The sequence below is a fragment of the Hymenobacter gummosus genome, assembly GCF_003970915.1.
Lineage (GTDB): Bacteria > Bacteroidota > Bacteroidia > Cytophagales > Hymenobacteraceae > Solirubrum > Solirubrum gummosum.
On sequence record NZ_RXOF01000002.1, the window covers coordinates 57,672 to 114,762 of the forward strand.

The following is a 57,091-nucleotide window of genomic DNA, read 5'->3' on the forward strand; positions in this document are numbered from 1 at the left end:
CCGTCTGTCCAACGCCAATCAGGCCCTGATGCAACTGCTGGAGGATGGGTTGTGGGAGTTGAGGCAGCCTGTTTTTGGTAAAAAAGGGAGTAGCTAATGGCAGCAAAGATGGGCGGTCAAGCGGCAGCAGACTGGCGTTGGGCACCCGTTTACCATTCCCCGTACACCTTCTCGCCCTGAATGTAGGTGCCCAGCACTTTCACGGCGCGCAGCTGCTCGGCCGGGGCGGTCATGATGTCCTGGTCGAGAATCACGAAGTCGGCCCACTTGCCGGGCGTGAGCGTGCCCTTCTGCCCGTCCTCGAAGGCGGCCCAGGCGGCCCACTCCGTCATGCCGCGCAGGGCGGCCTGGCGGCTGATGGCGTTTTCGGGCTGGAAGCCGCCCTTAGGGAAGTTCTTGGCGTCCTGCCGGGCCACGGCCGCGTGGAAGCCGAAGAGCGGGTTCAGATATTCCACCGGGAAGTCGGAGCCCAGGGCCAGGCGGCCGGTGGCGCGCAGCAGGTCCTGGTAGGCGTAGGCGGTTTTCAGCCGCTCGGCGCCCAGCCGTTCCCCGGCCCAGTACATATCGGAGGTGGCGTGGGTGGGCTGCACCGAGGGCACAATGCCGTAGCGCTGAAACTTGGCCACGTCGGCGTGGCTGACCACCTGGGCGTGCTCGATGCGCCAGCGCCGGTCGGTCTGCCCGCGCAGCACCTCGCCGTAGATGTCGAGCAGCAGGCGGTTGGCCGAGTCGCCGATGGCGTGGGTGTTCATCTGGAAGGGGCTGGCCGCCAAGCGCCGGGCCAGGTCGCGGTACTCCTTCACCGACGACAGCAGGAAGCCCGTCTGCCGGGGCTGGTCGGCGTAGGGGTGCAGCAGGCAGGCCCCGCGGGAGCCCAGCGCCCCGTCGGCGTACACCTTGAAGGAGTTGACGGTGAGCCGGTCGGTGCGGGTGGGGCCTTTTTTGAGGTAGTAGTCCACGTTGGCCGGCGAGGCGCTGACCATGGCGTCGAGGCGCACTTTCAGCTGCCCGGCCTGCTGCATCGAGTCGATGCGCGCAATCTGGGCGGGCTCCAGGCCGGCGTCGGCCAGGCTGGTGAGGCCCAGGGCCAGGCACTCCTGCTGGGCCTGCAGCAGCAGCTTGGCCGCTTCGGCGGGCGTCGGCTCCGGAATCTTGCCCGACACCAGGTCCACCGCATTGTCGACCAGCAGGCCCGTGAGGCGGCCCTGGGCGTCGCGCTCAATCACGCCGCCGCTGATGGGCGTGCGGCTGGTCACGCCGGCCAAATCAAGCGCCTTCTGATTCACCAGCGCCGCGTGCCCGTCGACGCGAATGAGGAACACCGGCACGTCGGGAAACTGCCGGTCGAGCGAGTCTTTGCTCGGAAACTGCTTCGAGGGCCAGTCGTTCTGGTCCCAGCCGCGGCCGGTCAGCCAGAGGGCCTGCGGGTACTGCCGCCGCTGGGCGCGCAGCTTCTGCAGCACCTCGTTCCAGGAGCCGGTGCCCACCAGCACGGCGTCGCGCAGGCCCAGGGCGTAGCGGTAGAAGTGGCAGTGCGCGTCGTAGAAGCCGGGGTAGATGAACTTGCCCCGGGCGTCGACCTCCTGCTGGCCCTGGTAGCGCCGCCGCACCTCGTCGGCCGAGCCCACGAAGCTGATTTTGCCGTCCTGCACCGCAAAGGCCTCGGCTTGGCTGAAGGCCGAGTCGACGGGGTATACGGTGGCGTTGTAGACCACCAGGTCGGCGGCGGTTTTCTGGGAGCCGGAGCAGCCGGTGAGGCCGGCCAGCAGGGGCAGGAGGGCAGCCGGCAGCCAGAGCTGCCGCGGGCGGAGCGGGCGAATCATGCCGCGAAGGTAAGCTCGCAGCCGGCTAACCCGTGCCAGGAAACACGTAACAGGTAATCGAGTGACCAGCTCACGAGGCTGGGCAAACCGTGCTGCCTGTTACGTGTCACGTGGCGCCTGTCACCCCAAAACTTACGCCACCTGCGCGTCCTGGCTGGCGCAGAGCTGCAGCCAGGCGCGGGCTTCGGCCTCGGTGGTGAAGCGGGCCAGCTGGTAGGGGCGCCGGTCGTAGTGGGAGAGGTCGGCGATGCGCGGGTCGGCCAGGGCGCCGGCCAGCTGGTGCGGGGCCATGAGCAGGGCAATGTAGGTGGTACCGCCGAGGCGCTTGGGCAGCTGCGGAAAGAATTGCTCGCGCATCCACTGCACGTCGCCGGCATCCAGGCCCACCCGGCGCGGGGTGGTATCCACCAGCCAGAAGCGGCACTGGTGCTTTTCGGCCGCGTCGAGCATCCGGTCGTAGCCGCGGGCCAGCTCGAAGGGCATAACCATGCGTTGCCAGCAGCCCACCAGCACGGCGGGCGTGGTTTCGTAGCGAAGGGTGAAGTAGTTGGGGGTAGGGGTAGACATGGGGCGCAAGCTGCAGGAGCAAGGGGTAAAAATACGGGAGCCCCGGCGTTTGCACCCCGAAGCTCCCTAAAAAAACTGCAATAGTTGCTGCGTTAAGGCTGACAACCAACACGTAACCGGTGACGGGTCGCAGGCACGGCCTTCGCGTCACCGGTTGCCGGTCAGCTCATTACTCAAAGCGCATGTGCTTCACCGACTCGCCCGAGTTTTTCAGCTCCAGCAAGGACTCGATGCCAATCTGCAGGTGCGAGGTGACGTAGTCGGTGGTAACTTTCTTGTCGCTCTCGGCCGTTTTTACGCCTTCCGGCGTCATCGGCTCGTCCGACACCAGCAGCAGGGCGCCGTGGGGAATTTCGTTGGTGAAGCCCACCACGAAGATGGTGGCCGTTTCCATGTCCACGGCCATGGCCCGGATCTGGCGCAGGTAGTCCTTGAAGCTCTCGTCGTGCTCCCACACGCGGCGGTTGGTGGTGTACACCGTGCCCGTCCAGTAGTCCTTCTCGTGCTTCTTGATCATCGACGACACGGCCCGCTGCAGGCGGAAGGAGGGCAGGGCCGGAATTTCCGGCGGCAGGTAGTCATCGGAGGTACCTTCGCCGCGGATGGCGGCAATGGGCAGAATCAGGTCGCCCACGCGGGTGTTGTGCTTCAGGCCGCCGCACTTGCCCAGAAACAGGGCCGCCTTGGGCTTGATGGCCGACAGCAAGTCCATCACGGTGGCGGCCATGGCCGAGCCCATGCCGAAGTTGATAATGGTAATGCCGTTGGCCGTGGCCGTCTGCATGGGCTTGTCGAGGCCGCGCATGGGCACCTCGAACTGCTTGGCAAACATTTCCACGTAGTTGATGAAGTTGGTCAGCAGGATGTACTGACCGAACTCTTCCAGCGGCACGCCCGTGTAGCGCGGCAGCCAGTTTTTGACGATGTCTGGTTTGGTTTTCATGTATGGTGGGAATGGTTAAATGGCTAAACGGTTAAATGGCTGGCTGTTCAACGACTCATCAGAACGGACAGCCATTCAGCCATATAGCCATTTGACAATTTATTCGGGTACAAAAAAACCGTCGTGCATGTGCTGAACGACGGCTCTGCGGAGCGAAAAGCGGGTGCAGGAGCCTGACTGATGCCGTACCTTTGGAGGTGATGCAAGCGTTGGACCTTGCCGCCTTTCATTGGCAAAGTTACACAATTTGGCTTGAATTGGCGGCGGGGGGCCCGGCCGGCCCCTGTTGCGCGGGCAAACGCAGCCCCCTTCGAAGCCGAAATCCGGCCGCCGGCTACCGGGCTCCTTCGGCGGCTCGGCGGGCCCGACTTTCGCCGGGCGGCCCGGGGCCGTATCTTTGGAAGATGCAAGCGTTGAACCTGCCGCCCTTTGCCCACAAGCTCACCCAAGCCGGCGACCAGCTGCTGATCTGGGACCAGCTGCGCCGCCGCAACGTGGTGTGCACGCCCGAGGAATGGGTGCGGCAGCACGTGGTCAGCTACCTGGTGGAGCACCTGGGCTACCCGCGCGGCCTGCTCAGCCTGGAGCGCGGCCATACCTACAACACCCGCCGCAAGCGCACCGATTTGCACGCCCTCGGCCCCGACGGCCAGCCCCTGCTGCTGGTGGAGTGCAAAGCCGCCGCGGTGGCCCTGACCTCGGCCGTGGCCATGCAGATTGCCACCTACAACCAAACCATCAGCGCCCCCTTGCTGCTGGTTACCAACGGCGTGCAGCACTATTGCTGGCGCGTGCACAGCCTGGAGCGCCGCACCCAGGCCCTCACGTTCATTCCCACCTACGCCGAGGCCCTGGAACTGCTGGCCGTGGCCCGTCCCCAGTAAGCTTATGCCGATGCGGCTTCTCGTTGCGGCGCTGGGGCTCGGCGTGCTGGCTGGCTGCCGCCGCGGCCCCGAGGTCATCTACCTCACCGGTTTCGAAGGCGTGAAGCCCGCGCAGCTGACGCTGGTGCGCCGCGTGCTGCAGGACTTCTACCACCGCCCGGTGCGCCTGCTGCCGCGCCAGCGCCACCAGGCGGCCACGCGCTGCCCCGTGCGCCACCGGCACCGGGCCGCGGCCGTGCTGACGCAGCTGCAGGCGCTGCTGCCCGACAGCACCGACGGTAAAATCCTGGCGCTGACGGTGAAAGACGTGGAAATCGAGAACGGACCGCGGCAGCCGCACTGGGGCGTGATGGGCCTGGCCAACCACGCCGGCGGCAACGCCTGTATCGTGTCGACCTTCCGGCTGGGCGGCCGCTCCGACCGGCTGCGCAAGGTCAGCCTGCACGAAATCGGCCACCTGCTAAGCCTGCCGCACTGCCGCTCGGGCACTGCCACTTGCCTGATGCAGGACGCCCGTGGCCGGGCCACCACCGTCGACCAGACGCGCGAAATGCTGTGCGCCGACTGCCGGGCGCGGCTGGCCTGGTAGGCCGCGCCGCCGGTACGGGGCGGGCCGCCGGATTATTTTAAGTCAGTTCGTCGGGCGCTCGGCAAAATCGGCTACCTTCCTACCGGTGCCTGCCGCTACGCCGCACCGCCCGGTCATGCAAGCAAGCGACCTTACCCCCGGCGGCGCGCCGCCCGCTCCGCAACTTCCCGCGTGGGCCAGCCTCAACGACCGAGGCGAGCTGGTGCACGGCAACGCCGCTTTGGCCGCCCTGCTGGGCTGCCCCGTCGGGGCCCTGGCCGGCCAGTCCTTGGTAGCCCTGCTCGAGCCCGCCGATGCCCCGACCGTGCGGGGCCTGCTGCCGCGGGCTGGGCGCGGGGAGGCGCTCAGCTGCCCGGTACGCCTGCCCGCGGCTGCCGGTTGGTACGAGCTGACGCTGCTGCCCGCCGCTGGCAGTACCGAAGTACTGCTTCGCCCGTTGAGCCCGGCGCCGGCCGCCCCGGCCCCGCCCCCGGCGCCCGACCAGGAGCGTGAGGCCCAGCTCAACATCATCTTTGAGTCTATCAGCGACGTGATTTTTGTGCTGGGGGTGGAAGGACCGAGGCGCTACCGTTTCCAGTTCGTCAACGCGGCTTTTCTGCGCATCACCGGGCTGCCGCGCGAGCAGGTGTTGGGCCGGGCCGTTGCCGAGGTCATCCCCGAACCCTCGCTAAGCCTGGCACTGGGCCAGTACCAGGCGGCCATCCGGAGCGGGCAGACCACGCACTGGGTCGAAACCTCGGATTATCCCTCGGGCCGGTTGGTGGGCGAAGTCTGCGTAACGCCGGTGTTTGATGCTGCGGGCACCTGCCAGCAACTGGTGGGCGTGGTGCACGACGTGACCGAGCAGCAGCAGGCCGAACAGGCCCTGCGCGAGAGTAACGAACGGTTCCGCTACGCCCTCAAGGCCACCACCGACGCCCTCTACGACTGGGACGTGGCCGCCGACACCCTGTTCTGGGGCGAAGGCTTCGCGGAGCTGTTTGGCTACCAGCTCGCCCAGAACCCGACGCCCTTCAGCCAGTGGTCGGCCTACGTGCACCCCGACGACGCGGCGCGCACCGTGGACGATTTGCGCTACACCGCCTTTCACACCGAGCAGCCGCGCTGGCAGCAGGAATACCGCTTTCAGCGCGCCGACGGCAGCTGGGCCACCGTGTTCGACCGCGGCTACCTGCTGCGCGACGCCCGCGGCCGGGCGGTGCGCATGATAGGGGCCATGCAGGACGTGTCGGAACGCAAGGCGGCCGAGCAGCGGCAGCAGCAGCTGGCCCAGGAGCTGTTTCAGCAAAACGCCGATTTGCAGCAGTTTACCTACCTGCTTTCGCATAACCTGCGCGCCCCGCTGGCCAACGCCACCGGTTTTGCCGGCCTGCTGGGCCGCCTGCAGCCCGGTACCGCCCAATTCGAACAGACGCTGGAGTACCTGAACACCAGCCTGCGCCGCGTCGACGAGATTCTGCACGATTTGAACGCCATTCTGTCGGTGCGCGGGCAGGCGCTGCTGGTGGTGCCCGAGCCCGTACCCCTGGCCGAGGTGCTGGGCGAAGTCACCGAGCTGCTGGCGGCCGAGCTGGCCGGCTGCGGCGCCGAGGTGTGCGCCGAACTGCCGCCGGCGCTGCGCCTGCAGGGCCGCAAGGCCTACTTCCACAGCATCTTCTACAACCTGCTGACCAACGCCATCAAGTACCGCGCCCCGGAGCGGCCCCTGCGCGTGGTGGTGGGCGCTACCACTGGCGCCGACGGCAGCGTGGCGCTGACCGTGGCCGACAACGGCACCGGCTTCGACGCGGGCCGCCGCGACGCGTTTCAGCTGTACCAGCGCTTCCACACGGGGGTGCCCGGCCGGGGCATTGGCCTGTTCCTGGTCAAGGCCCACGCCGAGTCGATGGGCGGGCGCGTGGCGGTTAGCAGCCGCGTCGGGCAGGGTACTACCTTTACGTTGCAGTTCAGCTCGCCCGCCGCATGACGATTTATCTAATCGACGACGACTCCCTAGGCAATTACTTAACCGAGACGCTATTGCGTCTGGAAAACGTGGGCGGCGAAATTTGCACCTACGAGTCGGCCGAGGAGGCCCTGCACGCGCTGCTGCGCCGCCCCGAGCCGCCCCGGCTCATCTTCCTCGATTTGAACATGCCTGTGATGAGCGGCTGGGACTTCCTCGACGCGCTGGAACCCCACCAGCCGCGCCTCCTGGGCCGCTGCCGCATCTATATTCTCACCTCCTCCCTGGCCCTGGCAGACATGGAGCGGGCCCGCAGCTACGAGCTGGTCAGCGGCCTGATTCACAAGCCCCTCGACCGAGAAGAAATCCGTGCCATTCAGGCCGAGCTGTCCATCTGAAGGCTGAGTGGATTAGTAGATGAAGGATGCTATGCCCTCGGGCGGCAACCTGAAGCCAGCACGCTCTACTGATCCTGCTTGTATAAAGTATTGTCGAGCAGGCCGTTGGTGAAGAACTGCACGCAGGCGCGCAGCTCGTCGCCGTACTGCCGGAGCTTGTCGGCCGGCGGATTGGGCACGGGGGCGGCTGGCAGGGCGTGGGTGGCGTAGTCGTAGAGGCGCACCTGGTTGTCGGTGGTCAGCTCGGCCACGTAATCGGCGTGTACCAGGTAGTAGGCGCCGCCCGAGAAGAACAGCGCCCGGCCGGGGGCCTGCCGGTCGAATGCCGAGTAGCCGAAGGGCAGCAGCTGCCGGGCGTCGGCCCCGAAGCCGAGGAAGTCGAGCACGGTGGCCGGCACATCGGCCTGCTGGCTGATGCGGTGCGGGTCGGTCGGGGGCAGCGGGCGGCCGGGGTGAAAGAGCAGCAGCGGGGTTTTGTACCAGCCCAGCACGTTGTCGTAGTCGGGGGCTATGCCGAGCGAAGTATGGTCGGCCAGCAGCACAAACAGGGTGTTGCGGTACCAGGGCTGCCGGCTGGCCGTCTGGAAAAACCGGCGCAGGGCGAAGTCGGTGTAGCCGATGGAAGCATGAATTTTCAGCTCCCCGGGGGCGAAGCGGCCCTGATACTTGGCCGGCACCGGAAACGGCTCGTGCGAGGTGAGGGTGAAGACGGTGGCGAAAAACGGCGGCCGCTGCTGGCCAAGCTGCCGGGCAAAGTACTGCAGGTACGGCTCATCGAAGATACCCCAGTGCCCGTCGTAGTCGGGGCTGCGGGCGCCGCGGGGGTACTCCTCCAGGCCGTAGTACTGCTGCACCCCGGCTTTGCCGGCAAACACGTTGAAGCCCATGGTGCCGTTCTGGGCCCCGTGAAACACCGAGGTGCTGTAGCCGCGGCGGCCCAGCAGCTCGCCCAGCCCGTGCAGCTCGTCGGTCTGGAAGTTGGAGGTAATGAAGGGCGACTCCATCAGCGCGGGCAGGCCCGCCAATACCGCCGGCAACGACTCAATGGAGCGGCGGCCGTTGGCGTAATGCTCCCGCATGAGCAGGGCCCCCGGCGCCTGGGCCAGCGAATCGAAAAACGGGGTGTAGCTGCGCTGGCCGGGGTTTTCTACCCCGTTGTACTCCGAGGCAAAGCTCTCCACCAGCAGAATTACCACGTTGTCGGGCTGGCCAGCGCCGGGGCGCGGCGCGGGGTAGTGGGCCGCCAGGGCGCGTTGCAGCTGGGCCGCCGTGCTGAAATACGCCGGGCGCTCCAGCGTCTTCTGCCCGAAGCTTTTGATGAAGGTAAACGTGCTGTTCAGCGCCAGGTGGCCCAGGCTCGGCGGCGCCTGCACGAAGGCGTGGCCCGGGCGCAAGGGCTTGAGCTGCAGGCCGCCGCGGATGCCCAGCACCGTCAGGCCTGCTACCAGCGCCAGCTCCAGCATGGCTTGGCCCATGCGCTGCAGCGCGCGTGCCGGGGCCGTTTCCTCGGGTGCCGCCGCGGGCATGGGGTAGAAATACCACAGCAGCCCGAACAGCAGAGCGAAGGGCACAAGCAGAAACCAGTAGTGCCACACCAGCTGCCCGGCCTGCCGCTCAATGTCGCCGGTGATGGTGAACAGCTCGTCGGAGGTGCGCCGCCCGATAAACTTGAAGTACTGGCTGTCGATGATGTTCAGGGCCAGCCCGGGTGCATTCAGCGTGAGGTACACCCCGCGCAGGGCCCGCTGCCAGTTCCGCTCGTACCAGGGCACGAAGGACAAGAGCACAAACGGCACGTTCAGCACCAGCAGGGCCGCCAAATCGAACCGGAAGCCGTGCCAGAAGGCCCAGAGCGTTTGCCCCGCCGAGGCTTCCGCGAATACGCCGTAGTTGGCCGCGTAAAACCCGAGCCGCAGCAGCAGGTAGGCGGCCAGCAACAGCGCAAAGCGCCGCAGCAACAAGCGCAGCAGGGGAGAGGGCATCAACAGTGACTGAGTGATTGAGTGACTGAGTGATTGGACCAGAACGAGCATCACTCATTCACTCAATCACTCAGTCACCGTTAGTAGTCTTTGCGCAGGCGGATTTTCTGACCGGGCTTCAGGCGGATAATTTGCTCGTAGAGGTTGGCCAGCGAAGCCAGGCGCACGTCGGTGGGCATGCGGGTGAGGTTGAACTGATCCTCGTCGGTTTTCACGCAGTTCGGGGGATACACGGCCAGCAGTTCCCCGGGCTGCAGCAGGGCGCCGAATTCCATAAAGGAGCTGACGGCCGACAGGTCCAGCGCCTGGTTCGGGAACCGCTCCACGCCCACGATGAAGGTGCGGAAGTCCACGTTCAGGTTCTGAATTTCGCCGGTTTCCGCGTCCATAAACCACACCTGCCCGCGGCGCAGGAAAAACTGGTTGCCCACCGCATCCTGGCCGAAAGGCAGGTCGGAGTGCTTCATGTTGCGGTAGGTTTTCCAGAAGGCATTTTCGCCCTGCCAGGCTTCCTTGAGGGAGTGCCAGGCCGGCTCGTGGCAGCAGCCGCGGATGTGAATGCCGCCGAAGTAGGCAATGATGCCGTTGTTCTGCAGCATAAAGGCCTGCATGTCGAAGGGCAGCAGCTTGAAGGTCGCCGAGTCCGATACCGGCTCCCCGATGTAGGTAATGTCTTGCATGGGTCAGTGAAAAAGCGAATCAGCAAAAAGCCTCCCCGGCCACGGTCGGGCGGGAAGGCTTTGGGGAATTAATAATTAAGAATGAAGAATTAATAATTGTCGTTCCGGCGTCCGGTCGATGCAATTATTAATTCTTTATTCTTAATTATTAATTGAATTTAAGCAACGTAGGCCGCGTCGAGGACTTTCGACACGTTGGTCAGGCCCAGGCCCCAGGCTTCGGCCACACCTTTGTAGACCACCTCGCCGTTGACCACGTTCAGGCCCAGGCGCAGGGCGTTGTCGCGGGTGCAGGCCTCGCGCCAGCCCAGGTTGGCCAGCTTCAGGGCGTAGGGCAGGGTGGCGTTGGTCAGGGCCAGCGTGCTGGTGTAGGGCACCGCACCGGGCATGTTGGCCACGCAGTAGTGCACCACGTCGTCGATGATGAAGGTCGGGTTTTCGTGGGTGGTGGGGGTGCAGGTTTCGATGCAGCCACCCTGGTCCACGGCCACGTCCACCACCACGGCGCCGGCTTTCATGTCTTTCAGCATGTCGCGCGTCACCAGGTGCGGAGCCTTGGCGCCCGGAATCAGCACGGCGCCGATAACGAGGTCGGCCGACTTGAGGGCTTCGCGGATGTTGTAGTCGTTGGAGTACTGGGTCACCACGTTCTTGGGCATGATGTCGTCCAGCTCCCGCAGGCGGGTCAGGCTGATGTCCATGATGGTTACCTGGGCGCCGAAGCCGGCAGCTACTTTAGCGGCGTTGGTGCCTACCACGCCACCGCCCAGGATGAGCACGTGGGCCGGACGTACGCCGGGCACGCCGCCCAGCAGGATGCCGCGGCCTTTCAGGGGCTTCTCCAGGTACTTGGCGCCTTCCTGCGGAGCCATGCGGCCGGCTACCTCACTCATCGGCACCAGCAGGGGCAGCGAGCGGTTGGGCAGCTCCACCGTCTCGTAGGCCAGGCAGGTAGCTTTCCGCTCGATCATGGCGTGCGTCAGCTCCTCGGAGGAGGCGAAGTGGAAGTAGGTGAACAGCAGCTGACCTTCCTTGATCAGCGGGTACTCCTCGGCAATCGGCTCCTTCACCTTCACGATCATCTCGGCCTGGGCGTACACCTCCTCGATGGTAGGCAGCAGCAGGGCGCCGGCTTGCTCGTACTCGGCGTCCGAGAAGCCGCTGCCGGTGCCGGCGCTGGCTTGCACGTACACCGTGTGGCCCGCCTTGCGGAATTCGGCCACGCCGGCGGGGGTTACGCCCACGCGGTTTTCGTTGTTTTTAATCTCCTTCGGTACGCCGATGATCATGGGGGAAGAAAGGCTGGGATGGGTTGACGGGAAAACGTGAGCAAATATAGGCAAAGGTTTGCGCGCGTGCGGCCGATCAAGCGTTAGTTTGCCCACAAGCCGCCCCGGTACCAGCCCGCATCTGACATAGCTAATCAACTATGTGACTGACGACCCGCGCCCTGGCTGCGGCGGCTAGAAGCGGAACCGGTTGCTCGGAATTTCCACGTTGCGGGCGAAGCTGCCGGCTGGCGAGTACACCCGCGGGTGGTAAAACAGCTGCAGCTGGTAATCGGCGCCGCTGGCCGGGCGGGTGGCGCCGGCGTAGCGGCTCAAGGGCAGCTCGTACACCCGCGTAATGCTGCCGTGGGCCGGAACCGTCACGCGGGCGTCCTTCGTGCGGCGCATGTGCAGTGTCCAGGGCAGAGCCTGCCCGTTGGCCCACACCACCGGCAGGCAGGCCTGCGTCTGGGCCGGGTCCGATAGCACGTAGGGCAAATCGTTGTTGTTGATGATTTCCACCGTGGCGCGCACGTTGTCGAGCGGCTCGCCGGGCTGAATGGGGGGCAGGCTCACGCGCACCTGCAGGCCGTACTGCGGGGTGGTGCGCGGCACGCGGATGTTGCGCGCGCAGCCGCCGAGGAGCAGGGCCGCCGCGCCCGAGGCCAGCAGCAGGGAGGGTAAAGAGAAACGCATAACCAAGTTTGCTGAGAAGGGAGACGAAACGCGGCCCGGAGCCGCTACTGGAGCACCCTAAAAAAATGATGCCACGACCGGCGGCCGTGGCATCAAAACTGGCAGAAATCAGCGAACCAGCGTCAGGATCAAGCGGAAAGATTCGGCAGACCTGACCCGTTACATCTGCTCGAACGTCCGGGGCTATTTAAACGGCACCGCCGCGCCGCCTTCCTTCAGCATGCTCTGCTGGGAGAGGGTCTGCACCACGTTGGCCCGCAGGCTGATTTTGGCGTCGGGGCCGGTGATGTCGTTGGAGTGCAGGGTCACGATGTCGGTAATCTGGCCAATCTGGCGCTGGGCGTACTGCAGTTCCAGCACGAACGTCTCGCCCGGCTTGAGGCCCTTGGGCAGGCTCTTGGCCGTCACGCAGTAGCAGCTGGAGGAAATGGAGCTGATGTCCAGCGGCGACTTGCCGTTGTTTTTCACCACAAACTTGGCTACGGGCTGCTGGCCCGATTCAATCTTGCCGAACTCCATGCCGTGGCGGTCCAGGCTCAGCACCGGCGACTTGGCTTTTTCGGCGGCGGTGTACTGCTTGGCCATTTCGCCCTTCTCAATCACGGTGCCCATGATGGTGAGCATGATGCTGGGCGCGGCGGCGTTGCTGGTAACGGTGATGGTCTTGTTGAACTGGCCGGGGCGGCCGGCGCTGTTGAAGGCCGCGCGGATAAAGCCGGTTTTGCCGGGCAGTACCGGCGTCTTGGTCCACTCCGGCGTCGTGCAGCCGCAGGAAGCCTGCACGTTGGCAATGACGACGGGCTCCTTGCCGGTGTTCTTGAACTTGAATTCGTGGGTAGCCACGTTGCCCTCGGCCACGTTCTTGAAGTCGAAGACGGTTTCGCCGAATTCCATTACGCCTTGCGCCGCGGCGCCCACGGCCGTCAGCAGCACCAGGGCCAGGCCCAGCAGAGAAGTAAAGATGTTGCGCACCATTAGCAGAAAAGGTTGAGGTCAGTGGAAACGCGGCCCCGCAAAAACAGCGCCGGACCGGTGAAGACGCGGGGCAGCCCGCCGGGCTCGGCGCGCCGCCATCAGCAAATATAACCATAACCCGCCGCCGGTGCACACCGCCGGGGCGCCAGCCCGTACCCTAACGAGCGTTTTGCGTACTTTTGCCCGTCTGCCAGCCTCGCGCCGGCCGCCCGCGCCCCCGGGCGCACTGCCCCTATCGTATCCATTCCCCCTCCCGACCATTCACTGCATGTCCACCGCCGATTCGGCCGTTGTCACGGCTGCCGCCACGCTTAGCAAGGAAGAACTGCTCCGCGACTACCGCCTCGGGTGGGAAAGCCGGCAGGCTTCGCTTACCGGCCGCAAGGAAGTATTCATGGGCAAGGCCAAGTTCGGCATCTTCGGCGACGGCAAGGAGCTGCCGCAGCTGGCCATGGCCCGCGCCTTCCGCCCCGGCGACTGGCGCGCCGGCTACTACCGCGACCAGACCTTCATGCTGGCCATCGGCGAGCTGTCGCTGCAGCAGTACTTCGCCCAGCTCTACGCCCACGCCGACGTGGAGGCCGAGCCCAGCACCGCCGGCCGCGCCATGAACGGCCACTTCGGCACCCGCATCCTCGACGAGGACGGGCAGTTCCGTAACCTGGCCGACCTCAAGAACTCCTCAGCCGACATTTCGCCCACCGGCGGGCAGATGCCACGCCTGGTGGGTCTGGCCTACGCCTCCAAGCTGTTTCGCCAGAACCCCGAGCTGCAGCAGCTCACGCAGTTTTCGCGCAACGGCGACGAGGTGGCTTTCGGCACCATCGGCAACGCCAGCACCTCCGAGGGCATGTTCTTCGAGGCCATTAACGCGGCCGGGGTGCTGCAGATTCCGATGCTGGTGAGCGTGTGGGACGACCACTACGGCATTTCGGTGCCCGCTGAGTACCAGACCACCAAGCAGAGCATTTCGGAAATCCTGGCCGGCTTCCAGCGCAACGCGCCCGGGGAGCAGGGCTTCGAAATTTTCGTGGTGAAGGGCTGGGACTACGCTGCCCTCGTCGATACCTACCAGCGCGCCGCCGAGGTGTGCCGCCGGGAGCACGTGCCGGTGCTGATTCACGTCACGGAAGTCACGCAGCCGCAGGGGCACAGCACCAGCGGCTCGCACGAGCGGTACAAGACCAAGGACCGCCTGAGCTGGGAGCAGGAGCACGACTGCCTGCGCCAGCTGCGCCTGTGGCTGCTGCAGGAAGGCCACGCCACCGAGGTGGAGCTGGACCTCATCGAAAGCGAAGCCCGCGAAACCGTGCGCCAGGCCCGCGCCGCCGCCTGGGAGGCCTTCTTCAACCCCATCAAGCAGGAGCGCGACGAAGTGGTGCAGCTGCTCAACGCGCTGGCCGGCGAAACCGGCCGCGAAAACGAGCTGCACGAGCTGATTCACCAGCTGGAGCACAACCCTACGCCGGTGCGCGCCGACAGCGTACGGGCCGTGCGCCGGGCCCTGCGCCTGGTGCGCGACGTGAAGCGCAGCGGCGCCCGCGCCGAGCTGCGCCGCTGGCACGAGCAGGCCCTGGCCGACAACGCCGACCGCTACAACTCCCACCTGCACAGCCAGAGCGAGGAATCGGCCCTGCAGATCGAGGAAATCAAGGCTCAGTTCGCCGCTGACGCCGCGCAGGTGGACGGCCGCGAGGTGCTGCAGGCCTGCTTCGACGCCATGCTGCAGCGCGACCCGCGCGTGTTTGCCATCGGCGAGGACGTGGGCCGCATCGGCGACGTGAACCAGGCCTTTGCCGGCCTGCAGGACAAGTACGGCGAGCTGCGCGTCACCGACACCGGCATCCGCGAGTGCACCATCATCGGGCAGGGCATCGGGGCGGCGCTGCGCGGGCTGCGGCCGATTACCGAAATCCAGTACCTGGATTACCTGCTCTACGCCATCCAGATTCTCTCGGACGACCTGGCCTGCCTGCAGTACCGCACCAAGGGCGGGCAGAAGGCCCCGCTCATCGTGCGCACCCGCGGGCACCGCCTGGAAGGCATCTGGCACAGCGGTTCGCCCATTCAGATGATTCTGGGCGCCATCCGCGGCATGCACCTGTGCGTGCCTCGCGACATGACGCAGGCCGCCGGCATGTACAACCTGCTGCTGAAGAGCGACGAGCCGGCCATCGTCATCGAGTGCCTGAACGGCTACCGCCTCAAGGAGCGCATTCCGCAGAACATCGGCGAGTTTACCGTGCCGCTGGGCGTGCCGGAGGTGCTGCGCGAGGGCTCGGACCTGACCATTGTCACCTACGGCTCCATGTGCCGCATCGTGCTCGACGCCGCGAAGCAGCTGGAGCAGGTGGGCATTTCGGTGGAAGTGGTGGACGTGCAGACGCTGCTGCCCTTCGACCGCGAAGGCGTGATTCTGGAGTCGATTCAGAAGACCTCGCGCGTGCTCTTCGCCGACGAGGACGTGCCCGGCGGCGCTACGGCCTACATGCTGCAGCAGGTGGTGGATGAGCAGGGCGGCTACCGCTACCTCGACTCGCAGCCGCGCTGCCTCGCCGCGCAGGCCCACCGCCCGCCCTACGGCTCCGACGGCGACTATTTCTCGAAGCCCAACGCCGAGGACGTGTTCGACGTGGTGTACGAAATGCTGCAAGAGGCCGACCCGCAGCGCTTCCCCAGCATCTACTAGGTCCGCGCAGGCACCGCCTCCAAAGCAAACCGCCCCGTCGTCGGCTCAGCCGAGGACGGGGCGGTGAAGTTGCCGGAAGAACGGGCGCTTAGGGCATTACCACTTCCCGGGTCATGACGGCGTTGCTCTTGTGCAGCTTCCGGTCGACAATCTGCACCTCGAACTTGACGCGGCTACCCGTGCGGAAGGGAGGCGTATTCACGTCGAAGCCCAGGCCCTTGGCCGGCTCGTACTTCAAATCCCCGCGGATAGGCTGGGGCTTGTCAGAGCCCGTAGGCAGACGGTCGAAGACCCCGTTGTAGTTGAAAGAGCCGAAGCTGTACTCCCGGAATTCGTTCAGCCACTGGTCAAAGTAAAATACCTTGAGGTAGTAGTTGAACCGGTACTCGCTGTTGGGGTCGTTGAAGGGCGCCGTCTGCCGGTCGGCATCGGACAAGCCCAGGTCGTTGTCCCCGTCCTTGTACTTGACGGTGATGAAGATGCGGTTGTAGTCGGTAGCCGGGGCGGGGGCATCCACGCGCTCCACCTTGATGTCATCGAATTCGATGGAGGGCTCGTCGGGGTATTCCGGCGCCTCCACGCAGGCGGTGGTCAGCTGCAGGGCAGCGGTGGCCAGCGCGGCCAGAAGTAAACGTATGCGCAGCATAGAAAGTCAGGCTAAGCGAAACAACCGGGTTTCGGCGGCAAAAAGTACGCAATTCCCATTCACTGAACGCGCGGCCGCCGCATTTGTTATGCTCTTTCCAAACCCGGTTTGCCCCTAATGAGTTTCCGCGCCGAATACTTGTCTGACCTGGCCCGCGTGACGCCCGCCACGGCCCAGGCGCTGGCCCTGCGCCTGTTTCGCCACCAGGCCCGGCACTGTGCCCCGTACCAGCAGTGGCTGCAGGCCCTGGGCTGCCGCCCCGAGCAGGTGCAGCGGCTGGAGCAGGTGCCCTTTCTGCCCATCGAGTTCTTCAAAACGCACGAGGTCGTGACGGTGGAGCCCGCCGAGCCCTGGCAGCCCGTGCAAACCTTCCGCAGCAGCGGCACCACCCAGCAGCAGCGCAGCCGCCACCTCCTGCGCGATGCGCCGCTCTACCACGAGCACGCCGCCCGCATCTTCGAGCAGCAGTACGGCCCGCTCTCGGGCTGGACCTTCCTGGCCCTGCTGCCCTCGTACCTGGAGCAGGGCGAATCCTCGCTGGTGGATATGGTGGAGCACTTCGTGCGCGCCTCCGGGCAGCCGCAGCAACAAGCCTTTTTCCTGCGCGACCATGCCGCTTTGCTCGAAGCCCTGCAGACGGCCAAGCGGGAGCAGCCCGGGCGGCGGCTCATGCTCATCGGCGTGACCTACGCCCTGCTCGACCTGCTGGCGGCTTACCCCGGTCACCCCGCCCTGCGCCTGCCCGACGCGGTGCTGGAAACCGGCGGCATGAAGGGCCGCCGCCGCGAAATGATTCGGGAGGAGCTGCACGCCGAGCTGATGGCGGGCTTTGGCCAACCGGTCATTCATTCCGAGTACGGCATGACGGAGCTATTGTCGCAGGCCTACAGCCCCGGCCACGGGCGCTTCTGGGCGCCGCCGGCCCTGCAGGTGCTGCTGCGCGAGCCGTCGGACCCGTTCAGCGCCGATTTCGAGCGGGCCGCCGGGGCTATCAGCGTGGTGGATTTGGCCAACGTGGACAGCTGCGCCTTTCTGGAAACCCGCGACCTGGGCCGCCGCCACCCCGACGGCTCCTTCGAAGTGCTGGGCCGGCTCGATAATTCGGATATCCGCGGCTGCAGCCAGCTGGCGTAGGGAGCGGTTCGGTCCGCTGTCATTGCGAGGACGACGCAATCGGTCCTGAGTAGCGTGCCGCCGACTCAATACCTGCTGACCAAAAACAGCACCGCCCGGAACCAGCGTCTGTGGTTTCGGACGGTGCTGTTTTTGGTTGGTGCCAGTGAGACCGTTGTGCTGCTAGCGGAAGGATTGGCTACGCCTTCCTACGGTTGCTTCGCTTGACTACGTCGACCTCCGGTTCGCTCGCAATGACTGCCACCCGAGCCGGCTTACTTCCCGGCGTAGCTCTTGGCGTCGTCTTCGGTTATCGGGTCGCCGCCCATGATGACGAGGCGCTCCACCACGTTGCGCAGCTCGCGGATGTTGCCGCGCCAGTCGAGGCCTTGCAGGTAAGCCATGCCTTCGGGGCTCATTTTTTTGGGCTTGGTGCCGTAGTCGTTGCCGATGTCGCCGAGAAACTTCTCCACCAGGGCCGGAATGTCGTCGCGGCGGTCGTTGAGGGCGGGCACCTGGATGAGGATGACCGAGAGGCGGTGGTAGAGGTCTTCGCGGAAGTTGCGGTCGGCAATTTCCTGCAGCAGGTTCTTGTTGGTGGCGGCCACCACGCGCACGTTCACGCTGATTTCCTTTTCGCCGCCCACGCGGGTAATCTTGTTTTCCTGCAGGGCGCGCAGCACCTTGGCCTGGGCCGAGAGGCTCATGTCGCCGATTTCGTCGAGGAAGAGCGTGCCGCCGTCGGCCTGCTCGAACTTGCCGATGCGCTGCTTCACGGCCGAGGTAAACGAGCCTTTCTCGTGGCCGAACAGCTCCGATTCAATCAGCTCCGACGGGATGGCGGCGCAGTTGACTTCCACCATCGGCCCACCCGCGCGGTTGCTCAGCTCGTGAATCTGGCGGGCTACCATTTCCTTGCCGGCGCCATTGGGCCCGGTCACGAGCACGCGGGCGTCGGTGGGGGCCACCTTCTCGATGGCGGTGCGCACGGCCTGCAGCGGGGCCGAGGTGCCCACCATCTCCGAGCTTTTGGCAATCTTCTTCTTGAGCGTCTTGGTCTCGGTCACCAGCTTGGTGCGGTCCAGGGCGTTGCGCACGGTCACCAGCAGGCGGTTCAAATCGGGCGGCTTCGGAATGAAGTCGAAGGCGCCTTTCTTGGTGGCGTCCACGGCCATTTCGATGTTGCCGTGGGCCGACACCATGATAAAGGCCGTGTCGGGCGCAATTTTCTGGGCGCGCTCCAGCACTTCGAGGCCGTCCATCTTGGGCATTTTCACGTCGCAGAGCACCACGTCGTACTTGTCCTTGATGAGCATGTCGAGGCCGGCGGGGCCGTCTTCGGCCTGGTCGACCTGGTAGCTTTCAAACTCCAGGATTTCCTTGAGCGTGTAGCGAATGGCTTTTTCGTCGTCAATGATGAGGATGCGGGGCATGGAAAACGTGGTAGGTCAGTCGGGGGTGAAAGTAAGGAAAAGGGCGGAGGACAAAGATGCTGGCGCCGGTTTAGCCGGCGAAGCCAGCGTAACCGGTGACTGGAATAAAGCAGGTTTTCAACCTGCATAGAACGTTGTTGCCTCCGGCGGGCAAACCTGGCCAAGCGCCACCCGCAGGCTGAAAGCCTGCCTGATTTTGGGCACCGGTTACGCTGCTACGCAGCTAAACCGGCGCCAGTTGTTAAACAAAAACCGGCCGCCGCTGCTGCTTGCAACGACGGCCGGTTCTGAAAGCCAGGTGATGCGCCTGTAAGCCGGGTTCTGTCCGCCACCTTGCGGCAGCAGCCCCACCATTTATCTAGGCCCGAACTCGCGCGCGGGCTCCATCAGCCTACCCGCCGACACCGGACGAGCCGCCCGGTGCAAAGCCGAAGCTTTGCCTGCCGGCCTATTTGGCCTTTCAACCCCTGAGGTTTACCCAGCCGGACGGTCACCCGCCCGCTGGTGCGCTCTTACCGCACCTTTTCACCCTTACCCGGCGGTGAGTTGGTGAAATGGTGATATGGTGAGTGCCGTTGAACGTCAAACTCACTATTTCACCAATCACCATTTCACCGCCTGGCGGTAGTTTTCTGTGGCACTGGCTGTCCGACGGCCGTTCCCAGCCGCCGTCCTTCCCGTTAGGAAGCAGGGTGCTCTGCGTTGCCCGGACTTTCCTCTCCGCCCCGAAAGGCGCAGCGGTGGGGCGGCGCATCACTTGCGGGCAAAGGTAGCGAATCATAGCTTTAGCGGCTCAACCTTGTAAAAGACTAACAATGTCTGTTCCGCAACTGCTAGTGCCGCAAAGAATCAGCCTTCGTAATAATTCGAAATACAACGAAGCATTTATCCAGAAAGCAATAGCTGACAACCCCTCGATACTAGGGCTAGGAGAGATTGAGTTGATAGATAAGGAAAGAGTTCAAGCTAAAGGTGGACGCCTAGACTTTATGTTTCGGGACAAAAATGGTCGACGTTATACAGTGGAGTTGCAACTAGGCTCTACTGATCCAAGTCATATTATTAGAACACTTGAGTATTGGGATATTGAACGGAAAAGATACCGGCAGCATGATCATTGTGCCGTAATTATTGCTGAAGAAATAACAGGACGGTTTTATAATGTTATCAGTCTTTTTGGCGGCGTACTGCCGCTGATAGCAATTCAGCTGAACGCATATGAAATTGATGGAAAGCTAGTCTTGGTTTTTGCAAAAGTCTTGGATGAAATTCCTGCTGGGCTTGACGATGAAGACACCAAGCCAACCAACGTTACAAGAGAAGACTGGGTGTCTAAAACCTCTGAAGCCTCAGTCGCTTTAGCTGAGGAATTGCAGAAAATATTTAACGAAATAGATGACAGCATCCGGTTGAATTTTACTAAAATATATATTGGACTTACTCTTGGTGGTATTGCTAATAACTTTCTGATAATGACGCCTAATAAAAAGCCAGTAATACAAGTGGCAATCAGGCTGAATGAGAGTGCGGATATAGATGATATAATTGATAAAGCCGGATTTGAGACGCTGCCTTACGAGGCGCGTTACAAGCAATACAAGCTCCGATTGACGAAGACGGATATTGATAAAAAAGCAGATGTTATAAAGTTATTGCTGGAAAGATCTTACGAGGAATGGAAGTAGTTACTTCCCCGTCCACGTGTTGTCCTGCGGGTAGCTGTCGGGTACCCAGGTGCTGCCCAGCTTCACCTGCTCGATAGCCATGTAGCCGCCGGGCACGTGAATGGTGACGGTGCGGGCGCCGGATTCCCAGACTTCCACGCTGCGGTGAATTTTCTCCGTCTTCTTGGTCGTGAAGGTGATGGTCAGGTCGACGGGCAAGGGCTTGCTGCCCTTGGACTCAACGACGATGTCGTAGCCGTCGGCTTTCTTGGTCACGCTCTGAATGGCCAGGTCGGGGTAGCCGTTGTCGAAAAACCAGCGCTGCCAGAACCAGTTCAGGTTGCGGCCCGCGCCGGCGTTCATGCTGTTGAAGAAGTCGTAGGGCATGGGGTGCTTGCCCTGCCAGGTGCGGATGTAGTGGTGCAGTGCCTTGGTAAACAGCTCGTCGCCGAGCATATCCTTCACGTAGAGGTAGCCCAGGCCGGGCTTGGGGTAGGAGTTGAGGAAGAAGGCCGTCCCGGTTTGCTGGGTGCTGAGCGTGGTAATGGGCACGTCGACTTCGGTGGCGGCCGCGCCGGCGTAGGGGGCAATGCCGTAGTCGTCCTGCAGCTTGGGGTCGATGATGCTCGAAATCAGCCACTCACCGATGGTAGCCCAGCCCTCGTCCATCCAGCCGTACTTCGTCTCGTTGGTGCCCATGTAGAAGGGAAACATGGTGTGGAAGATTTCGTGGTCGGTGAGGGTAATGGCATCCCCGCGGGTGTCCACGGGGTTGTCGTTCACCATCATCGGGTACTCCATCTGGTCCAGCCCGTCGAATACGGTGATGTGCGGGTAGGGGAACGGCCACCGGGGGAAGGTGTAGCTCATGGCTTCCACCGTCTTGCGCCCGAACTGCACCACCTCCTCGTAGTCCTTGTGCTTGGGGTTGTACACGGCATCGACGCGGGTGCGGCGCTTGGTGGCCGGGTCCACCACCAGGCTGGTGCTCTGCCACACGTAGTGGTCGGAGGTGGCGAAGGCGAAGTCCGTCACGTTCTGGGCCTCGAAGTGCCAGGTGTTCTGCGCATTCGGGGCGGTGATGCCGCGGCGCTGGGCTTCCTGCGCACTGACGATGGTGGTGTAGCCGTCCTTCTGCTCGGCCTCGCGCAGGCGCTTGAGGTAGGGCTTGGTCAGCACCTGCTCGGCGTTGGTCAGGTCGCCGGTGGCCCACACGAGGAAGTCGCGGGGCACGGTAATGTCGGCCTTGAAAGAGCAGAAGTCGTTGTAGAACTCCTGCTGGCCGTTGTACTGAAACTCGTTCCAGCCGTCGATGTCGTCGTAGACGGCCACGCGGGGGAAGAAGTAGGCCACAAAATCGGCCCCCGGCTCCACCTCGCCGGTGCGGGTGTGGGAGCCTTTGTTCAGGGTGTAGGCGTAGGTCACCGACAGCTTCACCGCCTGCTTGGGCCCCAGCGTCTGCGGCAGCGGCACCGACATATTGGTGGCCTGCACGCGCAGCTTGGCCGCGTCCACGGCCTGCCCGTTCACCGTCACGCGCTCAATCTGCACGCCCTCGCCGATGTCCTCCGGGCTCATGCGGCTGGCCCGGGGGGCACCTTTCTGGTAGAGGTTGGGGTAGAGCTTAAGCAGCAGGCGCGGCAGCTCGTCGGGGCTGTTGTTCTGGTAGCTGATGTCGACCGTGCCCTTCACCAGGCGCGTGGCCGGGTCGAAGTTGATTTTCAGGGCGTAGTCGGCCGTGTTCTGCCAGTAGTTGGGGCCGGGCTGCCCGTCGGCGGAGCGGGTGCCCTTGGCGTAGGTGGCCAGCAGGTTGCGCGGGATGGGCAGCGTGGGCGCCGGGGTGGCTTGCTGGGCGAAAGAGGCGAGCGGGCTGAGGGCGAGGAGAGAGGCGGCGAGCAGGCCAGGAAGGTTCATGCGGAGCGGGAAAGGGAGCGGAACAGTCATCCTGAACGCAGGGAAGGGCCTTCTCACGCTTGAACAGCAGGCGTCAGGTAGTTCTGACGTGAGAAGGTCCTTCGCTACGCTCAGGATGACAGCTTAAACAACGACACAACTGCTTGCCTTACTTCAGCCGCACCAGCGTGGCGCCGTAGCCGAACTTCTCCTTGCGCGCCTCCTCGAAGAACTTGATGTCGCGGTTGCGGCTCAGGCGCTTGTGCAGCTCCTTGCGCAGCGTGCCGTTGCCTACGCCGTGGATAAACACGATTTCGTGCATGTTGGTGGCCAGAGCCCGGCTTAGCGCGTCCTCGAAGGCGGCGGTTTGCAATTCCAGCACGGCGGTGTTGCTCAGGCCCTCGGTGCCGCCTTCGGGCTTGAGGGCTTCCAGGTGCAGGTCCACCTCGTGGGGCGGGGGCACGATGGCCTTGGCCGGCTCGGGCTTGGGGGCGGGCACCACGGTTTTGGCGTCGCCGCGGAGCTTGTCGGCCAGCTGGTCGCGCAGCTTCACCGGGTCCACGGCGGGGGCGGGCTTGGGGGCCTCGTCGGTAAGGGGCACGGGGATGGGAGCGGCGGGCTTCTCGTCGAGCTGAAACAGGTAAGCCTCGCGCTTGATGACCGGGGCCTCGCGGCGGCTGGAGTAGAACGAGCTGGCCTTGAACGAGACGCGCTTGAGCAGCGTGTCGTAGAGCGTGGCGGTGTCTAGCTGTGACGGGAGCAGCTGCACCACGGCCGTGGCCCACTGGTCGAAGTCCTTGAGGTGGCGGTGACCCAGCGGCTGGCTCACGGCCTTGGGCGCCAGCTTGTCGGCGGCCAGGGCGCGGTACTGCCCGCCGCGCTCCTCCCCGAAGGTAAAGAGCACGTCGGCGTCGGTGTTGTTGATGAGGTGGGCCACCAGCAGCTCCGAGGTTTGCTGCACCAGGGCCAGGTACAGGCCCTTGGGCGCGGGCGGGGCCGGGGCGGCTTTGGCGGGCGTGCTGGTGCTGCCGCTGGGCGTCGTCGTGGTAGTGGGCGCGGCCGGGGCGGCTTTGCCGGGCTTACCGGGCTTGATGGGGCGCGGGGCGGCTACCTGCGAAGGGGCCAACTCGCTGCCGCCGAAGGCTTTGAACTCCTCCGCGGCCACCAGCACCAGCTCCGAGCGCAGCACCGGCACCGGGAAATCATCAATGGTGACTTCCACCAGGTTCTGGTCGAGGATGCGGGTAACGATGCCTTCTTCGCGGCCCGACATGAGGCGCACACGGTCTCCGATATTCATGAATCGCTGATTTTACTTGATTTCTTTGATTGGCTTGTGCCTTCCTACGGTTACGCTGATTGCGGGCAACAAGTGCCCCACCGGGCGTAGGGAAGGGGGTAAAGGTCGGCAGAGAATCGGGAAAGTTGCCTGGGCCGTCTGAAAGGAGGGATGACCAAGGCCGCTTCTCGAAGCGCCCGTTGGCGTGAGCTGTTGAAGGGCCCCGCTTCGAGAAGCAGCGGGTTGTTACAGTCCAGGAAGCCCGTCGCTTCTAGAAGCGGGGCCCTAGCCTGGGGGTAGCAGCTCCCCGCTTCTCGAAGCGGTGACCTTCACACAGTACGCAAGCCCGTCGCTTCGAGAAGCGGGGGGCTCCACTCACCCGAAATACCGGCTGCTTCGAGAAGCGGCCGGCTGCGCCTGGTGTCGTAGCCGCGCGGGCGGCGGGAGTTTAGTAATACAGCCCATGCAGCACCAGCCCGCGCTTGCGGTTCAGCTCCAGGGCCGGGGCGGGCAGATGGAAGATGCTGGCCACGTAAAAAACCGTGCGCAGCGCCTTGCTGCGCGTCGGGATGCGGCGCAGGTCGATGTCGACCGAGAGATAGTACTGCCGGTAGTTGTCGAGGCCGGCGGCGCGGTTGGTATTGGGGTCGTTATACACCATCTGCTGGGCGCCGTAGCCCAGGGCCGGTTGCAGCCAGCGGGGCCAGCGGCTGCTTTCAGGCAGAAAGGCGCCTACGTCGGTGCACAGCCAGTAGGTCTGCCCGTTGTAGTCCTTGAGCAGCCGCTCCCCGAAGCTTTTGCCGAGTACGTTGGGCCGGTAGGCGGCGTAGGGCGTCAGGCGGAACGACACCTTGGGCATGACGCGCACCTCACCCCAGGCCAGCTGCTGCCCGATCAGGCCCGCCGAGCCCAGGAAGTTGGCCGCCAGGTCGGTGGCGGAGGCGCCGTAGGCCGGGTCCAGCCCGTCGAAGTACTCAATGGGGCTCTGCAGCAGGAAGCCCACGAAGCCGCCGTACCACAGGGCTTTGCGCTCCGGCAGGCCGGCCCAGCGCAGCAGGTCTACCGCCCCGCGGCTTTCGTGAAAGGCGCCCCAGAAGTGCCCGGCCTTGTCGAGCTGCTTCCACTCGGGCAGGTCGTTGAACCAGTGAAACCGCTCCCGCGGCCCCGTGTACCAGCTCCGGCTCAGGGCGTAGTAGGTGCCCGTGTAGCCCACGGCAAAGGTGCCGATGACCAGCGGCAGCCGGTGCCGGGGCACCACCGCGGCCGGTTGCGGCAGCGAATCGAGCGGCAGCAGGGGCAGGCGGGCGGGCCAGGTGGGGTGGAAAACGTGCGGGTTGGGCTGCTGCAGGGCCCGCATAAGTGCCTGAGAAGAGCGGCTTGGATTGGTCGAATCAGGGGATACCGACTGGGGCGGGAGGGGCGCGGGCGCAATGGTTTGGGCCCCGGCTGAGTGAGTGCTCAATCCATTAAATAACATTAATAAACCACACAAATAAAAACCGGAGTAACTTAGTGCCGCCATAGCCCGAAAAGTACGCAGAAATGCCCGAAACGCTCAATTAGAGCCGACCGGAACCAGCGTCCCCGCCGGGCTTGTTGCCCCGAAAATGATTTTTCCCAACCATTCCCACTCCTAATGAAAACACTTCGACTCCTGGCCGTGCTGCTGCTGGCGCTGACCGGCGCGGTGCGGGCGCAGGTGGTAACCACCAACCCGGCCTTCTTCACCGCCGCCGACCCGGTGACCTTGACCTTCGACGCCTCGCAGGGCAACCAAGGGCTCAACAACTTCACCGGCGACGTGTACGCCCACATCGGCGTCATCACCAACCTCAGCTCCTCGCCCTCCGACTGGAAGTACGTGAAATTCGGCAATTTCAACGTGCCTGACCCGTCCATTCAGCTCACCCGCATCAGCACCAACCGCTACACCTTGAGCATCACGCCGAGCGTGCGGGCCTGGTTTGGCGTGCCGGCCTCCGAGCAGATTCTGAAGCTGGCCATGGTGTTCCGCAACGGCGCCGGCACCCAGGTGGGCCGCGCCACCGGCGGCGGCGACATTTTCGTGGACGTGCAGCAGAACGCCAACCTCTCGGTACGCATCACCGCGCCCGTGGTGGGCCAGAACCCGCTGTTCATCAACAGCGGCTCGGCCGTGAACGTGACGGGCACCGCATCCCAGGCCGCCACGCTCACCCTCACGCTCAACGGCACGCAGGTAGCCCAGCAAACTAATGCCACCACCCTGTCGGGCTCGGTGACGCCGACCCAAACCGGCCGCAACGTTATCCGCCTGACGGCCGCCGTGGGCACCACCTCGGTGTCCGACTCGGCCATCGTCTACATCCGCCCGGCTGTGACCACCGCCGCCCTGCCCACCGGCGTGCGCGACGGTATCAACTACCTGCCCGGCGGCACCTCGGCCGTGCTGGTGCTGACGGCCCCCAGCAAGCAGTTCGTGTACGCCATCGGCGAGTTCAACAACTGGCGCCCCGAAACCAGCGCCTATATGAACAAGACCCCCGACGGCAACAAGTGGTGGGTGCAGCTCAATGGCCTGACCGCCGGCCGCGAGTACGCCTTCCAGTACCTCGTCGACGGGGAGCTGCGCGTGGCCGACCCCTACGCCGAGAAGGTGCTCGACCCCAACAACGACCGGTTTATCCCGGCCGTGACCTACCCCAACCTGAAAGCCTACCCCACGGGCCAGACCACCGGCATCGTGTCGGTGCTGCAGACCAACGCCCCGGCCTACACCTGGACGGCCACCAACTACCAGCGCCCGGCTAAGTCGAAGCTGGTGATTTACGAGCTGCTCCCGCGCGACTTCATTGCCCGCCACGACTACCAGACGCTCATCGACACGCTGGGCTACCTGCAGCGCCTGGGCGTCAACGCCATCGAGCTGATGCCGGTGAACGAGTTCGAGGGCAATGAGTCCTGGGGCTACAACCCCTCGTTCCACTTCGCCCCCGACAAGTACTACGGCCCCAAAAACGAGCTGAAGCGCTTCGTCGATGCGGCCCACGCCCGCGGCATGGCCGTGATTCTGGACGTAGTGCTCAACCACGCCTTCGGCCAGAACCCGATGGTGCAGATGTACTTCGACGGCACCACCGGCAAGCCCGCGGCCAACTCGCCCTGGTTTAACGTGGACGCCACCCACCCCTTCAACGTGGGCTACGACTTCAACCACGAAAGCGCCTTCACCAAGGCCTACTCCAAGCGCGTGATGGAGCACTGGATTCAGGAGTACCGCGTCGACGGCTACCGCTTCGACCTCTCCAAGGGCTTCACCCAGACCCCGAACCCCAACGACGTGGGCGCCTGGGGCCGCTTCGACCAGTCGCGCGTCAACATCTGGACGGACTACAACAACGCCATCCGCGCCGTCGACCCGAACGCCTTCGTCATCCTGGAGCACTTCGCCGACAACTCGGAGGAGCTGGCCCTCTCGAACGCCGGCATGATGCTGTGGGGCAACCTGAACCACAACTACAACGAGGCCACCATGGGCTGGCTGGCCAACTCCAACTTCAGCTGGGGCTACTACGGCGCCGGCAACGGCGGCCGCGGCTGGACGCAGCCGAACCTGGTGACCTACATGGAAAGCCACGACGAGGAGCGCCTGATGTTCAAGAACATCACCTACGGCAACCAGTCGAACCCCGCCCACGACACGCGCAGCCTGCCCGTGGCCCTGGCCCGCCACGAGGCCGCCGCCGCCTTCTTCTTCACCGTGCCTGGCCCGAAGATGATCTGGCAGTTCGGCGAAACTGGCTACGACGTGAGCATCGACTTCAACGGCCGCGTGGGCAACAAGCCCATCCGCTGGAGCGACTACCAAGACCCGAACCGCCGCAAGCTCTACGACGTGTACAGCTCGCTTATCGCCCTGAAGAAAAGCCAGCCGGTATTTGACAACCCCACCAGCTACGCCCAGCAGCTGGCCGGCGCCGCCAAGAGCATCCACCTGAGCGACGCGGCCCAGAAGATTACCATCATCGGCAACTTCGATGTGACCAGCACCACCATCGACCCGGCCTTCCAACAGACCGGCAAGTGGTACGACTACCTGAAGGGGGACAGCATCACCGTGACCAACGTGAATGCCCAGCGCACCCTGCAGCCCGGTGAGTACCACGTGTACACCACCACCCGCGTGCGCCGCCCCGCCACCGTGCTGGCCTCCAAAGCCGCCCAGCAGGTAGCCGCCCTGGGCCTGACCGTGGCCCCGAACCCCACCGCCAGCCGCGCCACCGTGCGCCTGACCGTGCCCACCGCCGCCCCGGTTACCGTATCGGTGCGCAACGTCATCGGCCGCGAGGTGCGCCGCGTGCAGCAAGCCGCCCGCCCCGCCGGCGCCACGGTAGAGGTACCGCTGACGCTGGACGGCCTGGCCGCCGGCGTGTACCTGGTGAACGTGCAGGCCGGCTCGGCTACGGCCACTACCCGCCTGGTGGTGCAGCCCTAAGCGCAATGATTGAATGACCGGATGACTGAATGATTGATTTGGTCAGACGGCTCCCAGCGGAAAGCCCGCTCCGAACAACTCGGAGCGGGCTTTTTCGTGCCTGGCAGTGGCGGACCGAAGCAAGGGCCACGTCGTCCACAGCCGCGTAGCGGCGCCATGTTGGTAGCAATATGAGGAGGGAAGAACAGCCGAGCTGCAGCGCAGCGGCATGGTCTTGCTGAGGTTGAACGACGATTCGCATCTGGAAGGCGCCTGGACCATGCCGCTGCGCTGCAGCTCGAACGTGCTATAAGCGTGGTATTTCTACCAACATGGCGCCGCTACGCGGCTGTGGGTCCGAGCCGACCAACCACACTAAATACTTAAACGCCGAAGGGGCGCCGCGTATGCCCGCAGCGCCCCTTCGGTAATCAACACTGCTGATACTACTCCGCCGCGGCCATTTCCACGTGGTAGTCCACCAGCGAATCGATAGGGGAGCGGATGATTTTGCCGACTTCCATGCCGTGGGCGCGGGCCACCTGGGCCAGCGCGTCGCGGAAGTTGTAGCCCACCGAGCCTACGCAGTTGAACGAGTAGTTCTGGTAGCCCGGGTACTGAATGACCAGGTTCTTGAAGAAGGCCTCGAAGCCGTCGACCACGATGTCGCGGCAGTAGCTCACGTTGTTGTGGTCGTAGGCAAATTTGCTGAACGAGGCCAGGAAGCGGTTCGGCAGCGGCTGGTTGTACACGCGGTCGAAAATCTGCTCGTTGTCCAGGCCGTACTGCTGGCGGAAAGCCTCCTGCAGGCCGTCGGGCAGCAGGCCGCGCATGTAGTCGCGCAGCAGGCGCTTGCCGATCCAGGAGCCGGAGCCCTCGTCGCCGAGGAAGTAGCCCAGCGAGTCGATGTTGTGGGTAATGTCCTTGCCGTCGTAGATGGCCGAATTGGTACCCGTGCCGAGGATGGCCGCGAAGCCCGGCTTGTTGCCCAGCAGGGCGCGGGCCGAGGCCAGCAAATCGTGACCTACGAACACGTTGGCCAGCGGAAACACCTGGCGCATGGCTTTTTCGACGATGGCCACGTTCTGCTGGGTGGAGCAGCCGGCGCCGTAGTAGCTCACCTCGCGCACGGCCTGGCGGTTCAGCGTGTCGGGCAGGCTCTGGTCGAGCGAGGCCACGATGCCGGCCGTATCGATGAAGTAGGGGTTGTAGCCCTCGGTGTTGAAGTGGACGCGCTGCTGCGGGTCGGCCAGGTCAAGCTGGCACCAGCTGGTTTTCGTCGAGCCTCCGTCGGCAATCAGAATCATGGGTAGAGCGGGGAAGGGTTGCGGTAGAACATGCGTCGCCGAGTGAGGGCGCGAAGCGGCTAAGTTAAGGGGCTGGGCGGGAAATAGCGCCCTTTGGCGGGCCAGTGCAACCGTTTTTCGGCTTTGTGAGTAAGCATTCACCAACACCGGTTCAGCTTGCGGCCGCAAGCGGGCAGGTGCTCAAAAAATAACGCAAGTAAGCAGCAGTGTTATTTGCGGAATATTTAAGATATTCCGCCCAAAGCTGATAGCTTCTGCAACTCATTCCCACATTTTTCTTTTTCATCCCCATGAAAAACACTTTTACCCTGTTTGGTACCGCGGCCCTGGCCCTGGCTGCGTTGAGCGCCCAGGCCCAGTTCACTGTCGACGGCACCGCCTCCGCCGCTGAAATCGGTACGGGCATCGGCAAATACCAGCAGGTCGCCACGTACACCGGCGCGCACTCCGACGCCGACCGGGGCCTGAAAGCCCTCTATGTAGGCTACACTGCCACCACCCTGAACATCATGCTGGTATCCTCGGCCGACGCGGCCACCTCTGGCCCCTACAAGGCCCTGGTGATGTATCTGAACACGCCGGGCCGCACCGGCACGGCCGCCGGTACCCGCCTGGCTGGCGGCGGCGACGGCCTGTCGCCGCTCAAGCACCGCCCCACCATGGACCTGGAGGTTGACTACGGCCTGCGCATGTCCATCGGCCCCGGCGGCACCGACGTGTACTTCAGCCGCGCCAGCTACGTGGGCACCACCCCCAGCGACACCTACCTGGGCCAGGGCTCCAAAACCGGCGGGCTGGTGACGGCCTCTGGTAACGACTTCGCCGGGGCCAAAATGGCCTACAACAACACTGCCAGCGTAGCTGCCAACACCAGCACCGGCTGGGAAGTTGAAATTCCGCTGTCGGTGCTCGGCAACGGCACCACGCCCCTGGCCGTGGGCGGCCGCGTCGACCTGTTTGCCGCCTACACCGACGGCGACGGTATCTTCACCACCGACGTGATTCCGCAGATCAGCGGGCAGACCACGGCCCTCGGCGCCGACCCGAACTTCACCACCATTGCCGGTACCCAGGCCCTGGCCTATGTCATCGGCACCGGTGTGCTGGCCAAGCACGAGCAGGTGGCTACCAAGCTGCAGTTCGGCGTGTACCCGAACCCGGCCAACGGGGCCGCCCGCGTGAGCTACGTGGTGCCCGGTGCCCAGCAGAACGTGGAGCTGGCCGTGTACAACGCCATGGGCCAGCGCGTACGCGACCTAGCAGCCGGCTCGCAAACGGGCCCCCAGCAGTACAGCCTCGCCAACCTCAGCGCCGGTACCTACCTGGTGAAGCTGCGCGTGGGTGACCAAAGCACCAGCCAGAAAGTAGTGGTGCAGTAGTTTTCTTGTCACACTTACAAGAAAAGGCGGCTCCTCCGGGGCCGCCTTTTCTTTTGCTTTAAACCGGAGCCCGAGTCGCCCTCATTGCTGCCTGCGGGCCGCTATCCGGTTCCCGGCAACTCGTAGCTGCTACACCCCGTGGCTTCCATTTTAGGGCCGTGATAGGGCCCTGAAACCCGCTTCAATTACAAACCAGCCGTTTGGCAATAGGTTGGGCTTGCCCACTCCGTCTTGGTCCGCAACTGCCGCGGGCACCTGAGCGTAGCGCCTGCGGCGGCTAGTTGGCGGGCGTAGCTTCGGCAGGGCGAAGATGACAGCCGCCAGGCAACGGGCCCAGAAACCAGCAGTAAGAGCAACAAAAAAGCCTTACCCGCACTGGGTAAGGCTTTTTTGTTGCTGCGGCGGCGCTTAGCGCAGCGAGTAGGTGTAGTTGCCGGGGCGGCTCAGGTCGAGCGTCACGGTGTAAGTGCCGGGAGTCGTTACGTTGATGTCGCTTCCGCCGTAGTCGAGCAGGCCATCGGCAGGTACCGAAGCCGAGCCGTCACCGAAGTTGATGGGCCAGTCGTTGTTGGCGCGGAACTTAATAGCGCCGGCCGTCAGGGTTACGCGGGCGCTCCAGGTGCCGGCGGTGGCATCGTAGGTGAGGGGCGTATCGGCATTCCAGCCGCCGGGCGTAGCCGAGCCGATAACCGACCAGGTCGTCTTCACCGCTTCCCAGGTCAGGGTCGTGGTGTTGGCCTTCAGGCGGTAGTAGCCCGTCGTGGGTACCGTCAGGTTGCCCGCGCCGCCGTTGGTCGACAGCGTACCGGCCGCAGTGCCAGCGCCGTAGTTGGTGCCGTTCCAGTCGGCCTGGCTCGTAAACTTAAACTCCGGCGAAGCGGCGTTCAGGTTCACGTAGCCCTCGTAAGCATCAGGGGCCGAGGTGAAGGCCGAAACCTTCGGCGCCGTGGCCGGTGCCCAGCCCTGGTGGTTGCCGGGGACGTAGAGCGAGGGGTAGTTGATGATAACCAGGTAAGGCGTCGCCGAGAACGTGGTAGCCGGGGAGGTCACGAACACGTTGTTGCTGACGCTGGCCTTCACGCGCACCTGGGCTTGGCTGGCCGTACCGGCAGACAGGCGCAGGTTGCTAAGCAGGAGGCTGTTGATTTCGGCTACCGTGAAGGTTTTCGAGTTGCCCGTCAGCCCGGTCACTTCGTAGGGCGTGGCAAAGTTGTTGCCGGCCCTGTCGAACTGCAGGGTGTAGGTAACGGCCGCGGGGTAGCCGAAGTCAACGGCCGGCCAGGTGTAGGTAATAGCCGTCTGGCTGGCGTTGGCGCTGCTCAGGTTCAGGGTGGTGGCCGAGGCCGTCAGCGCCGGCTCGCCCGGCATCTTCATAACGACGCGGTCCTCATCCTTTTCGCAGGAGGCCAGGGCCACCAGCAGCAGGCAGGAAGCCGCAAAGTGAGTCAACAGGTTTCGCATGGGAATGTACTGGTGTGGGAATGAAAACAAACCGGAGCGGGCCGGCTCCCCCGAAAGGCAGCCGGCCCGGAAAAAGTTCGGCTAGTACCCGGGGTTTTGGGGCAGGTTGGGGTTAACCGCCCGGTCGGAAGCCGGGATGGGGTACAGGGCACGGAATGACTCCACCCCGCGACCTGCGGCCGTGCCACCCTTCCAGGGCCACACGTACGAGCCGTCGGTGAACTTGCCGTAGCGGATAAGGTCGGTGCGGCGGAATCCTTCCCAGAACAGCTCCCGGCCCCGCTCGTCGAGCAGGTAGTCGGTGGTGAGCTGGGCGGCGGTGATGGCGCTGCCAGTGGCGTTGGCGTAGGCGCGGGCCCGCAGCTGGTTGACGTAGGTCAGGGCCAGGGCGGCGTCGCCCGTGCCGCCGCGCTTCACGGCCTCGGCGTAGTTCAGCATCATCTCACCCAGACGAATCATCGGGTAGTCTATGCTCGACTGGCTCTGCGAACCGCCCAGCTGAGTGCCTGCAGACGTTACGTTACGGAACTTCAGCACGCCGTAACCTTCGGTGAAGGTGCCGATGTCGTTGATTTCCAGAGTTTGGCCCTGGGTCCAGAAACGGCCGCGGGTGTCGCGGGCGGTATCGGCGCCGAACAGGTTGAACAGGTTCTTGGTGGCGCGCATGCCACCCCAGCCGCCCTGCGGCATGCCCACTTTAGACTTCCAGGCGGTATTGCTGGGGCTGGTCGAGCCGTTCACCAGGAAGGTAGTGCCCCCGAAGCTGCGGGTGTTGTTGGCGTCGAAGGTCACCGGCCAGATGATTTCGTTGCGGGCCGGGGACGTGTGGTTGTCGGCCAGGAACAGGCGGCCGTAGCCCGAGGCAATGTTGCCGGCCGCGGTGGTCGACAGCGCGTAGCCCGGCACGTCAATAACACGCTTGGCGTAGGTGGCCGCTTCGGTGTAGCGGGCGGTACCGTCGCGCAGGCCGGGGGCCGAGGCGGTGTACACCTGGGCATTCAGGTACAGGCGGGAAAGCATACCCCAGGCGGCGGCTTTGTCCACGCGGCCGTACTCGTTGGTGCGCGGGTCGGCGAAGTCCGGGTCGTTGCTCAGGGCCAGCAGCTCACTTTCCACGTATTCGAAGATCTGCTGCCGGTTGCGGTACGGGGGCGTGAACACGCCGGCCGGGTCGGTATCCGTCACGAAGGGGCCACCGCCGTACAGATCCAGCACGTGCATGTAAGCCACGGCGCGCAGGAAGCGGGCCTCGGCGCGGTAGCGCTTGGCCTGGGCCACGTCGGCCCCGCTCAGGCGCGCGTTCAGCTTCTCGTCGCTGGACTCGCGGATGAACTCGTTGGCAATGGCAATTTCGTAGTAGATGCGGTAGTACAGGCCCCGGGTCAGCGGGTTCGAGGCCGTCCAGTTCATGTTGTGCCAGTCGCGCACACCGGCGTCGCCCCAGGCAATAATACCCTCGTCGGTCGATAGCACCTGGGCGCTCCACAGCTGACGGATGTAGTCGGAGGTACCTTCGTCGATACCCTGCACGTCGCCGCCGCCCGAGGCGCCGTTGTCGTCGGAGCCCAGGCCCGTCACGGCAAAGCCGCCGTACACCTTGGCCAGCACCTGCCGGTAGCTAGCCAGATCCACGTACACCTTGTCGGGGGTGCGCTCGTACTTGGGCTCCAGAGTCAAATCGTTACACGACGAGAGTCCCGCCGTCAGGGCCAGGCCCGTAGAGGCCACTACCAGGCCACGGATTAGAAATTTATTCATGGGTGGGGTAGGTTAGAAGCTGGCGTTCAGGCCGAACGTAAAGGTGCGGGCGCGCGGGTAGAAGTTGTTGTCAACCCCGGTGAAAATCTCCGGGTCCAGGCCGCTGTACTTGGTGATGAGGAACACGTTCTGAACAGCAGCCGTCACGCGAAGATTCGTCCCTTCGCGGAAAATCTTGCCGAAGTTGTAGCCCAGGGTGATGTTCTCGCCGCGGATAAACGAGCCGTTCTCCACGTAGTAGTCCGACAGGATCTGCTGGGTGCGGAAACCTGTGTCGCGGATGCCCACCGGCAGGTTCCCCACGAAGCCGGTCGAGGTGCGGGCGTTGGCGTAGTTGGCCAGGTTGCCGGCCAGCGAGTTGTACACGTAGTTGCCGGCGTTGGCGCGCAGCACGGCCGACAGGGTCAGCTTCTTGTAGGTCAGGTTGGTGGTGAAGCCGAAGGTGGCCAGCGGAGCGCGCTGCTTGTAGCGGTACAGGTCCTGTTCGTTGACCTGCCCGTCGCCGTTGCGGTCCACGTACACGCCTTCTACCGGGCGGCCGTCCTCGCCGTACACCTGCTGGTACACGTAGTAAGCGTTGTTGGGGTAGCCTACCGACTGGATCTGGATGTTGCTGCCGGTGCCGCCGGGGATGCCTTCTACCTGGTAGCCCACGAAGCCTTCCTGCTGACGGCCGAGGTCGGTGATTTCCGTCTTGTTATAGGCGGCGTTGAAGTTCAAATCCCAGGTGAAGCTCTCACCGCGGACGGGCACTGCGTTGATGGCGAATTCGATGCCGCGGTTGCGCAGCGAGCCGACGTTACGGTTCAGCTGGTTGCTCAGGCCGCCAGCCGGCACAAATACGTTGGCGAACAGGTCAGTGGTTTCCCGCTCGTAGGCGTCGATGGTGCCCGAAAGGCGGTTGTCCAGCAAGCCCCAGTCCAGACCCACGTTCAGGGTAGAAGTGGTTTCCCAGCGCAGCTCCGGGTTGTAGCCCGAGGGACGCAGCGTCGGCACGAAGATGGGGTTGCCGTTGGCATCCACCCCGAACTGGTACTGCACGCCCGAGCGGCCGGTCACGTAGCGCGGCAGCGCGTCGAAGGGGCCACCGATTTCCTGCTGGCCGGTCAGGCCGTAGCCAGCGCGCAGCTTCAGCTCCGTCACGGAAGCGTTGTCGGCGAGGAAGTTCTCGCCCTTGAGGCGCCAGCCCAGGCCCACAGCCGGGAAGTAGCCGCTCTGCTCGTCTTCGAGGAAGCGCGAGGTGCGGTCGTTACGCAGGGTCGCCGTCAGCAGGTAGCGGTCCTTCACCGAGAGGTTGGCGCGGCCGAAGTAGGAGATGAGCAGGTAGGGGTTGTAGTACCCGGCTACCGTCAGCTCCTGCCCGGCGGTAAACAGCGTGGTGCGGTCGAAGCGGTAGGGGAGGAACAGCGGACCTTCTTCCTCAAACTTCTGGTACGAGTAGCCAGCCTGGATGTCGAACTTGGTGTTTTCCCCCAGCTGCTTGTTGTAGGCCAGGTAGAAGTCCAGCAGGCGCATGTCCTTGTTCTGCTTGTACTGGAAGTAGCGGCCGTTCTGGTTGATGTTGGTGGCGGCGCTGTTGAAGTTGCCGAAGTCGGTTACCGAGTTCGTGGTCGAGCCTTCGCCGCGCGAAATGTCGGTGGCCAGGTTCAGGTTGGCGCGCAGCTCGGGCAGGAAGTGGAACTTGTAGTCCAGCTGCACGTTGCCGATGAAGCGCTTCACGTCGCTGACGTTGTTGGTGTTGCGCAGGGCCGCTACCGGGTTGCCGGGGGCCAGCGTCAGCGGTACGCCGGCGGGGGTCAGGTACTGGAAGTAGCCGCCGAAGGGAGCAAACTGGGCCTCCGCGGAGCGCACCGGCTGCGTGGGGTCGTAGAACAGGGCGTTGCCGATCTGACCGTTGTCGATGAAGCGGTTCTTCAGCTGCGTGCCCTTGGCATTCACGTCGATTTTCAGGTGGCCGTCGAGGATAACCGGCGACAGGCTCACCGAGCCGGTGTTACGCTTCAGGTTGTTGGTGATGACGATGCCGTCCTGGTACAGGTTGCCGTACGACACGCGGAAGGGCAGCTTGCCCAGGTTGCCGGTCAGGCTGACGTTGTTGTCGTAGGTCATGGCAGTACGGAAGATTTCGTCCTGCCAGTTGGTATTGGCCGTGCCCAGCGTCGCTACCTGCGAGGGGATGCCGTTGGCCTGAATCAGCGAGCGGAACTCGTCGGCGCCCAGCACCTCGTAGGTCTTGAAGGGGCGCGATACCGAGGTCTGCGAGGAGAAGTTCACCGTCAGCTTCTCGCCCTGCAGGCCGCGCTTGGTGGTGATGAGCACTACCCCGTTGGAGGCGCGGTTGCCGTAGATGGCCAGGGCCGAGGCGTCCTTCAGAATGGTGATGCTCTCGATATCGTTCGGGTTGATCAGCGAGAGCGGGTTGCTGGCGCCGCTGATGCCGCCTTTGTCCACGGCCACGCCGTCGATTACGTACAGCGGGTCGTTGTTGGCGTTGAGCGAGGAGCCGCCGCGAATGCGGATGGTGGTAGCTGCGCCCGGGGCACCGCCGCCGGTGGTGATGTTCACGCCGGAAACCTTGCCCTGCACCAGCTGCTCGGGGTTGGTCACCTGGCCCGGCACGAAGTCCTTGGCCTGTACCGAGGCAATGGAGCCGGTCACGTCCTGGCGGCGCTGCACGCCGTAGCCCACTACCACGGCCTCGTTCAGCAGGGTGGTGTTTTCGCCCAGGGTGATATCCGATACCGAAGTGGTCTGCCCGTTGGCCACGTTCACCGGTACGCGCTGGGTGGAGTAGCCCACAAAGGAGGTAACCACCGTCTGCGCGCCGGCCGGCACGTTCTGGATCAGAAATTGGCCCTCGGCGTTGGTGGAGCTACCCAGCTGCGTACCCTCGATGATGACGGTAACGCCCGGCAGCGCCTGTTGCTTTTCGTCGAGCACGCGCCCGCTCACAGTGCCCTGGGCGGCCGCACTCAGCGTGCAACAAATGAAAAATAGCAGAAACCAGAGTTTCGGCAGGTAAGTGTGCTTCATGATGACATGAAATGGGTTGTGGGAAAATTGCAGGGAATGTCGGCGGCAGTAAAGCGGCGCAAACGTTGGCGGAATTAGACCCGGAAGGGGCGAAATCCAGGCGTCAGCGCCGGCTACTCATTAATAAACTGCGCAAAATAAAGTTTCGGCCAGCGTAAAAACCATGAAGAAAACCAGGAGCAGGACGTGATTTTTTGCAGGGGCAGGTTGTGGTGATTTACATAGGCTCTTGATTATCAGCAAATCAGCCAGCGTAAAGTCCGAAACCAGGGCAGCGGGTGTGAGTGAGCGTTTAATCACCGGGGAGTACGGCTGGACAAATTTCGCTGGTTTCTATCACTTTTGCGCTGTCAACATACCGAATTATATGCGTCTTTTTTTTGCCTTGCTCGTCCTGCTGGCCGGTAGCGCCCAGGCACAAACCACTTTTCGCCTGACCAGCGTGCCGGCCAGTACCCCCGCCGGGGCCACGTTGTACCTGGCCGGCTCGATGAACAACTGGAACCCGGGCAGCGCGGCCCACGCCCTCACGCGCCAGCCCGATGGCAGCTACACCGTGACGCTGCCGGCCACCGTAACCGGGGCGCTGGAATTCAAGTTCACCCGCGGGGCCTGGTCTTCGGTAGAATCCGACGCGCAGAACCAGGACATCGGCAACCGCCGCTACACCGCCACCGGGGCGCCCGTCACGGTGGATTTGCAGGTGGTGAACTGGAAAGACCTCGGCGCGCCGAGCACTTGCACGTCTTCGGCCCTGCAGCCCAACGTGCAGGTAATGAGCACCAGCTTCCAGATACCCCAGCTCGGCCGCACCCGGCGCGTGTGGGTGTATCTGCCCTCGGATTACGCCACTTCGGGCCGCCGCTACCCCGTGCTTTACCTGCACGATGGGCAGAACGTGTTCGACCAGTGCACCAGCTTCTCGGGCGAGTGGGGCGTGGATGAGACGCTGGCCCAGCTGCAGCAGAGCGGGCAGGACGCTACCGGCTGCATCGTGGTGGCCGTGGACAACGACGGGGCCCAGCGCCTCAACGAGTACTCGCCCTGGAACAACCCGCAGTACGGCGGCGGGCAGGGCGCGCAGTACGTGGATTTTCTGGTGCAGACGCTCAAGCCCTACGTGGACCAGCAGTACCGCACCCTGCCCGACCGCCTGAATACCGGCATCGGGGGCAGCAGCATGGGCGGGCTGATTTCGCTGTACGCGGCCCTGCAGTACCCGGCGGTATTCGGGCGGGCGGCCGTTTTCTCGCCCGCGTTCTGGTTTGCCGAAGCCAGCCTGAAAAACTACCTGCACCAGCACCGCGCCACGGCCAGCCAGCCCACGCGCTTCTACTTCGTGGCCGGCACCCAGGAAAGCCAGACCATGGTGCCCCTGATGCAGGCCGTGCGCGACTCCCTGCTGCGCGCCGGTTACGCCGCCACCGACCTCAACTACCAAGTGCGCACCGACGGGCAGCACGCCGAGTGGTTCTGGCGGCGCGAGTTTCCGGCCGCCTACCAGTGGCTGTACCGCCCCGCCGGCCCCACGGCGGCGGGAACGGCCAGCCGCGCCGCCGCGTTCCAGCTCTTCCCGAACCCCGCGAGCCAGCAGCTAACCGTGCAGCTGCCCGAGGGCTGGCGCCATGCCCGCTTGGAAATTGTGGATTCGGCCGGGCGGGTGGTGCTGCGCCGCACGCTGCGGGCCGCCGCTACGCTGAGCGTGGCCGAACTACGCCCCGGCGCCTACGTGGCCCGGCTGAAAGGGGAAAAGCAGACGCTCAGCCAGCCGTTTGTGCGCAACTGAGGCGCAGGCCGCGTTGGAAATTCGGCAAAACGGTTGGGCTTTCGTTGCGGCATTTTGGAAAGCTTGATTTTCCCAGCCCTCTATTTTGATAAGTGTTAAAAATTTTACTCGTTAGTTGAAATAATTTCATTGTGGCTTGGCGAAAGTTGCGAGGCTGCCGTACTTTTGCAGCGTCAACCATTCACTCACCATGCTTTTCGCCTCAACTACTATTCAGCTGCGCTGGTGGTGGCCCTGCCGAGTATCCGGTCGGGACCAGTAATCTGCGCGTGCGTAGTTGAAGCAGTTGACCCTGCTACACTTCAAACCCTAGCAGTGCAAGCCCGGCCCACCAGCCGGGCTTGTTGTTTTTCCGGGTTGGCTTTTCCCCTCGTCCGCCCGCCTTTTTTCGTTTGCCCATGTCCGCCGCCATTCCTTTGCGTACCCGCCACCTGCGCCTGCCCGCCGACACCGTGACACCGGTGGGCCTGTTTCTGCGCCTGCGCGACCAGTACCCCGGCTGCCTGCTGCTGGAAAGCTCCGACTACCACGCCCAGCAGAACGCCTTTTCCTATATCGTACTCGACGAGCTGGCCCGCTTCGAGCTGCGCGGGGCCGAGCTGCTGGAGCGCCTGCCCGGCCGCCCCGAGCAGCGCACCCGGCTGGCCGACCCGCGCCACGAAGCCCTGCCGCGCCTGCGCCGCTTCGCCGACCAGTTCGAGGCCCCCGACTGCGGGCAGCCGTTTATCACCGGCGGCTTGTTCGGCTTCATGGGCTACGGCGCAGCCCAGTACTGCGAGGATGTGCGCTTCGAGGAGGCCAAGCCCGCCCCGTACCAGCTGCCCGACGCCCGCTACGGCCTGTACCGCTACGTGCTGGCCCTGAACCACTACCGCCAGGAGCTGCACATCTTCGAGCACACGCCCGCCAGTCAGCAGCCCGACGAAGCGGCCCTGCAGCGCCTGCTGAGCGTGGTGCGCAGCCCCGTGCGCCCGGCCTTCAGCTTCAGCCTGGAAGGGGAGGAGCAGACCAACCAGACCGACGACGAGTTCCGCCGGGTGCTGGGCCAGGCCCGGCAGCATTGCCTGCGCGGCGACGTGTTTCAGCTGGTGGCCTCGCGGCGCTTTCAGCAGCGCTTCCGCGGCGACGAGTTTCAGGTGTACCGCGCCCTGCGGGCCATCAACCCCTCGCCCTATCTGTTCTATTTCGACTACGGCAGCTACCGCCTGCTGGGTTCCTCGCCCGAGCCCCAGCTGCGGGTGGAAAAGGGCGAAGCCAGCATCTTCCCCATTGCCGGCACCTTCCGCCGCACCGGCCACGACGCCGAGGACGCCGCCCTGGCCGAAAAGCTGGTGGCCGACCCCAAGGAAAACGCCGAGCACGTGATGCTGGTGGACCTGGCCCGCAACGACTTAGCCCGGCACGGCGAGAAAGTGGAGGTGCGCCGCTTCCGCGAAATCCAGTACTACTCGCACGTCATTCACCTCGTCAGCCACGTGGCCGCCACGCTGGCCGCCGGCACCGACCCGCTGGTGGTGGCCGCCGATACCTTCCCGGCCGGCACGCTCTCGGGCGCGCCCAAGGTGCGGGCCATGCAGCTCATCGACGCGCTGGAGCCCTCGGCCCGCGGCGTGTACGGCGGCTGCCTGGGCCACCTGGGCCTCGACGGCTCGTTCAACCACGCCATCTTCATTCGCTCCTTCGTAAGCGTGGCCGGCACCCTGTACTACCAGGCCGGCGCGGGCGTGGTGGCCAAATCCGACCTCGAAGCGGAGCTGAACGAGGTGCACCACAAGCTGGGCGCCCTGCGCCAGGCCCTGCGCCAGGCCGCCAAAGCCGGCGAGGAAGTGCAGCCGGTGGAAGTCGGCGACCGGGCCCCGCTGTCCACAGTGGCCCTCTGAACCCCGTCGGCGGCCGCCGGGCCGCCGCCGTTGGTCTTTGGCGCAGCGCAGACTGACCGACGACCCACGGCAGCGAGTTTCTGGCCCGCGCGGAACCGCGCCGCCAGAACCTAACCTGTCACGTGTCACCGGTTACCCCGAACCTGTCACGTGTCACCTCCCTCCAAGCCATGAGCATCCTCGTCTTCGACAACTACGACTCCTTTACCTACAACCTGGTGCAGGTGCTGCGCGAGCTGGGCCACGGCGCCGACCTCACCGTGCGCCGCAACGACCAGCTCGACCTCGACGAAGTAGCCGGCTACGACGCGGTGCTGCTGTCGCCCGGGCCCGGCATTCCGGCCGAAGCCGGCCTGATGCCCGAGCTGATCCGGCGCTACGCCCCCTCGAAGCGCATTCTGGGCGTGTGCCTGGGCCACCAGGGCATTGCTGAAAGCTTTGGGGCGGCGCTGGTGAACCTCACCGAGGTGCACCACGGCGTGGCCAGCCAGGCCCGGGTGGCCCGGCCCGACGAGCGGCTGTTTCGGGGCCTGCCGCCGGAGTTTCGAGTGGGCCGCTACCACTCCTGGGCCGTGCGCCCCGACTCGCTGCCCGCCTGCCTGGAAGCCACCGCCCACGACGACGCGGGCGAAATCATGGCCCTGCGCCACCGCGAGTACGACGTGCGCGGCGTGCAATTCCACCCCGAGTCGGTGCTGACCGAGCACGGCCATCAGTTGCTGAATAACTGGTTAAATGGCTAAATGGCTGGATGGCTAAATGGTTGATTGTTCAACGCTAGCAGAACGACCAGCCATTTAACCATTAAGCCATTTGACAATGCAATAGCAATGAAACAACTGCTCAACGCTCTGTTCGACCACCATACCCTGAGCCGCGCCGAGGCGCACGCGCTGATGCTGCGCCTGGGCCAGGGCGAGGTCAACGACGCGGAAGCCGCCGCCCTGCTGACGGTCTACCGCATGCGCCCCATCACCGTGCCCGAGCTGGCCGGCTTCCGCGACGCGCTGCTGGAGCTGTGCCGCGACCCGGAGCTGGACACCCACGAGCTGCTCGACATCGTGGGCACCGGCGGCGACGGCAAGGAAACCCTCAACATCAGCACCCTGGCCTCGTTCGTGGTGGCGGGGGCGGGCTACAAGGTGGCCAAGCACGGCAACTTCGGCGTGTCGTCCTCGGTGGGCGCCTCCAATATCCTGGCCTACTTCGGCTACGATTTCGACACCCCGCCCGACCGCATGCGGCGGCAGCTCGACGTGGCCGGCATCTGCTTTCTGCACGCCCCGGCCTTTCACCCGGCCATGCGCCGCGTGGCCCCCGTGCGCCGCGACCTGGGCGTGCGTACTTTCTTCAACATGCTCGGCCCGCTGATCAACCCGGCCCGGCCCGCGGCCCAGCTGCTGGGCGTGTACAGCCTGGAGCTGCTGCGCCTCTACCAGTATCTGCTGCAGGAATCGGGCACGCGCTACGCCGTGGTACACGCCCTCGACGGCTACGACGAGCTGAGCCTGACCGGCGAGGCCAAGATTGCCACCTCCGAGGGCGGGGAGCGGCTGCTCACGGCCGAAGCCCTGGGCCTGCCCGTTATCCAGGCCCAGGACCTGGCCGGGGGCCGCTCGGTGGAAGGCTCCGCCCGCCTCTTCCGCGACGTGCTCGACGGCAAGGGTACCCGCGCCCAGTGCGACGCAGTGGCCGCCAACGCCGCCCTCGGCATTTGCTGCATCAACCCCGCCAGCAGCCTCTCCGACGCCCTCGAAGCCGCCTACGAATCCCTCGATTCCGGCCGCGCCCGCCACGCCTTTATCGGCCTGCTAAACACGCACTAACGCAGTAGCATAAGCTTCAGCTGGTGCTGCGGCCAACGGCCGCAATCCGGTTCCGCGCAGTAACGCGCAATTCCGCCTTGGCGCGTTCCGCGCCAGCACAAGCTCAAGCTTATGCCACTTTCGAACCCCATTCTCATGAACGACATTCTCACCCGCATCGTGGCCCACAAGCGGCAGGAAGTGGCCGAGCGCCGCAGCCTGGTGCCCGAGAAGCTGCTGGAGCGCAGCCAGTACCTTGACGCGCCCACCTTGTCTTTGCGCCAGTACCTCGCCCGGCCCGAGCTGAGCGGTATCATTGCCGAATTCAAGCGCCGCTCCCCCTCGAAGGGCTGGATCAACGAGTTTGCCCCGGTGGAGCGCACCACCCTGGGCTACATGCAGGCCGGCGCCGCCGCCTTGTCGGTGCTGACGGATACCGAGTTTTTCGGCGGCAAGAACGAGGATTTGAGCACCGCCCGGCGCTTCAACCTCTGCCCGATTCTGCGCAAGGACTTCGTCATCGACGCCTACCAGCTGCTCGAAGCCCGCAGCATCGGGGCCGACGCGGTGCTGCTCATTGCCGGCATCCTCACGCCCGAGGAAGTGCGCGACCTGGGCCGGCAGGCCCGGGCCCTCGACCTGGAAGTGCTGCTGGAAGTGCGCGACCTAGACGAGCTGCAGCGCACCCTCGACGTGGCCCTGGACGCGGTGGACCTCGTAGGCGTCAACAACCGCGACCTGCGCGACTTCTCGGTGAGCCTCGACCGCAGCCTGGAGCTGGCGGCTCACCTGCCGGCCAGCCTGGGCCGGGTGGCCGAAAGCGGGCTGCGCACCGCCCAGGACATTGCCACCCTGCGCCGGGCCGGCTACCAGGGCTTCCTCATCGGCGAGACGTTTATGCGCCACGGCCGCCCCGAGCGGGCCTGTGCCGCCCTGGTGCAGCAGCTGCGCGAACTGGCCCCCGTAGCCTGATACCCCGTATGACCATGCCCGCCGACCTCCGAACAGCCGTGCTGCCCGCCCCGCGTCCCGACCGCCCCCTGCTAAAGGTGTGCGGGCTGAAATACCCCGCCAACGTAGCCGCCGTGGCCACGCTGCCGGTCGACATGCTCGGCTTCATCTTCGCCCCCAAGTCGCCGCGCTACGCCCCGACGGCCCTGGATGCGGCCCAGCTGCGCACCCTGCCGATTGCCAAGGTCGGCGTATTCGTCGACGAGAAACCGGCCGTCGTCCGGCGCACAGCCCTGCACTTCGGGCTGACGGCGGTGCAGCTGCACGGGCAGGAAACGCCCGAGGAATGCGCCGAGCTGGCCGCCGCCGGGCTGCCGGTGCTCAAGGCCATCGGGGTGGGGGAGGTGCTCAATCTGGAGCAGCTGGCGGCCTACGCCCCGCACTGCGCCTATTTCGTATTCGACACCGCGGGGCCGGCGGCGGGCGGCAACGGCGTCAGCTTCGACTGGGAGCTGCTGCGGGGGTATAGCCTGCCCACGCCCTACCTGCTGGCCGGCGGCCTCGGCCCGGCCAACGCCGCGGCCCTGCGCCACCTGCAATTGCCCGGCCTGGCCGGCTTCGACGTGAACAGCCGCGTGGAGCAGGCGCCAGGGCTGAAGGATACGGGGCTTTTGCAATCCTTTATCGGCGAGCTGCGCGGATAGAATTGCCCGCAGAGGAACGCAGAGGCTTCGCGGAGGAACGCTGAGCTGTTCTGGAACGACCTCAGCGAACCTCCGCGTCTCTTCTGCGGACCTCTGCGAGAACCCAACAACCAGAACCACACCATGAGCCACTACCAACCCGACGCCCGCGGCTACTACGGCCCCTTCGGCGGCGCCTTTATTCCCGAAATGCTCTACCCGAACGTGGAGGAGCTGCGGGCGCAATACCTCGACATCCTCGCCGATGAAAGCTTCCGGCAGGAGTACCAGCAGCTGCTGCGCGACTACGTGGGCCGCCCCACGCCGCTGTTCAAAGCGGAGCGGTTATCGAAGCACTTCGGGGCCACCATCTACCTGAAGCGCGAGGACCTCTGCCACACCGGCGCCCACAAAATCAACAACACGGTGGGGCAGATTCTGCTGGCTGAGCGGCTGGGCAAAAAGCGCATCATTGCCGAAACCGGGGCCGGGCAGCACGGCGTAGCTACGGCCACCGTCTGCGCCCTGCGCGGGCTGGAGTGCATCGTGTACATGGGCGCCGTGGACATGGAACGGCAGAAGCCCAACGTGGCCCGCATGCGCATGCTCGGCGCCGAGGTGCGGCCCGCCGTCAGCGGCTCCCAGACGCTCAAGGACGCCACCAACGAGGCCATCCGGGACTGGATCAGCAACCCCACCGACACGCACTACATCATCGGCTCCGTCGTGGGCCCGCACCCGTACCCCGACCTGGTGGCCCGCCTGCAGGCCGTCATCAGCGAGGAAATGCGGCGGCAGCTGCTGGAGCAGGCCGGGCGGGAGCTGCCCGATTACGTGGTGGCCTGCGTGGGCGGCGGCTCCAACGCGGCCGGCGCCTTCTACCACTTCCTCGACGAGCCCGCCGTGGAGCTGGTGGCCGTGGAAGCGGCCGGCCACGGCGTCGACAGCGGGAAATCGGCGGCTACCACGGTGCTGGGGCGGCCGGGCATCATCCACGGCAGCCGCACGCTGCTGATGCAGGACGAGCACGGCCAAATCACCGAGCCGCACTCCATTTCGGCCGGCCTCGACTACCCCGGCATCGGCCCGCTGCACGCTTTCCTGGCCGATTCGCGCCGGGCCCGGTTCCTCAGCATCACCGACGCCGACGCCCTGCAGGCCGCCCAGCTCTGCAGCCGCCTCGAAGGCATCATCCCGGCCCTGGAATCGGCCCACGCCATTGCCGCCCTGACGGCGCTGCCGCTGCAAGCCGACGACGTGGTGGTCCTGAACCTCAGCGGCCGCGGCGACAAAGACCTGGAAACCTACCTGCGCGAGCTGCACCTCGCCTAGCCCGCTGTAGCGCGGACTTTAGCCCGCGTCCGTCAGATAGTAATTCAAGCCGCTCACACGGCAGCCGGTCTGCGACAATCGTCCGGACGGACGCGGGCTGAAACCCGCGCTACAGCGTAGCCTCAACTTCCTTGAACACCGACCAACCTACCGTGGCGCCTAACCGGTTTAAAACCCTTTTCGCCCGCAAGCCTCAGGGCCTGCTGAACCTCTACATCACGGCCGGCTACCCCGCGCTGCACGACACCGTGCCCCTGCTGCAAACCCTGGCCGCCGCCGGCGCCGACATCCTGGAAATCGGAGTGCCCTTCTCCGACCCGCTGGCCGACGGCCCGGTAATTCAGCAAACCAGCTCGGTAGCGCTGCGCAACGGCATGACGCTGAAATTGCTGCTGCAGGAGCTGCAGGGCGTCCGGGAGCATCTGCCCGATACGCCGCTGCTGCTCATGGGCTACCTGAATCCGGTGCTGCAGCTGGGCATGGAGGAGTTCTGCCGGCTGGCTTCCGCGGCGGGCATCGACGGGGTCATCCTGCCCGATCTGCCGGCCGAGGAGTACGCCGCCGAGTACCAGGAGCTGTTTCGCCAGCACAACCTGCGCCCGGTGTTCCTCATTACCCCGCAGACCTCCGAGGCCCGCATCCGCCGCCTCGACGAGCTGACCGACTCCTTCCTGTACCTCGTGTCGGGCCCGGGCCTGACGGGCGGCAACCAGACCGCCGACCACGGCGCCCAGCAGGCCTACCTGCAGCGCGTGGAAGCCCTGAACCTGCGCAACCCCCGCCTCGTCGGCTTCGGCATTGCTGATAAAGCCTCCTTCGACGCCGCCTGCCGGCACGCCCACGGCGCCATCATCGGCTCGGCCCTGCTGCGCGCCCTCGACGGTGCCGCCGACCCCCATCAGGCCGCCCGCGAGTTCGTGCAGCGCATCATCGGCCCACCCATCCCGGCCCGATAACCCGCGCCGGTGTCGTAGGGGCGCCTCGCGAGGCGCCCGTCGTTGAACGATAACCCGCGCCGGCCGCCCCGAATACCCCGGCCACTACCCTCCAAACCCCAGCAGCCCCGTAGTGGCGCCTGCGTCCGCAGCGCCGAGTACCACTCAGCGCTACACCCACTCATCCTTTCCCAATGGTCCTTACCCTCGAACCCACGCTCAGCGCCGATGCCCAGGAAAGCCTGGTAGCTCAGCTGCGGGAGCTGCGCTTCAAAGTCACCCCGGTGCGCACCCAGCGCGCCGCCTACCTCGTGGCCCTCGGCCCCAAAGACGTAGACATCCGCCGCATCGGCGCCCTGCCCGGGGTGCTCGACGTGCACCAGGTTTCCGACGACTACCAGCTGGTGTCGCGCAAGTGGCGCGTGCGCCCCACCGTCATTGATTTGGGCGACGATTTGCGCCTGGGCGAAGGCACGCTCAGCGTCGTGGCCGGGCCCTGCAGCATCGAGAGCGAGGCGCAGATGGAGGCCGTGATGCAGCACCTGGTGCAGAGCGGCGTGCGGCTCATGCGCGGCGGGGTGTTCAAGCCCCGGTCCTCGCCGTACTCCTTCCGCGGCCTGGGGCTCGACGGCCTGCGCGACTTTTACCGCCTGGCCCGGCAGTACGGCCTGCGCATCGTCACAGAGGTCATGCAGGTGTCGCAGGTGGAAGAAATGCTCGACTACGTGGACGTGTTCCAGGTGGGCGCCCGCAACACCCAGAACTTCAACCTGCTCGACGCGCTGGGCCAGGTGGATAAGCCCGTGCTGCTCAAGCGCGGCGTGTCGGGCACGGTGGAGGAGCTGCTGCACTCGGCCGAGTACATCTTCTCGGGCGGCAACGAGCACATCATCCTCTGCGAGCGGGGCATTCGTACCTTCGAAACGGCCTCGCGCAATACCCTGGACCTGAATGCGGTGCCCATCCTGAAGGAGAAAACCCATTTGCCCGTCTTCGTCGACCCCTCGCACGGCATCGGCATCCGGGAGCACGTGCCGCCGCTGGCCCTGGCCGCCGTCATGGCCGGCGCCGACGGCATCCTCTACGAAACCGCCCCCGTGCCCGAGCGCGCCGCCTCCGACGGGCAGCAGACCCTGGATTTCGCCGAATCGGCGCGGCTGGTGGAGGCCCTGCAGCGCACCTACCTGCTGCGCCGGCAGCTGGCCGAAGACGGCCTGGTGTAGCGGCTAATGACCGCGCGGCTCGTCGCGCTGGCCGCCGCAGCTGATGAGACGTCAGCGGCTGCGGCGGGGCTGAACAGCCTCTGGCCTGTGCGCGACTGGTTGTGCGCCTCTATTGATAGGAGCTGATTCGGCTTCGCATTGGGGCTGCAGCCGCAGCGCGGCGCCATGTTGGTAGGACCCGAATAGCAGAAAGCAAGCAGAGCTGCAGCGCAGCGGCATGGTTTTGCTGGCGTCCGGATGTCAGCACGGCCATGCCGCTGCGCTGCAGCTCTACGTTCGTGTCGTCCGTATTTCTACCAATATGGCGCCGCGCTGCGGCTACAGCCTCAAAACGTCTGTCGACTTTTAGGCGCCCAAGGCAGGCCCTATACCACTACAACGACACGCTTGCCCGGGCAAGAAAACCGCCGAAAACACACCAGGCCCCGGTCGTCACGACGACCGGGGCCTGGCGCGTTTTCGGGTAGCGGGGTCAGAAGCCGGAGGCGGGTCTTTCGGCCAGGCGGAAGGTGAAGGGCAGCTCGTACTGCACTTTCACCGCCCGGCCGCCCTTGCGGCCCGGAATCCACTCGTGGGGAATGTTGCGGGCCACGCGCAGGGCTTCTTCGTCGCAGCCGGAGCCGATGCCCTGCAGCACCTGGTACTCGGAGGCCTGTCCGAGGGTATCCACCACGAAGCGGACGATAACGCGGCCCTGCACGTTGTTGGTGCGGGCCTGCTCGGGGTACTCCAGTTGGCGGATGTAAGTGGCCAGCAGCGCGTCGCCGCCGAGGTACATGGGCGGGCGGTCGAGTGGGCCGTTCAGCCAGTCGCTGCCCACCTGGTGGCGGTAGGGCTGGCTTTCCAATTTGCGGTAGTAAAGAAGCTTCTTCCGGTCGAAGTAGTAGCGCTGAATCAGCACCTTACGGCCGCTGGCGGTGAGGGCGTAAAACGACCAGACCCCGAGGCGGCGGCCTTTTTCTACGCGGCCGCTGTCCAGATCGGTCTGGCGGACGTGGCCCTGGGCGCGCAGCGTAAGGGGCACGCAACAGCACATGCCCAGAAGCAGGAGTAGAGGCATACGCATACAGTGGGAATACACGGCCGGTGGAATGCGGCAAGCACCACGGCGGCCGGAGGGCGTTGGGGGAGAAGGAGAGGTAAGCGGCAACCCTGGTGCCGGCACCGGGCCAGGAGCACCGATGCCGGCCGGCCGGGCGGTTAGTAGCCGGGGTTCTGGCCGAACTCGGCGGCGTTCAGCAGCGCGTTCAGCTCCTCCTGGCGGATGGGGCGCAGGCGGTGGTAGTCCTGCACCTGGCTGATGTCGGGGTTGCGGGCCTTGATGTAGCTGGCGAAGTCGTTGTTGTTCTTCATGCGCTTCACGTCAAACCAGCGGATATACTCCCCGACAAACTCGCGGGCGCGCTCATCCAGGATGAAGTCCAGCGTCACGTCGGAAGCCGTGATGCGCATGGCCTGCGAGTAGTCCACCGGGGTTTTCTTGGCGGCGCGCACCCGCAGCACGTTGATCATGTCGGCGGCGGTGTTGTTGCCCAGCTTGTGCTCGGCCTCGGCCGAAATCAGGTACATCTCAGCCAGGCGCATCACCACCACGTCGTTGGTGCCGGCCTGAATGTTGGCCGCCGAGCGGTTCGTGTCCCAGAATTTCTTCAGGTTGACGTAGTTCAGGCCGGTCTTGATGGTACCGTTGGCGTTGTACACGTCGTCGCGGTCGTACACCACGTAGTTCTTGGTGCGCTTGCCGGGCACCGCGCGCTTGGTGGCCACCATGGCCGTGTCGCTCACCCGAATCTGCCGGCCCACCAGGCTGGCGTCCTTAGTTGTAGGTGGCCACGTCGGCGGCCGTCCAGGTGTAGGCGCGGTTGGCAATCCATACTTCCTGGAACGAGCCGTCGTAGCGGTTGTCGCGCTGCTGGTCGTAGAGGTCGAGCAGGGTGCGGGTGGGCATCAGGCGGCGGTTGCTTTCGAAGCCGTAGGCCACGCTCGACTCCAGGCCCGGGCGGCCGTTGTAGGGCGCTTGGTACACCTGGAACAGGCGGTTGCCGTTGTCGCTGATGTTCAGGCCCACGTTGGTGGAGTTACTCACCACGTAAAGGGCTTCGCCGCCGTCGCGGCCCAGGGTTTTGTTGTTGGCCTGGGTCCAGAGGTCGGCGTAGTTGGGGCGCAGGTCGGTGAGCAGGGTGGCCTTGTTGCTAATCACCTCGTTGGCCGTGTTGCGGGCCAGGGTGAAGAACTGCTGGGCCTCCGAGCCGCCGCTGTAGTAAGCGCGCGAGAGGTAGGCGCGGGCCAGAAAGCCCATGGCGGCCTTCTTGGTGGCGCGGCTGTACTCGGCGCCCCAGCTCACCGGCAGGTTGGCGGCGGCAAACTGCAGGTCCGAGATGATCAGGTTGTAGAACTCGGGCACCGAGCTACGCACGGCCGTTACCAGCGGGGTCTTGGTTTCCTCGGTGCGCAGCATCACGCCGCCCCAGGTTTCCACCACGTGCCAGTAGTAGAAGGCGCGCAGGAAGCGCAGCTCCCCTTCGCGGCGGGCGCGGTCGGTGGCGTTGGTGAAGCCGGCCTGGTTGATGCGGTTGATGCCCGCGTTGCACAGGTTAACGGCCCGCCACATGGCCGTCCAGGTGGCGCGGTTCGGGTTGCCGGTCAGCGGGGTGAAGCCCGCGTACTGGGTGAGCTGGGCGGCGTAGGTGCCCTTCCGCTCGTTGTACCACAGGTCGGTGCCGGCTTCGGCCATAAACACGCCGTCTTCCAACCCGTACCAGTTGCGCTGGTCGGAGTAGGCCGCGTTGACCACCGTCACGAAGCCTTCCGGCGTCGTCCACACGGTGTCGGCGGTGGCGTTGGAGGGGTTGTGCTCGTCCAGGTCGTTGCAGGCGCCCAGGCTCAGGGCAGCAGCGGCCAGGGCCACGCGCCCCAGCAGCTTCGGGGTATTGAATTTCATCGTAAAGTCGGGGGGAGAAGTCGTTAGAAGGAGAGGTTCAGGCCCACCAGCACCTGCCGGCTCAGCGGGGTCGATTCGGCGCCGCCACGCTCGGGGTCGTAGTTATCGAGCAGGTCGCTCTTGGTGAGGATGAGCAGGTTCGTGGCCGTCACGTACAGGCGCGCGTTCTGCAGCATCACCTTGCTGCCGATGGACTTGGGCAGGGTGTAGCCCAGCGTCATCGTGCGGATCTTGAAGAAGGAGCCGTCGACGAAGTTCAGGGCCTGGTAGCCGGTGTAGCCGGCGTACGAGTTCAGGTTGCTGTCCTTGCGGGGGCGCGGGAAGTCGTTGGTCGGGTTTTCCGGGGTCCAATAGTCGAGGCTGGCCGGGCCGTTGCCGTTGCCGCTGGGGTTGTAGCGGCCCAGGAACTGCGCGTTGATCATCTGGCCGTAGCGGGCCAGGGCAAACACGTTCAAATCGAAGCCGCGGTAGCGCACCGTGTTCTGCAGGCCAGCCACGAACTTGGGCACCGTCGAGCCGATGTAGGTCTGGTCCTTGGCGTCGATGATGAAGTCCCCGTTCAGGTCGGCCACCTTGATGTCGCCGGGCTGCATGACGTAGTTGCCCACCTTGTACTTGGCGGCCTCATCGGCTTCCGAGGTCTGCCAGATGCCCTGCTTCTCGTAGGTGTAGAACGAGCCCACGGGGCGGCCCAGCAGCAGCGAGTTGGTTTCCGGGCCGCTGGTGGCAATGATGTCGCGGCCGTCGAGCAGGTCGGTAATTTCCTCCTTGTTGCGGGTCAGGGTCAGCGTGGTCGTCCAGCTGAAGTTCTCGGTGGAGAAGTTCTGCGAGGTCACGGCCAACTCGACGCCCCGGTTGCGGGTGCCGCCGATGTTCTCGTACACCTGCGTCACGCCCGTGGAGAGGGGCAGCGGGCGCAGCAGCAGAATGTCGGAGGTGCGCGTGTCGTACACGTCCAGGTTGGCCGTCAGGCGGTTGTCGAAGAAGCCCAGGTCCAGGCCCAGGTTCAGCGTTGCCGACTTTTCCCAGCCCAGGTTCGGGTTGCCCACGGTGGGCGAGAACGTGTACATCTGGGCGGGCACGTCGCCGAAGCTCATGCGCGGCGAGGCCGACAGCACGCTCTGGGTGCCGTAGGGGGCAATGGCGTAGTTGCCGGCTACCCCGTAGCTGGTGCGCAGCTTCAGTTGGGTGAGCTTGCGGCTGTTGCGCAGGAAGTCCTCGTCGCCGATGTTCCAGGCGGCGGCCACCGAGGGGAAGAAGTCCCACTTGTTGCCGGGGGCCAGGCGGGAGGCCCCGTCGTAGCGGCCGGTCACCGTCAGCAGGTACTTGCCGGCGTAGTTGTAGTTCACGCGGCCGGCGTAGGCCATGTTCTTCGAGCCCACGTACGGCGGCGTGCTCGGCGAGGCGAACGTGCGGGCCGTGGTGCTGGTCGAGTTCAGGTCGTAGAACAGCTGCGAGGACAGCAGCTGGCTCTGGCCGCCGGCGTAGGTGTTGTCCACGTCGCTGCGGATGTAGTTCGTGATACCCGTCAGCGTCAGCGTGCTCTTGCCCAGCTCCTGCACGTAGGTCACGATGTTGTCCCAGTTGATGAAGCGGCTGAAGGTATTTTCCGTCGAGGCGGCCGAGAAGCCGCGGCCGTTCTGGCCCAGCGACAGACGGTCGTTGAAGATGCCCTGGCGGCGGAAGTCCATGTTGGAGCCGAAGTTGGTGCGCAGCGTCAGGCCGCGCAGGGGCTTGGCTTCCAGGTAGCCGTTGGCAATGATGTTGGTGCGAATCGTGTTGTTGCGGGCCGTATTGGGCCCCAGCTCATCGGCCAGCGGGCTGATGCGCGTCTGGTCCGACGCGATGGGGAAGGTGTTGACGCGGCCGTCCGCGTCGTAGGGCACGCCCAGCGGGCTGATGGAGGTGACCACGCTCAGCGGGTCGCGCCGGTCGTTCTGCTGGTAGTAGGTTACCTGGGTCAGCAGGCCGGTCTTGAACACCTTGCTGATGGTCTGGTCCAGGTTCAGGCGGCTGTTTAAGCGGTTGAAGTTGTTGGTCAGCATGCCTTCCTCGCGGAAGTAGCCGGCCGAGGCAAACACCTTGGTGGCCTCCGAGCCCCCGCGCAAGGACACGGCGTGGCTCTGCTGAATGCCGCGGTTTTTCACCAGGTCCATCCAGTTCACCCACTGCCCGTTCTGCACCGCGTCGTACTCGCCGGGGGCCGGAAACAGGCGGGCGTCGTCGGCCGGCGTGCTCCACTGGCCCACCGTGCGGAAGGCCTCGCGGCGCAGGGCCACGTAGCCCTCCCCGATGCGCGACTCCGGGAACTGGTAGTCGTTCACGCCGTAGTAGCCGTTGTAGTCCACGCGCACTTTGCCGGCGGCCCCGCGCTTGGTCGACACGATAATCACGCCGTTGGCGCCCTGGGCCCCGTAGATGGCCGTGGCCGAGGCGTCCTTCAGCACCTCCACGCTCTCGATGTCGTTCGGGTTCAGGTCGCTGATGTTGCCGCCCTGGTAGCCGTCGATAACCACCAGCGGGCTGTTCTTGTCGATGCCGCTGCCGGGGCTGTTGATGGAGCGGTTGCCGCGGATGGTGATGGACGAGCCCGCGCCGGCCGCGCCTGAGTTGCGCACGATGTCGGCGCCGGGCACGCGGCCCTGCAGGGCTTCCACCGCGTTGTGGGTGGGCGTCTGCACGATTTCCTCGGCCTTCACCGAGGCAATGGAGCCGGTCACGTCGCGCTTTTTCACCGCGCCGAAGCCGATAACCACCACGTCGTTCAGGGTGGCCACGTTTTCTTCCAGGCGCACTTCCACCACGTTCTGGCCGGGCTCCACCGTTACTTCTTCGGGGCGGTAGCCCAGGAAGCTCACCACCAGCGTAGCCGGCTCGCCAGCCGGGACGTTCAGGATAAACTTGCCGTCCGCGTTGGTCGTGTTGCCGGTGGTGGTGCCTTTCAGGATAACCGTGGCCCCGGCTATGGTTTCTTTGCTGTCGGCCGAAATGACCAGACCGGAAATGGAGTGCGTCTGGCGCGACTGGGCATAGGAAGCCGTAGTGGCGCTTGAGAGCAGCACAAGTGGGAGTAGATGACGCCTCATTTATGTTGGGGGAGAAAAGGAGAATTTTCCTGTATTGCAGTCAGAATACAGTGCGTCAAATGTCCCTTTTCGCCCTCGGCCTTCATTATGCGTTTTGGCGAATCATCTATTATAGTATCTTATCCTGATAATAGGATATTCTCGATGCTTAATTCGGCGTAGTAATGCTTTTCCAGGCATTTGCAAGCGGTTTTGTAACCTGCGGAGTTTTTTTGCGTTACAGCCCGGCGCAAAGCTCGACCGTAGCGCCAGGCATTGAAGACAAGCAAGAGGGTTGCCTCGTTGCCGAATCTATGCATTAGAATAAAATTGGAATAATGCAATTTAAATAATGGGGCGTCTGTCCGCTGAAAAATGGTAATTTTCGGTGTGCCGCCCGCTAATCTTGCTAGGCTATTTGCAGCATCAATGCGCCGGTTGGCAAGGCCCTGGATTTACCCGGGCCCGTGGGGTAGCCGCTAGCCGAAGCCCTGGCGGCCGGGGGCGTTTTTTTAGCCCCGGCAGTTGCGCTACTGCCCCGCGGCCCCGTCCTTCGCGCCATGCCGTTCACGTTTAGTGTGTATAGTAGCCTGCTGCTGCCCTTCTTCGTGCAGGGCGTAGTGGTCAGCGCCGTACTGCTGCTGCGCCGCCGGCAGCACGGCACGCCCGCCGACGGGTGGCTGGCCCTGCTGCTGCTGCTGAGCACGTCCCGGCTGGCGCAGTGGATGCTGGGTTTCGCCGGTTGGTACGACTCGCACGACGCGTACAGCAGCTTCATGTTCTACTTCCCGTTCAGCAACTGGCTGGCGGTGGGGCCGGCGCTGTACTTCTACTTCCGCAGCCTCACCAACCAGGAGTTTCGCTTCCGGCCCCGCGACGGGTGGCACTTCGCCCCCGCGCTGCTGTACCTGGCGTGGCGGCTGGGCATGTGGGTCTACGACATCGGTTACCTCCACGAAGTGCTGAACCGGCCGCTGCCGGGGCACTTCGGCACCAAGGGCGTGCTGGCCACCTGGCTCGATGGGGTGCCCCTGGGCTACCTGCCCGAAGACTTGGGCTACCTGCTCACCGTAGTCTACGCCCTGCTGACACTGCGCGAATACCGGGCTTACCGCCGCTACCTCAACGACAACTTTTCCGACACGGAGCGGCTGCGTTTCGGCTGGCTGCGCAATGTGCTGCTGGCCATTCCCGCCGGCTTGGTGGTGACGCTGGCCTTCGAGCTGTTCAACTCGGCCGTGAGTGAGCTGGACTACTACCAAAGCTGGTACGACTACTTCTTCACCGGCCTGCTCATCTACTACCTGAGTATTGCCGGCCTGCTGGCCAACCATCGCCTCACCGCGCCGCTGCACTTTCAGCCCGCGGCGCCCGAGCCCGTTTCCGTGCCTGCGCCCCCTCCGACAGCGCCGACAGATACCGACGCGGTGCCGGTTATACCTGCGCCGGAGCCCCAACTGACGGCCGTGGCGCAAACCGCCGTTGTGACGGTGCCGACCGGAGTAGCGGCGGCCGTAGCAGCAGGGGCCGACGACCCCGAGCTGACGCGCTGGACCGCGCGGCTGCGGCGGCACATGCAGGAGCAGCAGCCCTACCTCGCCCCGGAGCTGACCTTGGGTGAGCTGGCCGCCCAATTGCGCACCAATACCTCGTGGTTGTCGCGGGTCATCAATGCCGGCTGCGGGCAGAACTTCAACGACTTCGTGAACGAGTACCGGGTGCACGAGGCCGAGCAAAAGCTGGGTGACCCGAAGTTTGTCCACTACACCCTGCTGGCCGTGGCCCTGGAGTCGGGCTTCAACTCCAAGTCTACTTTCAACCGGGTGTTCAAAAAACTGACGGGCGAAACCCCGAGTGAAGCGGCCCAACGGCTCAAACCACAATCCGGGGCGTCCCGAATCATAAGCTGAAACGCTTCGGCGCGGGCTACAGGGCAGTTTTGGGCTGTTCAACCAACCCATGCTGCGCCATGAAAAAACTGCTGTTTTCCGCCACTCCCTTGCCCAGCCGTGCCATTGACGTGGCCTGGCTGCTGTTCCGCCTGCACGTCGGTTTGTCCATTGCCGATGGGGCCGGCTGGCCCAAGCTCACCAACCTCGTCGCCCTGGCCAGCGCCCGCATGCCTGGCCCGCCCGACTGGTTCGTGCAACAGGTGGCCGGCCTCGGCTTCACTTTTCCCTCGGCCTATTTTTGGGCCGGGGCCGCAGTCTACGGCGAATTTGTCGGCGGGCTGCTGATTGCTCTGGGGCTGTTTACCCGCTGGAGCGGGCTGCAGCTGGCCTTCCAGTTTTTCGTGGTGGCCTTCCTGTGGTACGAAGATCCATCGCCCATCACCGGCATGTACTTCCAGCAGCTGCTGTTCTGGGCCTTTGTGGTCATCACCGCCGTCGGTCCGGGCCGCTATTCGTTGGATTACTGGCTCACGCGCCGCGCGGCCGTGGCCGCCCCCGCGCCGGCTGCCGAGGCTGCCGTAGCTGCTCCGGACCAGCGGCGGCGCCCGGCAGTGATGGGTGCAGCAGTGCTGGCCGGCCTGCTCGTGGCCACCATCAGCTGGGCCGGCGGCATCAGCTCCCACCTGCTCATCGAGCCCGGCAAGCAGTTCGTGCTTGGCGGCGGGCAGCCGGGCCGCTTCAAAGTCGAAGCCCGCAACGTGGGCCCGGTACCGGTGGAATTCAAGGAGCGGCCCCGCGGCGGCGGCCTGTTCGGCAAGGCCACGCTCGCGCCGGGGCAGCGCGCCACGCTGAGCTTCCTGCCCGGCTCGGCCGCGCTGCTGCTGAATCCCTCGGGCCAGACCGCCACCCTGAACCTGCGCATCAGCGGCGACACCGGCAGCCTGCGCATGGATTACGAAGCCAACGGGCAGAAATAGCCGGCGGGCCAAGGGCGGCTCAACCGAAGATGTATCGGATATTCATAATTAATTTTTTTGGCTCGAACCCAGGAATACTTGCACCGCAGGATATTCCTGCTACTTTTGTAATCGTCATGCTGAACCTCCAGGTCATTAATTGCGCCTTTATGCTGTGCGTCCGCCCCATGAAACGGGCCGGAGCCGAGCCGTTGCGCACCGTCTGGAAATGAAGCCCCCGCAGCTGAACTTCTTGAACTGAACCAACCAAGCCCGGCTCCCCAACTCGGAGGCCGGGCTTTTTTTCTGCCTAGCTATGAACGCCCCGCAGCTCACCGCCGAAGACCACCTCGTGTGGAAAGTGCTCTTCGACCGTCAGACGGCCCTGCTCCACCGCCGGGCGGCGGCCCCCTTTGCCGCTGGCCTGGCCCGGCTCGGACTCAGCCGCGACGCCGCCCCCGACCTGGAAGTGCTGGGGCAGCGCCTGCGCCGCCTCAGCGGCTGGGACGTGGTGCCCGCCCCCGGCCGCGTCGACGACCGGACCTTCCTGGCCCTGCTGGCCGAGCGGCGCTTCCCCGTCACGCGCTGGATTCGCTCCATGCGCTACTTCGACTACATCAACGGCCCCGACCTCTTCCACGACGCCTTTGCCCACCTGCCCATGCTTACCGACCCGGAGTGGGCCGCGTGGCTGGAGCACTTCGGGCAGATAGCCCGCCACCACCTCGACGACGAGCACGCCGTGGAGCAGCTGGTGCGCCTGTTCTGCTTCACCGCCGAGTTT

At 64.8% G+C, this 57,091-nt stretch carries 43 protein-coding genes and 1 other RNA gene (2 of these 44 only partly in view); 22 read left to right on the forward strand and 22 right to left on the reverse strand.

Features of this window, described 5'->3' with window-relative positions; translation table 11 throughout:
- Nucleotides 1-97: the final stretch of a hypothetical protein gene (locus EJV47_RS03575; RefSeq protein ID WP_126691774.1), read on the forward strand. Its footprint begins 458 nt before the window's first position; the window shows 97 of its 555 coding nt (coding positions 459-555); its start codon lies off the left edge, out of view; it ends in the stop codon at nt 95-97.
- 52 nt (nt 98-149) lie between these two features.
- Here EJV47_RS03575 and EJV47_RS03580 read toward each other — a convergent pair whose 3' ends face one another.
- From EJV47_RS03580 to EJV47_RS03590, 3 genes are all read right to left on the reverse strand, one after another.
- The gene (locus EJV47_RS03580; RefSeq protein WP_126691775.1) at nt 150-1,823 is read right to left on the reverse strand and encodes an amidohydrolase; all 1,674 of its coding nucleotides are present in this window, start codon (nt 1,821-1,823) and stop codon (nt 150-152) included.
- A gap of 132 nt (nt 1,824-1,955) precedes the next feature.
- Nucleotides 1,956-2,390, reverse strand: coding sequence for a hypothetical protein (locus EJV47_RS03585; protein ID WP_126691776.1), 435 nt, complete (start codon nt 2,388-2,390; stop codon nt 1,956-1,958).
- 169 nt (nt 2,391-2,559) lie between these two features.
- Entirely contained in the window at nt 2,560-3,333 is a 774-nt protein-coding gene (locus EJV47_RS03590) for an AMP nucleosidase (protein WP_126691777.1), read from the reverse strand.
- Between the two features lie 404 nt (nt 3,334-3,737).
- Between EJV47_RS03590 and EJV47_RS03595 the strand changes: the two genes are divergently transcribed.
- The 4 genes from EJV47_RS03595 to EJV47_RS03610 all read left to right on the forward strand — a co-directional run bounded on the left by EJV47_RS03595 (nt 3,738) and on the right by EJV47_RS03610 (nt 7,149).
- On the forward strand, nt 3,738-4,217 hold the full coding sequence (locus EJV47_RS03595; protein ID WP_126691778.1) for a type I restriction enzyme HsdR N-terminal domain-containing protein: 480 nt from the start codon (nt 3,738-3,740) through the stop codon (nt 4,215-4,217).
- Nucleotides 4,218-4,227: 10 nt separating this feature from the next.
- Entirely contained in the window at nt 4,228-4,806 is a 579-nt protein-coding gene (locus tag EJV47_RS03600) for a zinc metalloprotease (RefSeq protein WP_126691779.1), read from the forward strand.
- Nucleotides 4,807-4,921: 115 nt separating this feature from the next.
- A complete protein-coding gene (locus EJV47_RS03605; RefSeq protein ID WP_126691780.1) occupies nt 4,922-6,772 on the forward strand; it encodes a sensor histidine kinase in 1,851 nt (616 codons plus the stop codon).
- Complete coding sequence (locus EJV47_RS03610) at nt 6,769-7,149, forward strand: response regulator (protein WP_126691781.1); 381 nt, start codon at nt 6,769-6,771, stop codon at nt 7,147-7,149. The genes EJV47_RS03605 and EJV47_RS03610 overlap by 4 nt, the downstream gene beginning before the upstream one ends.
- Before the next feature lie 65 nt (nt 7,150-7,214).
- Here the strand turns inward: EJV47_RS03610 and EJV47_RS03615 are convergent, their stop codons facing one another.
- The 5 genes from EJV47_RS03615 to EJV47_RS03635 all read right to left on the reverse strand — a co-directional run bounded on the left by EJV47_RS03615 (nt 7,215) and on the right by EJV47_RS03635 (nt 12,750).
- The gene (locus tag EJV47_RS03615; RefSeq protein ID WP_165903605.1) at nt 7,215-9,131 is read right to left on the reverse strand and encodes an LTA synthase family protein; all 1,917 of its coding nucleotides are present in this window, start codon (nt 9,129-9,131) and stop codon (nt 7,215-7,217) included.
- Between the two features lie 80 nt (nt 9,132-9,211).
- Nucleotides 9,212-9,811, reverse strand: coding sequence for an SMI1/KNR4 family protein (locus EJV47_RS03620; RefSeq protein WP_126691783.1), 600 nt, complete (start codon nt 9,809-9,811; stop codon nt 9,212-9,214).
- 158 nt (nt 9,812-9,969) lie between these two features.
- Entirely contained in the window at nt 9,970-11,100 is a 1,131-nt protein-coding gene (gene ald / locus EJV47_RS03625; RefSeq protein WP_126691784.1) for an alanine dehydrogenase, read from the reverse strand.
- 174 nt (nt 11,101-11,274) lie between these two features.
- Nucleotides 11,275-11,775, reverse strand: coding sequence for a hypothetical protein (locus EJV47_RS03630; RefSeq protein ID WP_126691785.1), 501 nt, complete (start codon nt 11,773-11,775; stop codon nt 11,275-11,277).
- Between the two features lie 183 nt (nt 11,776-11,958).
- The gene (locus EJV47_RS03635; protein ID WP_126691786.1) at nt 11,959-12,750 is read right to left on the reverse strand and encodes a DUF1573 domain-containing protein; all 792 of its coding nucleotides are present in this window, start codon (nt 12,748-12,750) and stop codon (nt 11,959-11,961) included.
- A 268-nt stretch (nt 12,751-13,018) separates the two neighbouring features.
- Between EJV47_RS03635 and EJV47_RS03640 the strand changes: the two genes are divergently transcribed.
- The gene (locus EJV47_RS03640) at nt 13,019-15,439 is read left to right on the forward strand and encodes an alpha-ketoacid dehydrogenase subunit alpha/beta (RefSeq protein WP_126691787.1); all 2,421 of its coding nucleotides are present in this window, start codon (nt 13,019-13,021) and stop codon (nt 15,437-15,439) included.
- Nucleotides 15,440-15,527: 88 nt separating this feature from the next.
- On the opposite strand, the gene EJV47_RS03645 is transcribed toward EJV47_RS03640, so the two are convergent.
- Nucleotides 15,528-16,085 carry a hypothetical protein gene (locus tag EJV47_RS03645; RefSeq protein ID WP_126691788.1) on the reverse strand — a complete coding sequence of 186 codons (558 nt, stop codon included), beginning with the start codon at nt 16,083-16,085 and terminating at the stop codon, nt 15,528-15,530.
- A 117-nt stretch (nt 16,086-16,202) separates the two neighbouring features.
- On the opposite strand from EJV47_RS03645, the gene EJV47_RS03650 reads away from it, so the two are divergent.
- Nucleotides 16,203-17,219: an acyl-CoA synthetase family protein gene (locus EJV47_RS03650; RefSeq protein ID WP_126691789.1), complete on the forward strand. Its 1,017-nt coding sequence runs from the start codon at nt 16,203-16,205 to the stop codon at nt 17,217-17,219.
- Nucleotides 17,220-17,473: 254 nt separating this feature from the next.
- Here the strand turns inward: EJV47_RS03650 and EJV47_RS03655 are convergent, their stop codons facing one another.
- On the reverse strand, nt 17,474-18,631 hold the full coding sequence (locus EJV47_RS03655) for a sigma-54-dependent transcriptional regulator (RefSeq protein WP_126691790.1): 1,158 nt from the start codon (nt 18,629-18,631) through the stop codon (nt 17,474-17,476).
- A gap of 294 nt (nt 18,632-18,925) precedes the next feature.
- An RNA gene (rnpB, locus tag EJV47_RS03660) (RNase P RNA component class A) lies at nt 18,926-19,388 on the reverse strand.
- Nucleotides 19,389-19,446: 58 nt separating this feature from the next.
- Here rnpB and EJV47_RS03665 point away from each other — a divergent pair.
- Nucleotides 19,447-20,316 (forward strand): PDDEXK family nuclease, encoded by an 870-nt coding sequence (locus EJV47_RS03665; RefSeq protein WP_126691791.1) that lies wholly within the window; start codon nt 19,447-19,449, stop codon nt 20,314-20,316.
- Here the strand turns inward: EJV47_RS03665 and EJV47_RS03670 are convergent, their stop codons facing one another.
- The 3 genes from EJV47_RS03670 to EJV47_RS03680 form a co-directional block, all read right to left on the reverse strand.
- Nucleotides 20,317-22,209: a M1 family metallopeptidase gene (locus tag EJV47_RS03670; RefSeq protein WP_126691792.1), complete on the reverse strand. Its 1,893-nt coding sequence runs from the start codon at nt 22,207-22,209 to the stop codon at nt 20,317-20,319. It lies immediately after the preceding gene.
- A 148-nt stretch (nt 22,210-22,357) separates the two neighbouring features.
- Nucleotides 22,358-23,488: a Smr/MutS family protein gene (locus tag EJV47_RS03675; protein ID WP_126691793.1), complete on the reverse strand. Its 1,131-nt coding sequence runs from the start codon at nt 23,486-23,488 to the stop codon at nt 22,358-22,360.
- A 427-nt stretch (nt 23,489-23,915) separates the two neighbouring features.
- Nucleotides 23,916-24,824 carry a YfiM family protein gene (locus EJV47_RS03680; protein ID WP_243650995.1) on the reverse strand — a complete coding sequence of 303 codons (909 nt, stop codon included), beginning with the start codon at nt 24,822-24,824 and terminating at the stop codon, nt 23,916-23,918.
- A 279-nt stretch (nt 24,825-25,103) separates the two neighbouring features.
- Between EJV47_RS03680 and EJV47_RS28865 the strand changes: the two genes are divergently transcribed.
- The gene (locus tag EJV47_RS28865) at nt 25,104-27,941 is read left to right on the forward strand and encodes an alpha-amylase family glycosyl hydrolase (RefSeq protein WP_126691794.1); all 2,838 of its coding nucleotides are present in this window, start codon (nt 25,104-25,106) and stop codon (nt 27,939-27,941) included.
- A gap of 425 nt (nt 27,942-28,366) precedes the next feature.
- Here the strand turns inward: EJV47_RS28865 and EJV47_RS03690 are convergent, their stop codons facing one another.
- Entirely contained in the window at nt 28,367-29,227 is an 861-nt protein-coding gene (locus EJV47_RS03690) for an N-acetylglucosamine kinase (RefSeq protein WP_126691795.1), read from the reverse strand.
- Between the two features lie 290 nt (nt 29,228-29,517).
- Here EJV47_RS03690 and EJV47_RS03695 point away from each other — a divergent pair, with 290 nt between their 5' ends.
- Nucleotides 29,518-30,606, forward strand: a complete 1,089-nt coding sequence (locus EJV47_RS03695) for a T9SS type A sorting domain-containing protein (RefSeq protein WP_126691796.1) — start codon at nt 29,518-29,520, stop codon at nt 30,604-30,606.
- A 408-nt stretch (nt 30,607-31,014) separates the two neighbouring features.
- Here EJV47_RS03695 and EJV47_RS03700 read toward each other — a convergent pair whose 3' ends face one another.
- From EJV47_RS03700 to EJV47_RS03710, 3 genes are all read right to left on the reverse strand, one after another.
- Nucleotides 31,015-32,067: a SusE domain-containing protein gene (locus EJV47_RS03700; protein WP_126691797.1), complete on the reverse strand. Its 1,053-nt coding sequence runs from the start codon at nt 32,065-32,067 to the stop codon at nt 31,015-31,017.
- 81 nt (nt 32,068-32,148) lie between these two features.
- Nucleotides 32,149-33,825: a RagB/SusD family nutrient uptake outer membrane protein gene (locus tag EJV47_RS03705; protein WP_126691798.1), complete on the reverse strand. Its 1,677-nt coding sequence runs from the start codon at nt 33,823-33,825 to the stop codon at nt 32,149-32,151.
- 12 nt (nt 33,826-33,837) lie between these two features.
- Complete coding sequence (locus EJV47_RS03710) at nt 33,838-36,858, reverse strand: SusC/RagA family TonB-linked outer membrane protein (RefSeq protein WP_126691799.1); 3,021 nt, start codon at nt 36,856-36,858, stop codon at nt 33,838-33,840.
- Between the two features lie 367 nt (nt 36,859-37,225).
- Between EJV47_RS03710 and EJV47_RS03715 the strand changes: the two genes are divergently transcribed.
- The 9 genes from EJV47_RS03715 to EJV47_RS03755 all read left to right on the forward strand — a co-directional run bounded on the left by EJV47_RS03715 (nt 37,226) and on the right by EJV47_RS03755 (nt 47,453).
- The gene (locus EJV47_RS03715; protein ID WP_126691800.1) at nt 37,226-38,644 is read left to right on the forward strand and encodes an alpha/beta hydrolase-fold protein; all 1,419 of its coding nucleotides are present in this window, start codon (nt 37,226-37,228) and stop codon (nt 38,642-38,644) included.
- A 398-nt stretch (nt 38,645-39,042) separates the two neighbouring features.
- Complete coding sequence (locus EJV47_RS03720) at nt 39,043-40,524, forward strand: anthranilate synthase component I family protein (protein ID WP_126691801.1); 1,482 nt, start codon at nt 39,043-39,045, stop codon at nt 40,522-40,524.
- A gap of 170 nt (nt 40,525-40,694) precedes the next feature.
- Complete coding sequence (locus tag EJV47_RS03725) at nt 40,695-41,267, forward strand: anthranilate synthase component II (protein WP_126691802.1); 573 nt, start codon at nt 40,695-40,697, stop codon at nt 41,265-41,267.
- 87 nt (nt 41,268-41,354) lie between these two features.
- Nucleotides 41,355-42,350, forward strand: coding sequence for an anthranilate phosphoribosyltransferase (gene trpD, locus EJV47_RS03730; RefSeq protein ID WP_126691803.1), 996 nt, complete (start codon nt 41,355-41,357; stop codon nt 42,348-42,350).
- A 135-nt stretch (nt 42,351-42,485) separates the two neighbouring features.
- Nucleotides 42,486-43,301 (forward strand): indole-3-glycerol phosphate synthase TrpC, encoded by an 816-nt coding sequence (gene trpC / locus EJV47_RS03735; RefSeq protein ID WP_126691804.1) that lies wholly within the window; start codon nt 42,486-42,488, stop codon nt 43,299-43,301.
- Between the two features lie 14 nt (nt 43,302-43,315).
- Nucleotides 43,316-43,984, forward strand: coding sequence for a phosphoribosylanthranilate isomerase (locus tag EJV47_RS03740; RefSeq protein ID WP_165903606.1), 669 nt, complete (start codon nt 43,316-43,318; stop codon nt 43,982-43,984).
- A 123-nt stretch (nt 43,985-44,107) separates the two neighbouring features.
- Nucleotides 44,108-45,295, forward strand: coding sequence for a tryptophan synthase subunit beta (gene trpB, locus EJV47_RS03745; RefSeq protein WP_126691806.1), 1,188 nt, complete (start codon nt 44,108-44,110; stop codon nt 45,293-45,295).
- Between the two features lie 131 nt (nt 45,296-45,426).
- Nucleotides 45,427-46,251 (forward strand): tryptophan synthase subunit alpha, encoded by an 825-nt coding sequence (trpA, locus tag EJV47_RS03750; RefSeq protein WP_243650996.1) that lies wholly within the window; start codon nt 45,427-45,429, stop codon nt 46,249-46,251.
- Nucleotides 46,252-46,424: 173 nt separating this feature from the next.
- Nucleotides 46,425-47,453 (forward strand): bifunctional 3-deoxy-7-phosphoheptulonate synthase/chorismate mutase, encoded by a 1,029-nt coding sequence (locus EJV47_RS03755; RefSeq protein ID WP_126691807.1) that lies wholly within the window; start codon nt 46,425-46,427, stop codon nt 47,451-47,453.
- 472 nt (nt 47,454-47,925) lie between these two features.
- Here the strand turns inward: EJV47_RS03755 and EJV47_RS03760 are convergent, their stop codons facing one another.
- The 4 genes from EJV47_RS03760 to EJV47_RS03775 all read right to left on the reverse strand — a co-directional run bounded on the left by EJV47_RS03760 (nt 47,926) and on the right by EJV47_RS03775 (nt 53,456).
- On the reverse strand, nt 47,926-48,513 hold the full coding sequence (locus tag EJV47_RS03760; protein WP_165903607.1) for an energy transducer TonB: 588 nt from the start codon (nt 48,511-48,513) through the stop codon (nt 47,926-47,928).
- A gap of 140 nt (nt 48,514-48,653) precedes the next feature.
- Nucleotides 48,654-49,256, reverse strand: a complete 603-nt coding sequence (locus EJV47_RS03765) for a RagB/SusD family nutrient uptake outer membrane protein (protein ID WP_126691809.1) — start codon at nt 49,254-49,256, stop codon at nt 48,654-48,656.
- 13 nt (nt 49,257-49,269) lie between these two features.
- Nucleotides 49,270-50,394, reverse strand: coding sequence for a RagB/SusD family nutrient uptake outer membrane protein (locus tag EJV47_RS03770; protein ID WP_126691810.1), 1,125 nt, complete (start codon nt 50,392-50,394; stop codon nt 49,270-49,272).
- 23 nt (nt 50,395-50,417) lie between these two features.
- Nucleotides 50,418-53,456: a SusC/RagA family TonB-linked outer membrane protein gene (locus EJV47_RS03775; protein WP_165903608.1), complete on the reverse strand. Its 3,039-nt coding sequence runs from the start codon at nt 53,454-53,456 to the stop codon at nt 50,418-50,420.
- A 563-nt stretch (nt 53,457-54,019) separates the two neighbouring features.
- Here EJV47_RS03775 and EJV47_RS03780 point away from each other — a divergent pair.
- The 3 genes from EJV47_RS03780 to EJV47_RS03790 form a co-directional block, all read left to right on the forward strand.
- On the forward strand, nt 54,020-55,369 hold the full coding sequence (locus EJV47_RS03780) for a helix-turn-helix domain-containing protein (RefSeq protein ID WP_126691812.1): 1,350 nt from the start codon (nt 54,020-54,022) through the stop codon (nt 55,367-55,369).
- 59 nt (nt 55,370-55,428) lie between these two features.
- Nucleotides 55,429-56,328 carry a DoxX family protein gene (locus tag EJV47_RS03785; protein WP_126691813.1) on the forward strand — a complete coding sequence of 300 codons (900 nt, stop codon included), beginning with the start codon at nt 55,429-55,431 and terminating at the stop codon, nt 56,326-56,328.
- Nucleotides 56,329-56,623: 295 nt separating this feature from the next.
- Nucleotides 56,624-57,091, forward strand: the 5' portion of a protein-coding gene (locus EJV47_RS03790) for a phenylalanine-4-hydroxylase (RefSeq protein WP_126691814.1). It continues 324 nt past the right edge of the window; only the first 468 of its 792 coding nucleotides appear in the window; the start codon lies at nt 56,624-56,626; its stop codon lies off the right edge, out of view.

What these genes read in the sequence shown, in the direction of transcription:
- EJV47_RS03650 (WP_126691789.1), top strand. Translation starts at nt 16,203, where the DNA reads ATGAGTTTCCGCGCCGAATACTTGTCTGACCTGGCCCGCGTGACGCCC.
- EJV47_RS03720 (WP_126691801.1), top strand. Translation starts at nt 39,043, where the DNA reads ATGTCCGCCGCCATTCCTTTGCGTACCCGCCACCTGCGCCTGCCCGCC.
- EJV47_RS03665 (WP_126691791.1), top strand. Translation starts at nt 19,447, where the DNA reads ATGTCTGTTCCGCAACTGCTAGTGCCGCAAAGAATCAGCCTTCGTAAT.
- trpD (WP_126691803.1), top strand. Translation starts at nt 41,355, where the DNA reads ATGAAACAACTGCTCAACGCTCTGTTCGACCACCATACCCTGAGCCGC.
- EJV47_RS03630 (WP_126691785.1), bottom strand. Translation starts at nt 11,775, where the DNA reads ATGCGTTTCTCTTTACCCTCCCTGCTGCTGGCCTCGGGCGCGGCGGCC.
- EJV47_RS03635 (WP_126691786.1), bottom strand. Translation starts at nt 12,750, where the DNA reads ATGGTGCGCAACATCTTTACTTCTCTGCTGGGCCTGGCCCTGGTGCTG.
- EJV47_RS03595 (WP_126691778.1), top strand. Translation starts at nt 3,738, where the DNA reads ATGCAAGCGTTGAACCTGCCGCCCTTTGCCCACAAGCTCACCCAAGCC.
- EJV47_RS03580 (WP_126691775.1), bottom strand. Translation starts at nt 1,823, where the DNA reads ATGATTCGCCCGCTCCGCCCGCGGCAGCTCTGGCTGCCGGCTGCCCTC.
- EJV47_RS03695 (WP_126691796.1), top strand. Translation starts at nt 29,518, where the DNA reads ATGAAAAACACTTTTACCCTGTTTGGTACCGCGGCCCTGGCCCTGGCT.
- EJV47_RS03760 (WP_165903607.1), bottom strand. Translation starts at nt 48,513, where the DNA reads ATGCCTCTACTCCTGCTTCTGGGCATGTGCTGTTGCGTGCCCCTTACG.
- EJV47_RS03705 (WP_126691798.1), bottom strand. Translation starts at nt 33,825, where the DNA reads ATGAATAAATTTCTAATCCGTGGCCTGGTAGTGGCCTCTACGGGCCTG.
- EJV47_RS03715 (WP_126691800.1), top strand. Translation starts at nt 37,226, where the DNA reads ATGCGTCTTTTTTTTGCCTTGCTCGTCCTGCTGGCCGGTAGCGCCCAG.
- EJV47_RS03710 (WP_126691799.1), bottom strand. Translation starts at nt 36,858, where the DNA reads ATGAAGCACACTTACCTGCCGAAACTCTGGTTTCTGCTATTTTTCATT.
- EJV47_RS03590 (WP_126691777.1), bottom strand. Translation starts at nt 3,333, where the DNA reads ATGAAAACCAAACCAGACATCGTCAAAAACTGGCTGCCGCGCTACACG.
- trpB (WP_126691806.1), top strand. Translation starts at nt 44,108, where the DNA reads ATGAGCCACTACCAACCCGACGCCCGCGGCTACTACGGCCCCTTCGGC.
- EJV47_RS03585 (WP_126691776.1), bottom strand. Translation starts at nt 2,390, where the DNA reads ATGTCTACCCCTACCCCCAACTACTTCACCCTTCGCTACGAAACCACG.
- EJV47_RS03675 (WP_126691793.1), bottom strand. Translation starts at nt 23,488, where the DNA reads ATGAATATCGGAGACCGTGTGCGCCTCATGTCGGGCCGCGAAGAAGGC.
- ald (WP_126691784.1), bottom strand. Translation starts at nt 11,100, where the DNA reads ATGATCATCGGCGTACCGAAGGAGATTAAAAACAACGAAAACCGCGTG.
- EJV47_RS03640 (WP_126691787.1), top strand. Translation starts at nt 13,019, where the DNA reads ATGTCCACCGCCGATTCGGCCGTTGTCACGGCTGCCGCCACGCTTAGC.
- EJV47_RS03610 (WP_126691781.1), top strand. Translation starts at nt 6,769, where the DNA reads ATGACGATTTATCTAATCGACGACGACTCCCTAGGCAATTACTTAACC.
- EJV47_RS03700 (WP_126691797.1), bottom strand. Translation starts at nt 32,067, where the DNA reads ATGCGAAACCTGTTGACTCACTTTGCGGCTTCCTGCCTGCTGCTGGTG.
- EJV47_RS03755 (WP_126691807.1), top strand. Translation starts at nt 46,425, where the DNA reads ATGGTCCTTACCCTCGAACCCACGCTCAGCGCCGATGCCCAGGAAAGC.
- EJV47_RS03785 (WP_126691813.1), top strand. Translation starts at nt 55,429, where the DNA reads ATGAAAAAACTGCTGTTTTCCGCCACTCCCTTGCCCAGCCGTGCCATT.
- EJV47_RS28865 (WP_126691794.1), top strand. Translation starts at nt 25,104, where the DNA reads ATGAAAACACTTCGACTCCTGGCCGTGCTGCTGCTGGCGCTGACCGGC.
- EJV47_RS03680 (WP_243650995.1), bottom strand. Translation starts at nt 24,824, where the DNA reads ATGCGGGCCCTGCAGCAGCCCAACCCGCACGTTTTCCACCCCACCTGG.
- EJV47_RS03655 (WP_126691790.1), bottom strand. Translation starts at nt 18,631, where the DNA reads ATGCCCCGCATCCTCATCATTGACGACGAAAAAGCCATTCGCTACACG.
- EJV47_RS03605 (WP_126691780.1), top strand. Translation starts at nt 4,922, where the DNA reads ATGCAAGCAAGCGACCTTACCCCCGGCGGCGCGCCGCCCGCTCCGCAA.
- EJV47_RS03615 (WP_165903605.1), bottom strand. Translation starts at nt 9,131, where the DNA reads ATGCCCTCTCCCCTGCTGCGCTTGTTGCTGCGGCGCTTTGCGCTGTTG.
- EJV47_RS03770 (WP_126691810.1), bottom strand. Translation starts at nt 50,394, where the DNA reads ATGAAATTCAATACCCCGAAGCTGCTGGGGCGCGTGGCCCTGGCCGCT.
- EJV47_RS03620 (WP_126691783.1), bottom strand. Translation starts at nt 9,811, where the DNA reads ATGCAAGACATTACCTACATCGGGGAGCCGGTATCGGACTCGGCGACC.
- trpC (WP_126691804.1), top strand. Translation starts at nt 42,486, where the DNA reads ATGAACGACATTCTCACCCGCATCGTGGCCCACAAGCGGCAGGAAGTG.
- EJV47_RS03740 (WP_165903606.1), top strand. Translation starts at nt 43,316, where the DNA reads ATGCCCGCCGACCTCCGAACAGCCGTGCTGCCCGCCCCGCGTCCCGAC.
- EJV47_RS03725 (WP_126691802.1), top strand. Translation starts at nt 40,695, where the DNA reads ATGAGCATCCTCGTCTTCGACAACTACGACTCCTTTACCTACAACCTG.
- EJV47_RS03780 (WP_126691812.1), top strand. Translation starts at nt 54,020, where the DNA reads ATGCCGTTCACGTTTAGTGTGTATAGTAGCCTGCTGCTGCCCTTCTTC.
- EJV47_RS03670 (WP_126691792.1), bottom strand. Translation starts at nt 22,209, where the DNA reads ATGAACCTTCCTGGCCTGCTCGCCGCCTCTCTCCTCGCCCTCAGCCCG.
- EJV47_RS03600 (WP_126691779.1), top strand. Translation starts at nt 4,228, where the DNA reads ATGCGGCTTCTCGTTGCGGCGCTGGGGCTCGGCGTGCTGGCTGGCTGC.
- EJV47_RS03645 (WP_126691788.1), bottom strand. Translation starts at nt 16,085, where the DNA reads ATGCTGCGCATACGTTTACTTCTGGCCGCGCTGGCCACCGCTGCCCTG.
- EJV47_RS03690 (WP_126691795.1), bottom strand. Translation starts at nt 29,227, where the DNA reads ATGATTCTGATTGCCGACGGAGGCTCGACGAAAACCAGCTGGTGCCAG.